The organism is Desulfuromusa kysingii (assembly GCF_900107645.1).
GTDB lineage: Bacteria > Desulfobacterota > Desulfuromonadia > Desulfuromonadales > Geopsychrobacteraceae > Desulfuromusa > Desulfuromusa kysingii.
In genome coordinates this window covers 115344-173014 of the sequence record NZ_FNQN01000006.1, presented here as the reverse complement: position 1 = coordinate 173014, position 57671 = coordinate 115344, and the positions used below count along the sequence as shown (strand labels likewise).

Here is a 57671-nt window from a genome sequence, read left to right as displayed (position 1 = left end):
TCTATCACCCCTATCCAGAGTGGTTACAATCAGCACTTGCAACCATTGGGGCGCAAAAACTGGTCAAAATAATCCCTTTACCTAAAAATGCGCTGCCATATATGGCTGCTTCATTCAACACCCCAACAGGGCTCAAAACATTGAAAAGTTACAGCGCAACCGCAGGGGGCGTTTGTCCGACAATGCGGTAAATCTATTCAAAAAGTAATTGGTTACGAAAATGAAGAGTGAACGGGAAGATAATGGCTGAAAAAAAATTAAAGGAGGAGGCGGAAAAATACATGCAGATAATATCGATCAGTCGCTGCACCCGAAAACTCAATCAATAAGCAACTGATTATTCGACTCTTTATTCAGCGCTGGTTTCTACCCCTTAAAAGCTGCCATCCCTGACGGATTTCTTCCACCCTCAACAGGTAGCAACTGCCGAAGAAGATCAAGAGACCAACCGCAATCGCACCAAATAACACTATAGATTTGTTTACGACTGCCCCCACCTGCATCCAGTCGGCAAAACCGAGCAACATCGTAACCACCATAGCCATCAACACACAGGCCGGTATGACTTTGATAACTGGTTTATAAAGGCTGGTCTGGAGAAATGATCCAACTTTTCGCTGCAACAACAACAGCAACATGAAAGCGTTAAACAACGATGCCAGCGTCAATGAAATTGCCAGTCCCAGAAACCCCCAATACTGCATCAACAGCAATCCAGCAAAGAGATTAACCAGGAGGGTCCAGAATGAGATAATAACCGGAGTTCGGGTGTCCTTTAAGGCGTAAAAGGTCTGTGCGGCGATGCGACTATAACCAACGAAAATAAGTCCGGGAGCATAACAGATAAGCGCAAGAGAGGTATTTTCCAACGCCGACATGTTGAACTCCCCACCAAAAAAGAATAAGGAATAGATCGGCTTTGCGCAGAGGATAAGTCCGACAATAGCGGGCAAAGTAAAAATGGTGATAAGAGTGAGAGCAAAGTTCAGAGATTGCTGTAATCCATCTTTATCGTCCTCAGCAACCTGCCTACTCATCATCGGCAAAGCGGCTTGAGCCAGAGAGACAATAAATATACCCTGCGGAAATTCAAAAAGTCTCTGTCCATAATAGAGATAAGAGACACTCCCCTCAGGGAGAAACGAGGCGAGTAAACGTGTCACAATAATATTAATTTGATAGATGGCAACACCGGCAATTCCCGGCAACATCAGGTTTCTAATTTTACGTAATGAAGGATCATGGCGAAAATTAAAATCGAACCTTAATCTGATTTTATAGCGACATAAAACCGGGACCTGTAATAACAGTTGTACTATTCCACCCAATAAAACCCCGATAGCCAAAGCAAAAATAGGTTGCGCAAATAGGTGACCCAGAGTGAGGGCGCTGATGATCATTGACAAATTTAAAAACAGCGGTGAGACAGCAGGAACAAAGAAATGACCGCGAACATTTAAAATCCCAGTCAATAAGGCGAGGACTGAGACAAACCCAATATAGGGAAACATGATGCGATTCAATTGGTTCGTTAACTGCAACTTCCCTTCAACTTGACCAAATCCATAGCCAACACCCTGAACAATCCAGGGAGAAAACAAGACCCCGAGTGAGACCACGACCAACATGACGATCATAAGTAAACTGACACAACGATTGGCAAGTTGCTGTGCATCTTTTTCACCACGTCGATGAAAGGTTTCAGAAAAAATCGGGACAAAGGCTGCAGTTAAAGAACCTTCACCAAAAAACCGGCGCAACAGATTGGGGATCGTAAAGGCCATGAAGAAAGCATCGGTCATCATTCCGGCACCGAACAGACGGGCAACAACGATATCCCTGACCAATCCAGCGACTCGACTCATCGAGGTGGCTGATGCCATGATAATGGTGGCCGCAGTCATTTTCTTTTTATTTGTCATTACCAAATTTTAATCCCTTGCATCTCCACCCTAAGAGTTTGAAGATGCGAGTTTTTTTTCACATTAATGATTTTATTCTAACTTGACAGGCGAAATATTAACCATTAATATCGCGGAACTTTCGTAGTTAAGCAATCAATTAATAATCAAGGAGAAACAATTCGTGGCCAACCATAAATCAGCAGCAAAACGTAACCGCCAAAGTGAAGTCAGAAGAGCTCGCAACATGCATGTCCGTTCAACTATGCGTACTCTCGTTAAGCAGGTCAGAGAAGCAGTCACTGCTGAAAACAAAGAATTAGCACAAGCAGCGTTTGAAAAAGCAGTCCCTTATATCAGCAAGACAGCGACCAAAGGGATTATCCATAAAGCAACCGCCAGTCGTAAGATTTCCCGACTGACAAAGCTTATTAATACCCTGAACTAAATAATGTTTTAAATAAAATGACAAAGGGAGCTACTGCGTAGTTCCCTTTTTTTATTGAGATTTAGTTTTAACCAAAGCCAAAATTAAACTTTCAAGTAAGGCTCTGGAATTAGCTCCGCTCGACTTCATCGCCAGATCAGCCTGAAGGAACAATTCATAAGCGCGGATAAAGTCGTTACGTGAGAACTTTTTTCCTTGTTGAATCAACCCCGTGACCACAAATGGTGGAACCCCGGCGAGACTGGCAATATCTTTGGTCGGGTATTTTTGCACTTGCAATTCCCGAACTTTCCAGAGTCGTCGGAAGTGCATGACTAAGAGAGAGAGAATCTTCAGTGGTGCTTCACCTGCATCATTGAGACGCATCACCAAAGTCAACGCCTTGCCGATATCACCAGATCCGACAGCATCCCCGATATCAAAGACATTTTCAGCTCGGCCTCTGGAAACAACGGCCTGAACATCGATAACATCAATCAGCGTGGCAGTCCCAATGTAATTTATTAATTTATCAAGTTCGGCATGAATCTCATGGAGATTAACCCCAACCATGGAACAAAAAAGTTCAACCGCGTCAGCAGAAATCTTGATGTCACGTTGGTTGAGGGTGTGGCGGACATACTGAGGTAGCTCTCTCTCTGTGAGCGGCTTAAATTCAACAAGAGAATTGTTTTTTTTGAGTTTTTGAAAAAATTTACGCCGGTTATCTACTTTTCCGGCGATGAACAATAAGCAAGTCTCAGGAACAGGATCGAGAATATAAGGGAGTAGCTTTTCAAGTTCAGCAGCAGGAAGTTGATGGGCATCTTTTACTGACACCAGACGCTTATCGGCAAAGACCGGCAAAGTCATCGCAGCAGCGAGAATCTCGTCGGCCTTAACTTCCTTAGCATAAAACTGATTGTCATTAAAATCATCGTGCCCCGCAGGGAGAACCACCTGCCTGACTGCTCGTGCCGCCTTTTGAATCAGATATGGTTCTTGACCACAGAGGAAAATAACTGATGGAACCTGTCCTGAACGAAGTCTCTGGAATAGTTCAGCAGCATTCATCGACTAAAAGTCATCTAGCATCTTATAGAGGATCTCTTCAGCCATCCGCAAGGTAATTTCATTAATAGCATTCTGTTCGAGATCATCCTCGTCATTTTTGTTCGCTGATGAACTGTATTCCTCACTCCAACTGACGGTGCCAGTCCATATCGGAGCCTCAGTATTTGGTTTTTTCAAGGTCACATCGACAACCATTGTGGCCCGATATTCACCAATATCATCGTTGCTATCATAGGATAGAGCCCGACTTGAGTAACTGCGGATAGTCCCCTCTAAAATAGCTTCAGCCTGTCCGATATGCTCAACTTGTGAAATCTTGTTATTGCGCGAAAACACTTCACTGACTCGGCTGGTTAACTTATTATCCAATTGCGGTTGAGATGTCTTGTTCGTAAATAACTGGATATAAACTTTTTCAACACCTTCAGGAAGCGTTCCCCCCTGCCCCGGAAAATGATATCCACAGCCCGCCAAGAACAGAAACAGAAGAAGAAAAAAGGCAGATTTCATTTATTTCACCACAATATTAACTAAGCGACCAGGAACGACGATAATTTTACAGACCTCTTTGGCTCCAATAAATCTTTGTACATTTTCATCGGCTAAGGCTTCGGCCTCAATAGCTTGCCGTTCAGCTGCAGTTGCGACACTGATTTTGCCCCGCACCTTACCATTCACTTGAACAACCAGAGATATTTCTTCAGTCACCAATGCCGCTTCATCCCAGGTGGGCCAGCCAGATAATTCGACACCCTCTTCATGTCCCATCGCGTGCCATAACTCTTCACAAATATGAGGAACAAATGGATTTAGCAAGCAAACCACAGCTTCCAAGGCTTCACGTAAGACGCCAGGACTTTCCTTGGCTGATTTAAAGGCATAGATGGCATTCACCAGTTCCATAACTGCAGCAATGGCTGTATTGAAGTGGAAACTGCCATCAATGTCTTCACTGACCTTTTTGATGGTTTGGTGGGTCTTACGACGTAAGTCAGCAGCCTCTCCGGAAATATCAGCTCCAACTTTAGCGTCGGTTATCAGTTCTTTGTTATCAGCAACCGCTCTCCAGACACGGTTAAGAAAACGGTAACAACCTTCAACCCCCTGCTCATTCCACTCCAGATCTTTTTCTGGAGGGGCCGCAAAGAGGGAAAAGAGTCGCGCAGTATCCGCACCATATTGATCGATCAATTGATTCGGATCGATAACATTCTTTTTTGATTTACTCATTTTTTCAGTGCGACCCTGCTCAACAAGCTGCTGACATAGCTCACATTTGCCATCGATCACCTGTTCAGGATATAACCAACCATGCTCGGGACAGCGTTGCGTCTCTTTGCAAACCATCCCTTGAGTCAACAGGTTGGTAAAAGGCTCATCGACATCCATCAAGCCTAAGTCGCGTAATATTTTGGTATAAAAGCGAGCATACAGAAGATGCATAACCGCATGTTCAATGCCACCAATATACTGATCTACCGGCAACCAATAATTAGCCGCTTTCTTATCCAAAGGCCCATCGGTATAGTCTGGACAAGTGTAACGGGCAAAATACCAGGAACTCTCGACGAAAGTGTCAAAAGTATCCGATTCCCGCCTGGCAGTTTTGCCACATTTTGGACAACTCACCTGCAAAAACTGTTGATGTCTGGCTAAGGGGGATCCCCCTTCACCGGTTAATTCAACATCGGTCGGCAAAACAACTGGCAGATCCTCTTCAGGGACTGGGACGGCGCCACAATCATCACAATAAATGATGGGGATTGGCGTCCCCCAATAGCGCTGTCTGGAAACCCCCCAGTCACGAAGGCGATAGTTTACAGTCTTCCGTCCAACGCCAAGGTTATCAAGAAAAGCCGCTATCTGCTCTTTTGCCGACTCATTGTCGGTTCCATCAAACTGATCGGAATTTACCAGAAAACCAGGGTCAGAATAGGCTTCTGTCAATTGATCAGCGACCAAGTCAACGTCTTTCGGTTGAATAACCACCCGTATCGGCAAATCGTACTTTTTCGCAAATTCAAAATCACGTTGATCGTGAGCTGGGACCGCCATAACGGCGCCGGTTCCATAGCCCATTAAGACAAAGTTTGCAAGAAAGACGGGTATTTTTTCACCGTTAAATGGATTTAAGCAGTATGAACCTGTAAAAATCCCTATTTTCTCTAAATCACCGCTGGTTCGATCAGCCTTATCCTGACGTTCAACGGTAGTCATAAAATCTTGAACAGCCTGACTCTGTTCTGCTGTTACTAACTTTTCAACCATCGGATGCTCAGGAGCCAGACTCATAAACGTCACGCCAGCAAGCGTGTCTGGACGTGTCGTAAAGACCTTGATCTTTTCATCGTCTCCAGCGACTTGAAAATCAATCTCACAACCATAGCTCTTGCCGATCCAGTTACGTTGCATTGCTAATACTCGTTCAGGCCAACCGGAGAGTTTATCCGTCCAATCTAAGAGTTCATCTGCATAATTGGTGATTTTAAAAAACCATTGATCTAACTCCTTTGATTGCACTTGATTATGGCAACGCCAACAACAGCCATCTTCAACCTGTTCATTCGCGAGGACAGTCTGACAATCTTCACACCAATTGACAGAAGATCCTTTTTTATACGCTAATCCCTTTTCAAACATTTTTAAGAAGACCAGCTGTTCCCAACGGTAATAATCGGCATCGCAAGTAGCAAACTCACGCTTCCAATCATATGAAAGACCAATTTTTTTTAACTGATGACGCATGCTAGCGATATTTTCATAAGTCCATTTAGCCGGATGAATACCATGCTCAATAGCGGCATTTTCAGCAGGCATACCAAAAGCATCCCAGCCCATAGGATGGAGAACATTAAAGCCCTGCATACGCTTAAATCGAGCAACAACATCTCCGATTGCGTAGTTGCGAACATGCCCCATATGAATACGACCTGAAGGGTATGGAAACATTTCAAGCAAGTAATATTTTTCTTTAGTTGAATCCACGGAAGCACTGAAGGGTTGTTCTTCTTGCCAGATGTGCTGCCACTTCGCTTCGACATCTTTAGGATTATACTGGTTATCCATAATTCCTCCACAGCGTGCAGCAGCACCGCTGTCTTACAAAGCTAGCATATACACGAAAACCGGCAGATGCCGGTATCATGATAAAAAAGATCATCAAGGGACAAATCCCTTGGTTTCTCGCATTTTTAAATCAGGCTAAACCCTAATAAACGGAGTTATTTTGCCCGATAGGTAATACGACCACGGGTCAAATCGTAAGGAGACAACTCAACGGTTACTCGATCGCCAGGTAGAATACGGATGTAGTATTTACGCATTTTTCCTGAGATATGCGCCAAAACAACATGATCATTGTCGAGCTTTACTCTAAACATCGCATTTGGTAGTGGCTCTACAACGGTTCCTTCTACTTCTATTGCTTCTTCTTTTGCCAACGCTTCCTCCTGAATATATAGTTTTAAACAACGAGTTTTATTACATGTTTACACCAAGCTGTCAAGCCTGTGAATGAGCACCTAATGTCGCATCTCTGGATCAAGAAGGCGCCGCACAACCTCAATAAGCCGCGCAGTTTGTAAAGGTTTAGTGACAAATTCGCTAGCGCCACTTTGCAGTGCACGTTCCCGGGTCATTTCTGACCCTTCCGTAGTGATAACAACAACAGGCAAATCAGCATTCACAACATCATTGCGGATCAGACTCACGAGTTTTAAGCCATCCATTATTGGCATATTGACATCTGTTAGTAATAAATCATATTTCTTTGAAGATAATTGCTTTAATGCAGCAACACCATTATCCGCCTCATCGACAGATAGATCAGGGAGCCGCTTCAACGCCAAAACGATAAATTGTCTCATAGTTGGTGAATCGTCGACGACAAGAACTTTACGCTGATGCATTGACTGTCACTTCACTTTCTTTCGGATTGTAATTGAGTTCGTAACCCATCATAAGAGTGGTTACGCCTTATCTCCCCAAAAGCTGTTCGATCGTACCCATAACCGCAGCGGACTTGAAAGGTTTCGTTATATATTTTTCAGCCCCCACCTCTTCACCACGCCTTATATCTTCTGGCGTCTTCTTTGCTGACAAGAGTACAACCGGGATATGACTGGTTTCTGGGCTGTTCTTGATTCGTTTACACACTTCAAAACCATCCAGCTCTGGTAACATGATGTCTAGCAAAATCAAGTCTGGAGGTTCCATAGCAACGGCCTCAAGAGCCGCCAGCCCTGTCGTTGCACCCTGGACAAGATAACCCTTGGTCGTAAGCAGGATACTTTCCAATTTCAGCAAACTTTCTTCATCCTCAACAATGAGAATTTTTTTTTGCATAGCAATAACCTCCGGTTCGCAAGACGCTCAATCCTGATTATAACAAAAGAAAAACAGGTTTGACTTATAAATCTTTTCCAGCGCCGCGCAACGTCTGCTCCATGGCAAGCCCTGCCTGCGACAGAAAGACTTCAAAAGCATTGGCATCCTGCATCACCTGGTTACCCGGCCCACTGTCTCCATACAAAAGGGCAACAACTTTGCCGTCGCTCACCAGTGGACCAAGAAATACCTCCTCGGGTTCTCCGTTTAAAAACTCTTTAAGACTTTCTTCTGCCGCTGTATTTTTAAGTGCAGAACGAACAGCCACCTTCTCTTGAATGACTTGGGCAAAAAGCGATCCAGAATCAATATGAAATTGCATTTTCCTGACGATGCTATCCGCACAAAGACTGCTATCAGCCAAACCAAACTGACCGACACCAACTAAATGGCTCCCTCTGACATCGAAAATAATTGCCCGTCCCATGATCTCACTGGCATAGCGGAGGATTAAAAGGATAATTCCACCACCAAGCTCATAATGTTCAAGCTCCGCCAGCATTCCCCTTAAACGCTCTAAACCGGATTGTGTTTGCTGGGTTTCCCGTTCTGCCAGTTCTCGCTCAATCAACTCTTGATCAATTTTCTTTTCAGGACCCGATTCAATGACTTTCAACCCTTTAACTACCAGACGTTGCGGGCTCAGCCCTTGCTCAAGCATAAAATCGAGGGGATTTAGTTGAGCGCTCCCGAAGCCCTCCATCTCGCCCAACTGAAAAGAAAAAGATCCTTTGTTACAGGAGAAAAAACTGAAGATAATTTTTTCTATCTGTGCCGCAACGATTTTTTCAATTGCAGCAGAAGACACCATATAATCTTCAACTAAAATCTGCCCCAAGGGCCGGTGAGGTATCGTGGATTTTTGAGATTTGAGGGCCTGAACAATCACATCTTCGGTAACAACATTCCCCTGACGTAAGAGTTGACCTAGTGTTTCAGGAAAAATATTAGACGTGGCCCTGACGACCTGTCCATCCGAAAAGTAGACCACCCCAGAACCATTTTGACATTTGAGACTCAGGGTTCCTGATTTCTTACTTAAACTAAGGATTTGCAGAATATCGCGTATTCCCAGATCCTCTAAACATCCTTCAAGTGCCATTCTAAACGCTCTTTTTCCCCCGGCCTTTAAATTCTAAACGCACAGGGACTTGATCTAAGTTGAACTTCTCTCGAAAACAATTCACCAGATAACGTTGATAAGAAAAATGGATTTTGTCAGGACGATTGGAAAATAAAACAAAGGTCGGTGGCCTTACTGCGGCTTGAGCGGCGTAATAAAATTTGATTCTCTGGTCTCCAGCCATAGACGGTGGATGCTTACTGACAAATTCCTCTAATCCTTGATTCAACTTTGCCGTTGGTATCCTTTTATTGAACTCCAAGGCAACCTCTTCCACTTTAGACATAATTTTATTGACTCTCTGCCCGGTTAAAGCAGAGACAAACAGGAGTGGCGCAAAGGGGAGATATTTAAAGCGACGCTGAACTTCAGAGATAAATTTTCCCATCGTTTGATCGTCTTTTTCAGGCAGATCCCATTTATTAACGACAAGGATCAAAGCGCGACCTTTTTCGTAGGCATAACCTGCTACAGCCAAGTCCTGATCAGTCACTCCGTCTGCAGCATCAAGAACCATCAGCACAATGTGTGCACGATCCATGGCTTTGAGTGCCGTGACTGCGCTGTATTTTTCAACGGTTTGACTAATACGTCCTTTCCGTCTGATCCCAGCAGTATCGATCAAAACATATCTTTGCTGGTTATAAGTAAAATCGGTATCAATACTGTCCCGAGTGGTGCCGGATACAGGATTGGCAACAACACGTTCATATCCCAACAACCGGTTGACAAGTGATGACTTACCCACATTTGGTCGACCAACGATCGCCATCCTGATTTCGTTTTCAGGCTCCGGTTTTTCAGGCACCGGAGGCAAGATTTTTTCTAAATCGTCAATAAGGTCAGTAATCCCACGACCATGTTCAGCCGAAACGGGGTAAAACTTATCGATTCCCAAAGAGTAGAAATCGACCGTATCAAGCTCTTGCTTGTCGCCATCAACCTTATTTACCAGAAAAAAAACGGGCTTATTGATCTGTCGAAGCATTTTGGCGATTTCGATATCTGCCGGAGTCAATCCATCCTTAACATCCATCATGTGAAAAATAATATCTGCCTCTTCGACCGCCAATTGTGACTGCTCACGCATTTGGATCAGCAGTCGATCTTCACTGATCGGCTCAAAGCCTCCAGTATCGATTAGCAGAAACGGGGTTAAAAAACGGGTCACTTCAGCATAGTGCCGATCACGTGTGACCCCGGGAAAATCTTCAACAATCGCTTTACGTTTTTTCAGTAACTTATTGAATAGGGTAGATTTTCCTACATTAGGTCTACCAACAATGGCAACGGTTTTTATCATTCGGAGTCATTCTTCCTTTGTTTACTTTTTGCTATAACCAAGCTCACGCAACATGCGTTCGTTCTGGCTCCAGTCTTTATCAACACGGACAAATAATTCCAGGAAAATGCGAGTTCCAAGTAATTTTTCTATATCCTTCCGCGCTTCCTGCCCTACAGTTCTAATCATATGCCCGCCCTTACCAACGATAATCTTTTTATGACTGTCCCGTTCAACATGGATTGTAGCTTGGATAACAACAAGATTTTTTGCGGGCTTTTCTTCAAACGTATCAACCATGACTCCGACACCATAAGGGATCTCTTCACTGGTGCGCCGCATGATTTTCTCTCGGACCATTTCAGCAACAATGAAACGTTCGGGCTGATCCGTCAACATATCTTCAGGGTAATATCGTGGACCTTGCGGTAGATAGGGCTTAATCGCTTGCAACATATCCGGAACCCCATCGCCACTCTTTGCCGAAACCGGCACCACCTGAGAAAAATCAAATCGATCGGTATACTGTTGAATCAAGCTCAGTAATTTGGGTGGTTTTACCAAGTCGATCTTATTAATAATCAGAAAGACAGGGACCTTTGATTTGTCCAACAGCTTGAGGATATATTCATCACCTCCGCCTGGAGAATCATCAGCCTCCACCAGAAACAGAATCAAATCCACATCGGCACAAGCGCCAATAGCCTGATCGACCATAAATCGATTCAGCTTACCTTTTGCTTTATGAATACCCGGGGTATCGACAAACAAGGCCTGACCGTCCGGAAAGTTATGAATACCAAGTATCCGATTGCGCGTTGTTTGCGGTTTATTTGAGGTGATCGCAATTTTCTGACCGAGAACACGATTAAGCAATGTTGATTTGCCGACGTTCGGTCGTCCAATGATGGCAACGTAACCTGATAAAAAGTTATGATTTGTCATGAGTTAAAGTGTCTTTCTTAAAAACAGTGTGATCAAGTGCTACGGCAGCCGCCTTTTGCTCAGCACTTTTCTTACTACTACCACTCCCCTTACCCAACAGCTTGCCGCAGGAATGGACTTCCATAGAGAAGACCCGCTCATGCTCCGGCCCAGAGACTTGAACCAGTGTATATTCAGGAAGATGCCCAAACTGAGCCTGTAATCGCTCCTGCAAGCAGGTTTTATAATCACTCCCATAGCGGAGCAAGGCGGATTCCTCTATTGCACGACTAAAAATTCGATCAATGACTTCGCTGGCAACAATAAAGCCACCATCACAATAGATCGCTCCAAGAAGAGCCTCGACGGCATCGGCAAGTAAACTGGGCTTTTCACTGCCACCGGTTTTTGCTTCCCCCTTCCCCAAACGCAATCCAGTTCCTAGTCGCAAATTCTTGGCGATGCGGAACAAACCTTTTTCGCTGACAACCTCGGAACGAATTCTGGTTAAACCGCCTTCGGGAATATCGGGATAATGGTTAAACACCCAATCACTGATAACCAGCTCCAATACAGCATCACCCAAAAATTCTAACCGCTCATTGTGAAGGACAAACTCAGGTTGTTCATTACTGAATGATTTATGTGTCAGAGCCTGATATAACAAACTCGAATCATTAAAAGTATAACCTATAATCTTTTGTAATTCGTCTAGATATTTATCCACATCTCCTCCAAGCTTATATTTTGGGCGGAGTATAACCAAGTTGAATATTCAGCACAATGATTAGACCAAGGTATTTATCGAATAAATGGTTTAACCTTGATTCATTTCATTGTCGTTATCTATAATAATTGTTTACTTTAAGCTAGTGACTCTCGCAGATTTTTAAATACATCACCCTTGCATCCGTTAATAAACAGCCGACTTTATGACATTTGATGAAATAACTGGCCACAAACGAGAGAAAGATATCCTGCTACGGGCAATCAGTCGTCGGCATATTGCCCACGCCTACCTGTTCGATGGCCCCGAAGGGATAGGTAAGAGGCTTGTTGCTACCTCTTTCATACGCACATTGCTGTGTACACAGGGCACCGGCTGCGGTCACTGTCCCTCCTGTTTGAAAATTGATCATAATAATCATCCAGATATTCACTATCTTCTCGCTGAAGGGGCGGCTCTTAAGGTTGATCAAGTTAGGGAATTACAACAGGTCCTCTCATTACGACCACTCGAAGGTGATTATAAGATTTGCCTGGTCGATGGCGCTGAACATTTCACGGTAGGTGCAGCCAATGCCTTATTAAAAACTCTGGAAGAGCCTCAACAAGGGACAATCATTATTCTCATTACCAGTCAGCCAGAAACGTTGCTGACGACGATCCGTTCACGTTGTCAGAAGCTAACCTTCAGACCGCTACCGAAACAACAGATTGCCAAGGTCTTGACGCAAAAGCTAGACCTGAACAACAGTGACGCAATGATTTTAGCAGCCCTTTCTGAGGGAAGCTTCAAAAAAGCATTAGGAAAGAATCAAGAGTTATTTCTCGAAAAACGTCGAAAACTGATTCAATCCTTGTCAGCGCTATCAGCAGGCAGTATTATCCCTACCTTCGCTTTTGCTGATGAACTTGATTCAGAAAAAGAATTACTTCCTGATATTATAGATATTTTTCAAACTTTTTATCGGGATATCCTCCTGCTTCGTCATGGATGCTCGGAAGACGATCTTGTCAATATAGATCTTCTCGATATTTTACATAGTCAGAGTCAATTTTTTTCAACGCCGAGCCTAATGACAAAATTAAAGGCATTAGAATCCACACGTTTCCATTTACAGCGTAATGTCAATTGTCGGCTGGCGCTGGAGGTTATGTTGATGAGGATTACAAATGCCTGATTTAATAAGGATTATAGTCATATGGATGGACTTAAAATAGTTAGTATATCTTTTCACACTGCTGGGAAAATTTTTGATTTTGATTCTCAGGATTTCGAATTATCTCTTGGCGACAAGGTCATTGTTGAAACTGAACGTGGTCGTGCCCTCGGGAAAGTTGTCAGAGATGTGCGTGAAATCACCCCAGACGAAGCGCCACCGAAATTAAAATCGATCCTCCGGATTGCAACGGAGAGTGATTTGCAGATGGCACAAAGTAATGCCTTGCGCGAGCAAGAAGCTTTGCAGTTCTGTCAACAACGGGTAAAACAGCGGAAAATGGAGATGAAACTGGTTCGAGCAGAATATCTGTTCGACGGTTCAAAAATCATCTTCTATTTTACCGCTGATGGTCGTATTGATTTTCGAGAATTAGTCAGGGACTTGGCGCAACACTTTCGTACCCGGATTGAAATGCGTCAAATTGGTGTCAGGGATGAGGCCAAACAAGTCGGTGGTTTAGGGATTTGTGGCCGTGAACTTTGCTGTAGCAATCATTTACGAGAATTTGTCCCCGTCTCTGTCAAAATGGCAAAAGCACAAGGTCTCGCACTAAATCCAACCAAAATTTCAGGCCAGTGTGGTCGTTTATTGTGCTGTCTAGCGTACGAGTATGAGACATACAATGAAATGAAAAAGACCCTGCCAAAATGCGGCAAAAAACTGCTCTTAGAAACTGGTCCTGCTGAGGTTATTTCAAGAGATATTCTGGCACAAAAAGTGACTCTTATCCGCAATGGCGAGCGCCGTCAGTTGCACATCGACGACCTTAATAAAGAGATAAAAGCGGCGGAAAAGAAACAGGATGAAACGGTTGGAACCAACTCCAATCCAGCAGATAAGCAAGCAGCTCAACAACCACAAAAGCCCAGACGTAAGCCAGTCAAATCAAATCATCGTGTGGCCAAAAAGCATAATGCCGAAAAACCTCCAGTCAAGCCGGAGCAGAAAGCTAAGCAGGAAGAGCCGACTCAGGAGAAAAGTAAACGTAGACGCAGAAGGCCAAGGCGGCGCACCAACAGACAAGCAAAGCCCACAGATAATCCATCTTGATGTGTAGAAATCATCTTGCTATAACCATAAATCAAACGACAGAAAAACCCTTCACAGGAGCAAGACATGAGTAAAACTTTTTATGTTACCACCCCAATTTATTATGTTAATGATGTCCCCCACATAGGACACGCCTACACCACTCTTGCCTGTGATGTGATTGCTCGTTACAAACGTGCTCGTGGTTACGATGTGGCCTTTTTAACCGGGACAGACGAACATGGTCAAAAAGTTGAGACGGCCGCAAAAGCAAACGGTGAAACCCCTTTGGAACTTGCAGACCGTGTCGTTAAGCGCTTTCAAGCATTATGGACCAAACTGAACATATCCAACACCGACTTTATCCGCACGACTCAGGAACGTCATAAGCACACAGTTCAGGAACAATTTAAAGCCATTGAAGCCAAGGGTGATATCTATCTTGGTGAATATGAGGATTGGTATTGTACTCCTTGCGAAACATTCTGGACTGAGACACAGCTACTTGATGGCAACTGCCCTGATTGTGGACGGCCAACAACCAAGTTAAAAGAAGAATCCTATTTTTTCCGAATGAGCAAATATCAGGATCAATTACTTAAACACATCGAAGACAATCCAGATTTTATCCAACCCAAATCACGCCGAAACGAAATTCTGAGTTTTGTCCGTGAAGGATTACGGGACCTTTCCATTTCTCGAACATCCTTTTCCTGGGGGATACCAGCCCCAGGGAATGAAAAACACGTCATTTATGTCTGGTTTGATGCTTTAACCAACTATATTTCTGCCCTTGATTACCCGGAAGACCAAAATGGCAATTTTGCGAAATATTGGCCAGCAACTCACGTTATCGGAAAAGATATTTTACGTTTCCACGCCGTCTATTGGCCAACTTTTCTGATGGCCGCAGGTCTGCCGCTGCCCGAAAAAGTTTTTGCCCATGGTTGGTGGACGGTTGAAGGGCAAAAGATGAGCAAAAGTTTACGTAATGTCGTAGAACCGAACATGTTGATTGATAAATATGGGGTCGATTCGATCCGCTATTTTCTGCTACGCGAGGTCCCTTTTGGCCTAGATGGAGATTTCTCTCACAACGCCCTGATCCACCGTATCAACTCGGATCTGGCCAATGATTTAGGCAATCTGGTTAGCCGTTCAACCGCAATGCTCAACAAATATTTCAAAGGGGAACTCCCGACTCCAGATAAAGGCAATGAGACAGATCAGGCCTTGATTGACATTTTTGCGACGAATATCATTAAGATTGACTCGCTGCTAAGTGACCTTGCATTCAACAAAACTCTGATTGCCATCTGGGAACTGATTTCAGCAGGCAATAAGTACATTGATGAGACAGCCCCTTGGGCTCTAGCTAAAGACCCAGAACAACGTCAGCGATTATCCACGGTTATCTACAATCTTTTGGAATCAATTCGAATCATCGCTTTGATTGTCGCTCCATTTATGCCAGACACCGGTAAAAAAATTCTACAAATACTGGGCTGTGATTCAGACAATCCAACCCTGGATGGGCAAGATCAATGGGGGGGGCTGAAACCAGGGACAACAATAGAGAAAGCGGCACCACTGTTCCCACGGATAGAAACAGAGTAACAACCATACAAGGAGTACTGATAAGTGGCGGAATATCAAGATTCATTGTTAGTCGACAGTCATGCTCATCTCGATGGTTCACAATTTGTAGACGATTTGGACGCGACAATAGATCGTGCCACAGCCAATGGCATCAGTCACATTCTGACCATTGGCTGCGATCTTAAAAGCTCAGAACAAAGCATTGCTATTGCCAACAAATATGAACATATTTTTGCGGCAGTCGGTGTTCATCCCCACGATGCCGTAGAAATTGACGATGAATCTTTAAAAATATTGAGGTCAATGCTGACCCAACCGAAAGTTGTCGCCTTAGGAGAGATCGGTCTTGATTTTTATCGAGATCGATCGCCACGTGAGATTCAACGTTATGCCTTCCGCCGGCAAATCCGACTCGCCAGAGAAATGGGCAAACCGATCATTATCCACGATCGTGATGCTCACAATGAAGTCATCCAAATACTGAAAGAAGAGAAATCTTCTGAGATTGGTGGTGTTCTCCACTGTTTCAGTGGGGATTTACAGATAGCTGAACAATGTCTAGAGCTTGGTTTTTACCTGTCGTTTACCGGAACCATCACCTACCCTAAAAATCAGGAGATCAGAGACGTCATTAAACACATTCCAATCGACAGGATGTTGGTTGAAACTGATTGTCCCTATCTATCACCCCAAAAATTTCGAGGAAAACGCAACGAACCCGCATTAGTTCGTTATACAGCTGAAAAAATTGCTGAAATCAAAGACCTCACGATTGAGGATGTAGCAATAATAACCAGCGCCAATTGTCGAAGTCTGTTTGGTTTAGGTGCTGTGAAAGTGACATCCGTATAAAGAGGAGAGTTACTTCCCAAAAAGTTTATTCAACGTATTATCAAGCATTTTCTTTACCGATTTTTTGTCATCCTGATCTGCTTGTCGTACTTCTTCAGCATGTTGCTGATTGTTTATTGCAACGATTTGTTTTTGTAACGCTTCTGAATCATAACCGAATTGCGGCTCACTGAGATCGCCCTGTACCAACAGAGGCAAACGCCCCCACCCTTGCCGGTCTGAAATTGTGTGTTTTAAGTTCTGACTGATGTTCATCTTGGCTAGAATTTCAGGAGCAAAGTTTGTACCGACCAACAGATCGACCTGCCCTGCAGAGCCAATTGTTCCAAACGGAGAAATTTTTACCCTGGAGCTATCAAGATGGGTACTGATCTGGGATACGCCATCTTGCCATTCATACTGCCCGGACAAAGAATCAAAGTTCAGTGTTTTCAAGTCCGTACTGCCGAGAAACTCAGCCAAACCGTCCTGCATTGACGAACCACTGAGTTGACCATTGGTGAGATTAAAACTTCCCTTAAGGTGTAAATATCTAAGGACATTAGCAGCAAGAGTCCCCCGTCCCGAAAAGGAATTGTGCAATTGCAGACTGCCTGAAATATTTGATTGTAAATCCGGTAAAACCCCACCGACAAGGGGAATAATCTTTGACTGACTAACAGCAAGAGTTCCCTGATAAGTCAAGCCCTGCTCCGCCAGATTAATAACAGAGGACGTTTTTAATTCACCTCCAGCGACAAGTCCGTCAAGGTTGAGAATGGTCAAGTAATTGTTTTTTAAACTTAGGGTCGCTGTAACCTTATCCAGAGGGAGATCATTATAAAGCAAACGATTAATCGCCACCCCACCAGTCAGATCAACAGGGAAATCAAAGGGGCCAATATCATCAGCCAAAGAGGGTTGTCGTTGCAATTCACGAGAGCGGTCACGGTTTCTTGTAGTGGAGTTATTAACGATGTCACTTCGACCAAGAAGTTTGTTGACATCCAATGTTTGAGCCGTCAGAGTAAAATTCCCTTGCAGATGATGCTCTTGGACATTCTCAAACTTAAACTGCAACAACGCCTGCTGATCTCCATACTGCAATTGCAGATTTTGAGATTGAAACATGCGATCCTTATATACTAGATCTCCACTGACCCCGGCGCGTAGATTCTCTGCACTAGCCCGCACATCGGTCAAGTTTAAGCGAGCAGATTTCAGCAGCTCGGTCCCAGAACTTAAACGTCCTGACAAATCAATCTGTCCGTCGACAATTCCAGCAATACTGTATTTCTGATAGGGTCTGGTCAAATCCGCAGGGAGACTTTGCATGACCTCACGCAGGTCAATTTTTTTTAAAAAAAGTGTCGCGACAAGGAAAGGATCAGTCGCAGAAAGGTCGACCTTTCCTTCAGCTCCAAGGTTGATATCGTTGATACTCAACAATAAAGTCGATAAATCAAAAAGCTCTTGGGTTGCATCGTAAGTCAGGGCATAGTCTACCGTTAATTGTGTATCTTTAAGTCGCGCATGGGTCTGACTGTTAAATATGAGATCAACATTATCAAGAGCCACCATCCCTTTAGATGCAATCAATCCTGGTTGTAGGTCAGCTTCTAATTTAAGAGCTAAATTTGCCGATCCCAACGTACCCGGAAGAGAGTCGCGGTAATAGGGTGCAAACGGAAGTATGTCCAGCGGGGCCAAGTGAACGGTCAAATCTCCGGTTTGTTGTGAGAGATCATAATGACCTGATATATCGATGTTTGATCCATTTAGAACCGCAGAGAGATCAACCGGAAAGGGTTTATCAAAGGCTATTTGCCGCGCCTTTATCTGTAGATGGTTGAGGGTATAACGAAATGGGGAGACAGGGTTTTTCAATTTATCAACAAACAGGAGAGTGCCATCATTAACGATGACCTCTTTGACCAGAAGATTAAACGTAGCCGATAAAATTTCGGATATATTGATGTTATCAATAATAGGATTAATGTGACTGCGTGGGGTCTTTGAAATCAATAAATCACTGAAATTATAATCCCCTTGATCGAGGCGCGAACAGGAGATAACAGGACGGTCAAAGTTGACCCGATCGATAATCACATTCCCAAGTAAGAGGGGTAAAAGCTGATAGTGAAGTTCAACAGCTTCAACTGTGAAGAAGATATCCTTGCCATTCTTCTCTTTAACATTGAGATCAGAAACAGAAATACCGGAGAACAAACCAATCGAGACGGCACCAAAATCAACCTCTCTATCCAGTGTTTTTTCAAGCAATGGAAGAAATTCTTTTCTTACGTTATCTGCAGTGACATGGGTTTTCACAAAGATCGTCAGAACAACAGCAAGAATCGCCGCAACTACGACAAAGTAAATACTTATTTTTACTGGTGTTGACATATAATTACCCCCAAAAAACGACCAAGATCGATATTTTAACTTTTATGACTAAAAAAGTAACACAAGAATTAGAATTTACTGCTGAAAATGACATAAAGCAACGTAATATTGGAAAGCATCCACAATTATCAGCATGAGCAATCCTCATACCGATTATTGTTAACGAAACCCAACCATTCCGCGACAAAACCACCCAAAAATAATTCCTGCGAATAAGTTGCTGTAGCAGACAACAGGAATCTACCCATTGGTAATCATTATTATTTTTCGATACATATATTGCCTAAATTTTAATATTAGAACAATTTACTTTCTCAAATACTCGCGATATCATACTCAACATTAACATAAACACATTTTAACTGGGAGTCGTAATTGATGAAAAAAAATAAAAACTCACTGTTGCTGGATATTGGTTGGTGTGAGTGGGTGTCATTTCCATCTTTAAAAATTCCGGCAATTGAAGCTCAGGTCGTGATGGAATCAAAACAATCAATTTTAAATATATTTGATTTTTCGACATTTAAAGAGGGTGAAGACTTGATGATTAGCTTCGGCGTTCACCCCATACAGGACAACAATGACGTCGAGGTCTACTCAGTTATGCCAGTTAAAACCAGACGACTCGTCTCCTTCGCTGATGGCGATAGAGAATGGTGCTACGTGATTGAAACAGAAATGCGCATAGGTTCGATGAAAAAAAATATTGATCTAACTTTAGTGAATCGTGAAGAGTCAATATTCCGCTTACATCTTGCGCCCCAAAACATCAAGAGTCTGGTCAAAGTGAATCCGCAGAAAAGCTATCTCACAGGAGATATTGTTAACGATTACTCAATCTCAAACTCTCTGAATTGAGAGAAAGTGGTTGCCTCAGATTAGTACTCATACCATCCGTCCACGGCTGGAAAATAGAGCGCGGCTTTGATCGGGAGCTGACCATATTTGTGTTGTAACAAATGTCGATAGATGTCTAATTGCTGCTGATAATGCTCAGCTTCGCGTCGAAGAAATGTGGCTAAATCCTCACCCATTTTCGGCATGCTGGTTTTGTAATCAATGACCCAACGGTGCCCATCTGCCACAAAAGTGCGATCAATAACAACATGATATAATTGGCCGTCAACCACTCCCGTCAAAGGAAGTTCACAACTCTGCTCAGGATGAGAATCGAGAACCCATTTTCCACGTGGGCTGGCCAGGGTTTTTTTGACAATCGCAATGACTTTGGAGCTGCTACCAGGCAAATCAGAACTGACAACCCCCAGATGAGTCAAGTGCTGTTTGATTCTTTTTCTTAATCGGTCGCTGTCTTCTTGCAACCATGAATCCAAGCCATTCTTGCTTATTTGCTCAAGTAACAGATGAACTAAAGTCCCGACGTGACGATGGACTGGATTCTCCCATCCGCTGAATATTTCTCCGGCGTCAAGAGACGAAGATGCTGTCTTTGACTTTTCAGGGACAGGGAAAAGCACTGAATGGGAGGCAGGCATCGACCAGTCAGGTTTTAACCGCTGCAATTGTGGTGGAATAAATGGCTGTTCAACGACATCTGTCTTCGCATCCGCTTTCTCAAAAACAGCATGATAAAGTGGCCAGAGCTTTTCCAGCATCGAGCCATGACGCGGCTTGAGGTCACCATCCTTTGTTTCATCGACATGTCCAAGCAGATAGAGGTGACGAATAGCACGAGTTGTCGCCACATATAACAGCCTGCCAGTCTCTAAATCCTGTTTTTCCTGTTCCAGTTGCGCAATTAATTGGTAGATAGGATCTTTCTCCTGACTCCCTTTTGCAGAAACTGGTGCCAGTAACAAACCATAATCAGGATGTTCTTGCCAACGCATGAGCGGACTTTCTGATCTCCCTGTAGACTTGCCGAGCCCGGGAATAATGACGGTATCAAATTCCAATCCCTTGGCTTTATGTATCGTCATGATTTGCAATTGACTCTTAACCAGGTTATCAGGTTCGGCATAGATTTTTTTTAACCCCTGATCAAGCTTATCAAAACTTTCGAGGTCTCCCCCTTTATCAAGAGTTTCAAGTAATTCAAAGACCATTTGTGCGTCAGCACAACCTTCTGGTGAGGTACTGCTCGGTCCCCCCAATGACAGCCAGCAACTTTCAACTAACTGACGCAAAGGGATACTTCCACGGCGTTTCATTCCTACTTTGAGAATCGGCCAGATCCGTTGCAACCGTAACTGGCCATCAGCGGATAATTGTTGTATCAGCTCCTCATTCGTAAGCAATGTGGGGATGGTTTGTCGAGCATGGTCTGCAACCAATTGGTGTAAATCGTTTAGGGTCAGACCACACCAGGGAGCACGTAGGACTGCCAACCAGGAGAGCCGATCAGCACGATGCAGCAATGCCCGGGTCAAATGGACGATATCCAATGCTGCTGGCCGAGCTCCGAGTAAATCAATATCCTGAGCTTGATAGGGGATTTCATGCAGACGGAGCAGTGGCATGATTTCTTTTAGATGATTTCGCCCTCTGACCAGGATAGCTATCGATTGCTCTGGATCTTCGGCTTGTTTCTGCTTAACTAATTCTAAAACCTGTAGAGCTTCAGCTGTGTCGTTACGTCCAATAAACGGGTAGAAGCGACAAGAATCTCCGGGCAAATCGGGCTTAACGGCAACAGCCCGGGACAAAGAGACAGCTCCCTTGGCTGCATCCATTGACGCTGGGAAAATCGAACTGAAAGTGGTGTTGACCCAAGCTACGATTCCTTGTTGAGAACGAAAATTACAACATAATTGCAGTGGTTTTAAGTGCAGCGATGCCTCTCCGAACAGTCCTTTGAAGCTCTGCAGGAACAAACCAACTTCAGCTTCACGGAAACGGTAGATTGACTGCATGGGATCGCCAACCAGAAACAGAGTACGGCTATCTCCCTGACTCCATCCGGATGTCAAAGTGTTCAATAATTGGTATTGCAACCGAGACGTATCCTGAAATTCATCGACAAGAATGTGATGAAGGTCATGATCTATCTGCAAAAGCAGATCAGTAGGGTCTTCGGCATCGCCTAATGCATAATTTGCCTTCAAGGCGATCTCAGAGAAATCCGCTTGACCATGAGCCCGGAAGACCAGCCATAACTCAGCGACCAGAACCGGAAGCAACTCAATTAAAGTCTCTAACAACAACCATTGACTATCAGAATATCCCGCGTGAGGAAGCCTCCTGATAGCCGCCAATTGCGTGACGAATCGGCTCTCAGACTCCAGTTGTTGAAGTAGCGAGAGCATCCGTTGTTTTTCTGTCTGATGCTCTCGACCAGCTGGAAAACCATTTTTTTTGGTGACCGTCTTTCTCAAAGTCCCGGCAGAAGTCAGCAGAAGATCTGCAATCATCAACCATTGAGGTAGGTCAACAAACTCGATGCCCGGTAAAGAGTCGCATGATTTATAGCCTTCGTGTGAACTCTCAGCCAGGTTCATTCCAGCGAAATTAAAACAACCCAACAAATCTGGAATCAAAGCATGGGGGAACAGCTCCTTCACTGACTTTAGATAATCGCTACAAAGTCGCTCAAGACCCTGCTGCAAACTCTGTCGAGTATTTTCACGATGAGAGAGCATATGCCGCAACCATTGATCGCGCTGCCGCAACATACCAACCAAGAGCTGACTGACCAAGCCGACATTGTTATCAAGATGCCGCAACAAAACCATGATCTGCTGCTGCCCTGCCCCACCAGTTTCAAGCTGAGACAACAGTCTCTCAGCGGCTAAACGGTACAGCGCATCAGCATCCTTGGTGATTTCTGGTAAACTACCAAATCGGGACACCCAGGGCATCTTCCGCACCAGAGTCACGTTAAAACTGTCGATAGTCTGAATATTCAATTGGGCCGGATTACGCAGCAAGCTATCACCATGATGTTGGAGAGCCTGAAATGCCAAATTCCAAGTTTTCGCTGCATGAGGTTCCGTCGGGCAAGCCTTATCCCTCGCCGCCTCCAGCGCTTGCAACAGTCGTTGGCGCATTTCTGCAGCTGCCTTGTTGGTAAAAGTTATGGAGAGAATCTGTTGTGGTTTCTCGACAACAGCAAGCAAAGCTAAAATCCGCTGAATCAAGAGTTCAGTCTTACCAGAACCGGCTGGGGCCTGAACAATACAAGAATGGCTGATATCAATAGCGGCGGCACGTTGATCAAAATCAGCAATCATCCGAGCCTCCAATCACAGAAAAAGTTTCACCGATGCGACAGAGCCCGGATAAATCGCAATATTGACAGCTTTTCACCAGATCATAAGGTTTAACCACCGCTTTGCCTGAAGCAAAATCATCAGCAAGTTGTTCAAGCTGTTGCTGCCAGAAAAGTAACAGTTCATTCCAGCCATGAATACTTAGCTCTTTGGCCTGAGAATAGGATTGGAGATCACGCACCCGGCCAAGCTGCCCCTTTTCTTTGACAATACCAATAAAGCGACTCTCTCCTCGTCGCACCTTCGCAAAAACAACAGCATCGATTACCGATTGTGTGTCTGCAACAGCATAAATTGGCAATTGCGGTTCAATCAGAGGCTGGCTAAGGAGGTCTTCGGCGTGAAGGTTCACACCCGTTTTATAATCGATAACAAGACAACGGCCATTTTCAAGCTGATCGATCCGATCAATCTGAATGGAGATTTTCAGTGACCCAATCTGCTCCACATGCTGTTTTTCAGTTTCTAGAACTTGAAAATATTCACGCTTCATCTCTACATTTTCCAACCATTCTCCGATTAAAATAGCAATCCGGTCCGCTTCCAGTTTAAGAAGTTTCTCTGGCGGCTGAGTGCGACCCTTAAAGTAGGTTTTGAATGTTACAGCTACCTTTGATTTGACCATATCGCCCCGCTCTTGGTCACTTAACTTAAGTAAATTATCCAGATTTTTTAGCTCTTTCCAGACATTCTCAAGCGTCAAATGGACAAGATCTCCACGAGCGATTGGTGAGATACCTGGTTCAGGGACAGAGAAACCCTGGGCTTGCAAACGACAGTGGATAAATGCCCGAAAGGGGCAATGAGCTTGATCTTTAAGCAGATTGGTCCCCCCTTCAACGAGCTTTTGCCGCAGCGGCGGTCCAGTTTGATCATCTAAATATTGTAACGGCTCCGAAGCCGCCTGCATCAAGGACGACAGATCATTAAAAGGGGACAATGCTGGTTGGTTTTCTACTGTTGGCAGAGGTATTAATGGACTTGGACGCAAGTCACAATCACCATCACGAAGCGGATAACTGAAGACAATATCAGAGCTGGAAGCCTTAATGCGGGCAATCACCTGTTCAGAGAATTCCAACTCGCGGGCAGAACTGGAGTGGGGCATATCATTGAGCTGTTGAAGTTTTAAAGGGATAAATGGATTTGGTTGTGGCCTTGCGGGCAAGGATGTCTCGCCCATCCCCATGACCCAGAGATGGTCAAATTGTAAACCCGAAGATTCCAGCAAGCCAACAACTTGAACCGGTCCTGAAGGACCTTCAAGTTGAAATTCAATATCACTGCTGATACGACGAAGTAGACTAAGAGCCCGTTGTCGTGTCAATGCCGGAAGTAACGGATCCAGTGAAACCAAAACAGATAAAGCCTTCTCCTGCCAGACCTTAATGGCTTGATACTCACTGCTGACAAGAGACCGTTCACCGGGCCATCCCAATGCATGCAATTCATCTGCAAAGCGGATCGCCCAAGTTCCGGGTAGATATTTTTCATTGTTTTGCAGGTTTTTTTGTAAAGCTCTTAAGAGAGTAGAGAATACCTTCAACCCTGCGTTCTCTGTAAGCAAACTTATCAGCCCAGACAACGTAAACGTCTGCTGTCTAAAAGATCGAAGCCTCTTATCAAACAGAGCACGATGATCTGCCTCATGTTGTGCACCATCAAGATAGGGAGTCCGTAACAGAAAAGAGATCTGCTCCAGAGTCACTTGATGGTTAACGGATAGAAATTCCAGAGCAGCATAGACAACTCCCTGCTCTGCTAAAGGGCCACCAAGAGATAGGCTGAATACCGAATCATCAGCATCCAGAGATATGGTCGAAGCGGGATCAATCTGGTGTCGGAAGACCCGTTCAATCTGGCGACGACACAGATGTAAATCGGGAACCACAACACCAATGGACTCGGCCCCGCTATCGAGCAGAAACCGGACCCAACGGGCCGCGGATTCAATTTCATCGCGACTGTTTCGTGCACCAAAGCGGCTGATTCTGATATTTTTTCCAGGATCGACAGAAACGATTTGACAGCGAGCCCCCAAACTTCTGAAACAATCCATCAACTGAACAAGACTAGGGGAAAACTGATCAAACCCAAACAATAAAACTTTTTCGGGTGATTGAATCTGACCTAGCTCAAGAGCGGCAATAATTCGCGCTGGCAAGTCACTCTGATCAAGCCATTCTTGTTCAAGGCAAAGTTTTTTATAGTGCTGCTGCCAAAGAGAAAAAGCCTGTTGATCCTCCGTAAGACGCTGATTATCGAGAGTCAAACAATACTGGTTGAGCAATTGATGCGCTTGAAGAGCTTTTTCAGCGGTTTTAGAAAGTTGCAATAATTCCAGCTGAGATCCATGTGAGGATATCGTTATCGCCTCTTCCCAGAGACATTTTTGTTGTTGTTGAGATAATAGCCGCCAACCCTCTCCCAAGTCTGACAGGGATTGACTCAACCAAGATTCATAGCTGGCAATCTGAGGTGTTGCCCAGACTTTCTCCCCCTTCGCTAGCATCTCTTGTTCGAAAAGATCGCGTAAATATCGATATAAGCGTTTATTGACAGTCAGAATCAAGGCGCCATCTGCTGCGGCATCAATGATCATTTTTTGCGAATCTATCACACCGAAAAACCTTTAGGAGATGTCATTGGCGAAACTCACCCTATCTTAGCAGATGGATGACTAATGGGAATAATTATCTGGTGTAAAAGAGGCGTACTGAAACGCTACCAAAAATGAGCTAACGACCTCCGGGACAGCAAATAAACCGTCCCGGAGGTCAACACTAAGATTTCTTTTTCTGCAGGCGATTCATAGCGATGCGGATACTGGTCCCGAGTCGATCGATAGCCTGACTGAGTTGACCGATTTCATCACCTCGATTTAATCCAGAAATTTTAAGATCGAGTTGACCTTGACTATATTTATCAGCGATCTCCGTCAAGTCACGAATTGGTGCTGTTAGTTTGCGTGACAATAAGACTGCAATCAGACAAACGATCACAAAGGTAGCAATCAACAGATAGAGAGCCTTCTGATTTTCTACTTTGATCAATCGATATGCCTCGGCATAATCCTGTTGGGTGACCATCGTCCAACCTTGTGTCGTCTTCTTTGCGACCGCGACAATCTTTTTGCCACTGTCATCTACATACATTGAAGTATGTTGACCTTGAGCTAATGCTTTCAAAGCTTGGTGACTACTCAGATCGACCCGAGAACGGGTTAACTCTGGATCGGGATGGGCGATAACCTCCCCTTTTTGGTCAACGAGAAAGGTGAAGCCCGTCTTACCAATCCGATTATTGACAATCTTTGCAGACAAGTCCGTTAAGGTCATCGCCTGAGCTAGAACGCCTTTAAGATCTCCTGTCGACTCATAGATCCCCGTAGCAAGAACCATCGCTGGTTTGCCAGAGGTTTTACCAATCAAGAGCTGTTCACCAAACAGGTCGCCATCAACAACCTGCTTAAAGTATGTACGGTCCCCGTAATAAGTCGTTTTTTTGCCATCACTCCGACCAATATTGTTGCCTTTTGGGTCAACAGTAAAAACCAGATAAGCCCAATCATAGTAGCGACTGATTGATTCTAAGATGGGATTCTGCAAGCGTGAATGCATTGACTTCATCTCGGCTAATGAAGCGTTCTGCTTCAACATCCGTTGATTCAGATCAACCCAATCATCAACATGCGTCGTCAAGATATTATTGATAGCTGTCAATTCTTGATTGACTTTTTCTTCAGTCAGACGGCTATTGCTCTGGTAGCTTATAAACCAAATACTTACAAATGGAATTAAAGCAACCACCAACAGCGTTAACAGTAATTTTTGCGATATACCAATCTTAACTTGCTTTGCCATGTGTTCCTCCACCTCAAAACGCTATTATGTTCAGAAATTAAAAAAGACAAACAGCATTCTATAATATATTTTATTTAAAACAAACAAATTTTTGTGCTTGGTCAAACGCGGAAAGAGGCGGTGCTACCATTTAAGCCTTGCTGCACCTGAAGTTGTGCCCCAATTTGTTGTTTAAGCTCAGGAACATGAGAGATAATTCCGACTAAACGCCCCTCTCCTGAAAGGCTATTTAAAACATCAATCACTTGATCCAATGCAGCGGGGTCTAAACTTCCAAAACCCTCATCTATAAAAATGGTATCAAGTCTTATCCCCCCGGCATGCGCTTGAACCACTTCAGAAAGACCAAGCGCAAGGGACAAGGCCGCAAGGAAACCTTCCCCCCCGGAGAGAGACTTCACCGAGCGTTGGGTCCCGGTAAAGGTATCGGTTAAGATCAAATCAAGCCCCGCCTGCTTACGCGCATCACGCAATCCTTCATCCCGGGACAGATAAAATTTTTGATCTGTCATCTTCAATAACCGCCTGGATGCGACCTCCAAAACTTCATCCAACAAGGTCTGAAGTATAAATCTATGAAAGGAGGTCCTTCTATTATTATTGCCGTTAGCAACATCAGCGATTCGACCGAGGGTATGATATTCAATATCCAATCGATCAATGGCTTTTTGTTCCTGTTGAGCCCTTGCTAACTCTTTTGTTCGTGCTTCTAAAGTTGTTTGTAACGTGACTTTCTCTTCGATGCACCGATTATATTCTGTACTTGCTGCCTCCAGAGACTGCTGTAGTATTTCCAGATCAACCGGATAAATACCTGTAGCCGCCATCTCCGCCTGCTTATAGTTGGCAGTGGCTAGGGCTAAAGCGGCGTTGTATGACTCAATCGAACTCTTCAGTTCAGATCGAGCCTCCTCTTGCAGAATCGCGGCAAGAAAGTCAGCTTCATCAATAAAAGTTGACGTATTAAGCCGTGAGAAGTAATCACTGGAAGCATCAGACAATGCGGTTTCACAGCGATTCACATCTTGTTCAGCACCATTCACCTTCTCTTTTGTTGTGGTATACAGACGACTCGCCGTCTGATGTATCTCATCATGCTGTTGCAATTCATGATCAAATGCTTCGATCTGCTGTGTCAGGTGGTTAAGCTGTTGAAGCAAAACCCCTGGTTGACGATAGGGTTCAGCAATATCCCGCTCAAGGGCGGTAACAATGGTAGAAAGTCTTGTCACTTCAGCCTCTGCCAATTGCGCGGCAGATTGTAGCTGTTCAAGGGTTTTATCGGTCTGAACTTCGCGTTGTTCCAAAGTATCAACCTGCTCTTCGAGATTTTTAATGATGTTTTTTCCGGCACTGACCTTCTGATATGAAAGTTTAAGAGCTTCCCGTTGCTGAACCAATTGTTCAAGAGGAATATTATTTTCATCCCCCAAGGTCTGCTTCAAAGTTTCTTTGCGGGTCATACGATTACTTTGTTCATCCTGCAATCGATTAAGCGTCTGTTGCTCCTGTTCGAGCAAATCTTCAATCCGAGCTAACTTTTCATCAAGATCAGAGAGTTGTTCATCAGTGATACTGTGCTCACTATGCCGGTTTGGATTAGGATGTTCGAGGGAGCCGCAGACCGGACAAGGTTGACCTACCTCTAAGGTTGATGCTATCCGCACGGCCTGATCTGACAGCCAGACCGTCAGTTTCTGTCTCTGCTCCTGCTTGACTTTGTTTATTTCATTTTTGCGGTTTGCGACCGTTTGACTGGCGAGATTGACATGAGAGCGATGATCTTCGATCTCTTGCCTTATTCTATCTATGTCTTTGTGGGTATCAATCAAGGATCTGACCGCTTTACCAGCAGCCTCAATAGCATCCAGATCCTGATCATTATGTCGTTGCTCTACTAATTTTTGGCGAAAGTCACGCATTGTCTGTCGCAAGCTGTCCAGATCACTTTTTGCTTCTAAATAGTTGTGACGTGAGGTGGTTCTATGTTGCTCGGCTGCTTTTAGATCCCGGCACGACTGCGAATATTGCTCCAGCTTTACCTGCATCCCTTCCAGAGTTAGCCGTTGCCTATTTTTCTCCTCAATTGCAGGGCGTTTGTCCTGAATCTGCTTCATGGCTGCAACAGCCAATTCGAGTTTAACCTTAGCTCCTGCGGCATCACTCCGATTCTTCTTCAGTCGCTCTTCGGCTTGAGAAACTTCAACTTGGCGCGTATTTCGCCCCTGGTAATAAGGTAAAATATGAGCGGCCATTTCAGCGCGTTGCAGATGGTCCTTTTTCGTCTTGTAACTGTCCGCCTGATCCTGAAGTTTTTGTAAAACCAAGCGGGTCGTTGCAAGTTGATTTATCTTTTCATTATTCGACTTGCCGGCATCGAACGCTTGCTGTCTAACCAGGGTTACTTCTTCAGCTGCTTTTTCGGCCTGTTGCAATTGATCCAACTGCCCTTGTTGCCATAGGACTGCATCTTTAAGTTCTTGAAGAGTTGCAGACTCTGTCCCTTCGAGAATTGTTTGCAACTTCCCCTGGGATTCACGGTGTAGTCGCTGTATGTCAGCAGCCTGTTCTTTGAGAATTCTTTCTATCTGGGCGTAATACTGGGTGCCGAAGAGGGTTTCAAATATCTTCTCTCGGCTCTGCGAATCGGCTTCCAAAAGTCCACGAAACTGTCCTTGGGCAAGCATCACAACTTGTCGAAACTGATGCGCATCAAGCCCCAGCAGGCTTTCAATCTTTTCTTTGGTGGATCGGACCCCTTCGGCCAACAATTCGGGAGGGGCTTGAAGAGAGATGGCGTGAAGCGAAGCTGCAGCGTTGATTTTTATCAAGCCATCACCCTTTTTTTTGGGTCGTTCCTGCTCTGGTGCATAGTATGCGCGGTAGATTTTCCCTCGCCCCAGGCTGAAATCAAAGGTCACTTCCGTCAAGGTGCCTGCTTGAGCAAAGTCACTGCGCAGATCCCGCGCTTGGCGCCCATTCTGGCCAGCAGAACTCTCACCGAACAAAGCAACACTCATAGCATCAAACATGGTCGTCTTGCCGGAGCCAGTATTACCGGTGATGAGAAACAGGTTATGGTCTCCCAGTTCAGTGAAATCGAAAACCTGCTCTCCAGCATAAGGACCGAAAGCGACGAGAGTGAGATTTAAAGGTCGCATCAGTTTCCTCCTAAGTTGCTTTTATCTGTGTTCACAACTTTTGCAAAAACCTGAGCCTGCTCTCCGGTCAAATCCTCATCCGTGACTTGAGAATAGAAATCGGCAAACAGATCCTCCAGAGAACGAGCCTTAAAGTCACTCTGTTGCGAAGGTGCTTGTGGCATGGTCGCAGCATCAAGAATTTTGCGGCGTACTTCTAAGATATTGGGATAAAATTCACGCAGACGGGACAAAGGATCCAGAATAGCCCCTTTGTCGAGTAAGATGATTTGCAAATAATCTTCACTGGGATGTATTTTCCCTGACTCAAGCAGGTCAAGGAAATTCCCTTCAATCTTTCTGACATCACGCAGCGGGGTAAAATTGATCAATTGATAATCAACAAACCCATCCGCGTCAAGAGTCACAAGGGTCATCCCCTTTTGATGTTCCGCTTCCGAAAAGGAGTATTTCAGTAATGAACCGGAATAACGAATATTGTCAGCACCAGCCCGCTGGGGGCGATGAAGGTGACCCAGGGCGACATAATCGAACTCCTTGAAAAGAGAGGAAGAAACATCTGTCGCTCCGCCAACGCCTAGCATCCGTTCTGAATCTGAGGATTCACCACCAGCAACAAAAGCATGGGTTATCAAGACCTTACGTTCTTTTACTGGATGTATTTGATGAATAGTTTCAATCAACCTCTCCATACCGTCATGATGGGTTTTTATCTCGTCATCAGGGAAAATTTCCCGGCAACCGATCGGAGTCGCATAGGGTATCGGATAGAAATAGACCGGTCCATCATTGTCATCAATGCAAATTTGCACGGGCTGCAATGAAATACTGCCAACAACATAGAGGCCAGCATCTTGCATCAGCCGCGACCCAAAGTTCATCCGTTCCTGTCCGTCATGATTACCACCCACCAAAATTGTTGGAATTTTTAATTGTAAAACAACCCTACTGAGAAAATTATCCAGCAAATTAACAGCCTCTTCAGGCGGGATACTGCGATCATAGATGTCACCCGCAATAATCAGAACATCCGGGGGAGTTTTTTCAAGATAACTCTCCAATTGATTGAGTATATGGCGTTGATCTTCAGTCAGGTATCGTTTGTTGAAGATCCGCCCAAGGTGCCAGTCAGCAGTATGAAGGATGCGCATATCAGTCTCGCAGGTTGAGAATTAATAAAATGAACATAAAGAAAAAGGATCGATGCTCTTATCAAACGAGTATTTGATCGGTTATAATAGAAACATGAGACACAGAAAGCCACACAGGATTCAATATTTATTCAAACTGCTAATGATTCTCATTGTGCTGTTGCTTTGTGGTTGTGTCAGTAACAGTTACTGGACTTGGCAACATCCCAACATGTTGGATGAGATGCAGTTACAAGAAGACCGGAAAGAGTGCTGGGATCTAGCCAAAGCCGAAGTTGACAGCATCAATTATTACTATGATTATGCCAGATACAACGTCCGTTATTATTGGCCGTATAACCGCCACAACCACCATAAGGGCAAAGTTAAATCGTTTGATCCCTACTTTAACAACTACAGTCACTACAAATTTTTTCAACGTCAGGACGATCTGGATCGATTCTTTCGTATCTGCATGAAAACAAAAGGTTGGCAACGGGTGAAGGTAGAGCGGATCGAAAAACAGCCCGCTCAATAGCTTCCTTCAGTTCGGCTTGTCCAGCACAAGATCAATAAAGACGGGTCGATACACGGCTTTATGTTGTTGCAATCTTAGCGACTCGCTGATCCCGGAACTGGCTGGCATACAAATGCTGATATGCGCCGCCTTGAGCAAGAAGCGTTTCGTGGCTTCCCTGTTCAACCACCCTCCCCTTGTCAATGACAACAATCAGATCAGCATGGATGATAGTCGATAAACGGTGGGCAATGACAAAGCTGGTACGCCCCTTCATCAATTCATTAAGAGCCTTCTGAATCTGCACTTCCGTGCGGGTATCGACTGAGCTTGTGGCCTCATCAAGGACAAGGATTGCTGGGTCAGCAAGAATTGCCCGGGCGATAGTGATGAGTTGGCGCTGCCCTTCAGAGAGATTCTCGCCACGCTCCGAGAGAATTGTGCCATATCCCTGTGGAAGGCGACGGATAAAGCCGTCGGCGTGAGCTAACTGTGCCGCTTTAATAACAGCTTCGTCACTAGCATCGAGACGTCCATATCGAATATTTTCCAACACCGATTCGCTGAACAAGAAAGACTGTTGCAGGACAACACCGAGCTGACGGCGCAAGCTGTCGCGTGAGACAGTGCGAATATCAATACCGTCGATACGGATCTCGCCAGCCAGGGGCTCGTAAAAACGTGACAACAGATTCACCAGAGTGGTCTTGCCAGCACCAGTGTGACCAACCAGAGCGACACGCTCACCGGGGCGAACATTGAGGCAAATATCACTCAAGACCGGTGATCCGGCGACGTAAGAAAAGCTTAAGTGATCGAATTCAACCTTACCATCAACTCGAATCATCTCCTTCTCATTCGGATTGACTGGTTCGTCAGGGATATCGAGTAACTGGAAGATACGTTCCGCACCAGCGAGGGCTGACTGCACCTGATTGTAAAGATTGCCGAGCTGGCGCAAGGGTTCTGCGAAGCGTCGGGAATAGGTAATAAAAGCGGCAATAGCACCGATAGTCACCATCCCCTTGATGGCCAGCCAACCCCCTAGGCCACAGAGCACAGCGACATTCAGATTCGATAAAATACCCATCATCGGCATCACTAGCAATGCCAAAGTCATTGCTTTAACTCCGACCCTACGGACCGCCTGATTAGCCTCATCAAACTGAGTCAGGACTGTTTCTTCTTGGCCAAAAGCGAGAACTACTCGCTGACCACTATAAGTCTCTTCCAACACAGCATTGAGCTCTCCAAGGCGTTTCTGATAATCACGAAAAGCCGTGCGCGTACGCCGACCGACACCACCAACCAACCCCAACATCAATGGAAAGACAAGCATCGAACCCAAAGCCAACCAAGGGCTAAGAACAAAAATGATGCAAAGAATCCCAACTAATGTAAGGATTCCCGTAAACAGCTGTGCTGCATTATCGGTCAATACCCGGCTGATGGCATCCATATCATTCGTCAACCGGCTCATCAAATCACCTTGACGTCGTGCATCAAAAAAACTCAAAGGGAACCGTTGCAAGCGCTTAAACAGCGTCGCACGCAAAGTACGCATTGCTCGTTGAGCCACTCCAACAAGAAGAACTCCTTGAACCAGCTGTGCTCCTGCGGAAAAGAAATAAGCAGCGAACATCAGCAGGCACATTTGTGCTAGGCCCTCGATATTGCGCTCGATAAGTTGATCAATAGCCGCCCCCATCAACCATGGTGCAGCGAGCGCCAGGACTGTACTTAAAGTGGCGACAATCCCGACCACTATTATTTTCCCACGCTGCGGAGCAAGATAAGCCAACAATCGCCTCAATGTTCCTCTGGCGTCTTTTGGTCGCTCGCTACTGTGTCCCCCAGCCCCACGCCCACCCGGCCCATGGAGACCACCCATACGTACTGGTGCAGTCTTTTTTTGACTGACGTCACTCATGTGTCTCCCCTTCAGCTGCTGACAATTCTCCCAACTGGGAACGATATATATCGCGGTAGACAGAACTCTCTTGTAACAGCTGTTGGTGACTGCCACAGGCACTGATCTGACCATGATCGAGGACAATTATCTTATCGGCGAGGAGTACTGTACTGATCCGCTGTGCAACAATGATACAGGTTATGGCGCGGCGAGCAGAAGCAATCAAAGCATCGAGTGCGTCTTGCAACTTGATCTCAGTCTCAATATCTAGGGCACTGGTCGAATCGTCAAGAATCAACAGTCGTGGCTTGATCAACAAGGCCCGGGCAATGGCGATTCGCTGTCGTTGTCCTCCTGAAAGGTTAACTCCACGCTGTCCAACCATAGTGGCATAACCCTCCGGAAGCCCTTGGATAAAAGCATCGGCCTGTGCTGTCTTGGCGGCAGCCCTCACCTCTTCGTCATCTGCATCAGGGCGTCCGTAACGGATGTTGTCAGCGATGCTGCCAGTAAATAGGACTGTCTCTTGAAGAGCGATACCGATCATCCGACGCAATACAGCGGGATCAAAGTCACGGACATCAACTCCATCGAAAGTGATCCGTCCGGCATTAACATCATAAAAACGCGGAATCAGGTGGATCAGAGTGGACTTTCCAGATCCGGTTGCACCAACAATGGCTACAATTTGACCAGGTTCGGCAACAAAGGAAATATCCCTCAATACCGCTTCGGAAGTCTCTCCTGGGTAGCTAAAAGAGACATTTTCAAAAACAATACGCCCCTGTTGATGGGTAATAACGGCACCGTCATCCCGACGCGGCAAGGTATCAGCATCAAGTACCTCCAAGATCCGCCGCGCCGAAGCGTCAGCCGCCGAGATAGGGCCGAGCATGCCACTGAGCATTAAAATTGGAAACAGCGCGAAAGATAAATAATTGATTGCCGCCACCACCTCACCAACTGTCATCCCTCCAGACAGCGCAGTCTTTCCCCCTAACCAGACAGCAGCGGTTATAGACAGATTGAGAAGCAGAAGCATAATCGGAGAGAAAACAGCCATTAAGCGGGCGACATTTATCGTTCCGGTCATCAGCTCATCGTTCGCAGCTTCGAACCGAGTCGTTTCACGTTGACTGCGGACAAAGGCCTTAACGACTCGGACTCCGGCGAGGTTTTCCTGAAGGACAATATTTAGACGGTCAAGTCGCTGTTGCACAATCAGGAAAAGCGGTTGAGCCCTACGACCAAAGAGCCAGACAAGCAAAATGATAAGGGGGATAGCACCAGCCATAATCGGAGCTAATCGCGGGCTAGTGATGACCAGCAGAATAATTGCGCCAATAGCCCAAATCGGCGCACGGGTGAGGATACGTAGTGAGAGCATGACAATCATTTGTACGGCATTGACGTCACTTGTGGAACGGACGATAAGTTTTCCCGTTTGCAGGGTATCCAGATTGGCGAAGGAGAAAGACTGAGTCTTGCGAATCATTGCACTGCGCAGATCGGCGCCGAAAGCCATGGAGATACTCACTGACAAATAATTATTGGCGATAGCAAAAGCGGCAGAAAGAAGTGCTGCCCCGGCCATAAACATAGCAGTTGTAATCACCACCTCGAGGTCACCAGCACCGATGCCCTGATCAATGATACGCTGGGTCAAATGTGGAATCAGTAAATCGGCAGCAACCATAGCAAAAAGAAGCAATAGAGCAATCACCGATGGTATCCGGTAAGGAATCAGAAATCGGTAAAGACGAAACAATGATTTCATCGTATCTCCTCATCGACAACATGCTTCACAACCGTTGCGGTTAAGTAGTCGTTTACTTTTTCCAGGCAAGCGCGGAGTGTTTCCCGTTCCTGCGCATCAAGGATAGAATTCAGTTCTTGATCCAGTTCATGGAAAGAGAGCCGAATCTCTTCATGGAAATCTTTGGCTTTATCGCTTAGGTAGACACGGACAAGACGATGATCTGCTGGATCACGTTGGCGCATGATCCAGCCATCACGTTCCATCCGTTGTAACGTGTTGGTTGCGGTGGGTGGACGAATGTGCAAAGCATGTCCAAGTTCCATCTGAGACATACCATCATTACGACAGAGCAGTGAGAGGATCATCCCCTGCGCATGATGCAGGCCGATACTCGCCAGCTTCAATTGCCGATGGCGACCAATCAGGCGGCTGACTTGAGCCAATAGTTGGCCGAGTGTCGGTTCTTGTAGGTTTTCAGTGAGCTTTTCCATCGTATCATTCTCTTTAGTTAGCAAGCTAATCCTTAACCAGCTAAGCTAAAACCAAAAGACCGGATCTGTCAATATTTTGTTTGCTCCAAAAACATAGGATTTAATAATTTAAACACAACGAAACAAGTGTGGCCGAGATACAAATCAGATGCGATGATAATGATTCGATAAAGTATTGAAAATACATTGACAGAAAAACATATCTGACTTAAATAATATGTCGAATTCTCAGGGCGGGGTGAAAGTCCCCACCGGCGGTATCCCGACTTTTGAGCGGGGAGCCCGCGAGCGCTTCTTCCATCGGGGAGGAAGGTCAGCAGATCTGGTGAAATGCCAGGGCCGACGGTTAAAGTCCGGATAAAAGAGGATCGAGGACGTTGTCACAGCTGCAGATGTTAGCATATCTTTTCTGTACAGATCTCTGTCGTAATCCCAATCGCCCTGATTCTGGACCATCTCGCAGGAGGAGAAAACCATGAATCAGCAAACCTTAACACAATTTGGCAATTCCACAGCAAGGGTTGAAACAGCCCTGAATACACTCCGCAATGGTGGCGGAGTTCTCGTCACTGACGACGAAGATCGAGAAAATGAAGGTGACCTGATCTTCGCTGCGCAATCGTTAACGAACGCACAAATGGCTATGTTAATTCGCGAATGCAGTGGCATCGTCTGCCTCTGTCTGCCTGAAGAAAAAGTCCAAGAGCTACAACTACCGATGATGGTTGAAAACAACAGCTGTCAATTCCAAACCGCTTTTACTGTTTCCATTGAAGCGGCACAAGGAGTTACCACTGGCGTTTCAGCCGCAGATCGCGTGACCACCATAAAGGCCGCCACCGCTGCCGGGGCAAAGCCGACAGATTTGTGTCATCCAGGTCATGTCTTCCCTCTGTGCGCCCGTCCAGGAGGGGTTCTGGAAAGGGGCGGTCATACCGAGGCAACTGTCGATCTGATGCGGTTAGCGGGCTTGCAACCTTACGGCGTTCTTTGTGAATTAACCAATGTTGATGGGACCATGATGCGACTACCAGAAGTCATCTGTTTTGCCAAAAACCATGACATGCCAGTGCTAACGATTGAAGACTTAGTGAACTACCGCGTTGCCATCCAGGAGAAGGCCAGCTAACGTTCTTGTTGTGCCGGGCTGAATGGTCCCGAGCTTAAGTCCGGCACAACCCACGTGTATCAATACAGCCAACAAGAATTAAATTGTTTGACGTCACTGCCCATTGGATGAAGGCAATAAAAATGCACCACTTGTATAAAACAACAATGTTCTCTATAGTTACAGGTGAAATTGAGCAATTAAACAACTGATAAGATGGCTCTATCCGATATGCAGATTAACAGTTCATATATTCTGGATCATTCAAGGTTAGCAATAACGCCTTCGGGACAATCTGCGTCAAATCAGGCGACGGAACAGGCCAAGGATAGCTACGCCAAGAATACAGCAACGGCACAAGTCATTGATGCTGAATATGTAGACACATACAACCCTAAATCAACCGCAGCGTCGCAAGAAAAAAAACAGATTCCCCAACGTTTTCCTGATGTTGGGACAACGACCCTGCAACTGGAATCCAGCGCAACGCAGAATAATAATTCCATCTTTAGTAAATATCAGACCAGCGCGGTTGACACACCACCACCCGGGTCCTATCTCAATATTTTTGCTTGAACCATTTTTACCCGAGTCGTTGCATCACTTTCTTCATGTCTTCCCAGACAGGTCTTTTCCCTGAAGGGTTTCTCAGTAAGTAAGCTGGGTGGAAAGTTGGCATCAATGGAATGCCTTCGTATTCATGCCATTGACCACGCAATTTTCCAATCGGTTGCGTGGTTTTTAACAGCTCTTGCGCTGCAAAACGACCAAGGGTAATAATTAATTCGGGTTTGATCAAAGCGAGTTGCTGTTTTAAAAATGGTTCGCAGGCAGAAATCTCATCAGGTTGTGGATCGCGATTACCAGGCGGGTGACACTTGAGGACATTACAGATGTAGACCTCTTCGCGCGAAAGTTTCATCGCCAGAAGTATTTTATCCAATAATTTACCCGCTTCTCCGATAAAGGGAATACCTTGCTCGTCCTCTTCCCTTCCGGGGGCTTCACCTACAAGAACAACTCTGGCTCTAGGGTTCCCAGCGCCAAAAACAATATTTTTCCGCTGTTTTGCAAGAGAACAAAGAGAACACCCCTTTAAACCACTTTCCATTTCCGCTAACGTTGTCTTCTCTGTTGACGGCATGGCTGTTGTCGACAAGTGAGAAGCAGTCGATTGCGGTTCTGCTTGCGGATATTGTATAATCGTCTCAAAGTCCCATTGTTGTAAATCTTCAAGGATGGCTCGTCCTTGAGAGATGGCTTCATGGCATTTGTGATATAATTCATTTGACATTTAAATTTGACCCTGGAGGCGAGATGTTCCGCCTTTTCGTTTTTTTAATCGTAATTCTTTTGTTTCCAGTTAACGCCTTCGCGTGGGGTGCCGGAGTCCATCTCGGACTTGGTTTACGGCTACTAACTGCACCGGAAGCCCTACCTATGGCTCTACAAGCACTTTTAGCAGCACACCCGATGGACTTTCTGTATGGTTGTATTGCCGCCGATATTACCTTGGGGAAAAAACACACTCACCACCTGGAACATTGCCATAATTGGCGTATTGGTCGCAAGCTTCTCGAACAAAGCAAAAAAGAAACTCCCGCAGCACAAGCCTGCGCTTATGGTTACCTTGCTCATCTGGCCGCAGACACCATAGCTCACAACTATTTTGTCCCCTATAAATTAAGCATGACCTACAACACAACCTTACTCAATCATGCCTACTGGGAAATCCGTGCGGATATTGGTGTTCGGGATGAGACCTGGGAAACCGCGCGACTTCTAGCTAAACAGGATAACAGGCAAAATGACCGGATGTTAAATAAAATTTTATCTGATACGATTTTTTCATTTCGGACAAATAAAAAGATTTTCAATTCAATGATGTTGGTCACCCGACTACAAAACTGGCATAAGCTCATCAATTCTATCTCTGAACGATCCAAGTGGAAGTTTGATGAAGAGGAGCATAACGAGTATATGGCCATGGGGCTTGAAGCCGTCAACGGTATTCTTGGCGATGCAAACAGCCCTTATTGGAATGCAGATCCCACAGGAGATAGAGCTTTAACCGCAGCAAGTCTCATCAGAAAGAACATGAACTACCTCTGGCTTGAAGGAAAGTTGCTACCACAAGATTCAGATTTAATCCTCAGTGAGCTCCGCAACCGTTTTAAACTTGGGATCACCAACCCAGACGAAATCCTGCCGCTCTTTACGACTGTTTAGCTTTCCACAACAAGGCAACACGATTCAATAATTGTTGCGCAACATTGGCTTTGCTCATCTTTTCTAATTCTTCTATCTTGCCATCGGCATGCAGAAAACGGACGATATTCGTATCGACATCAAAACCCGCACCTTCCATGGTGATATCATTGGCAACGATCAGATCGAGATTTTTCTTCTGCAACTTCTCCGCCGCATGAGCCAGCAAGCGTTCAGTTTCTGCTGCAAAACCAATTAAGACCTTGTTCTTCTTAAGGCGTCCAAGTTCAGTAAGAATATCAGAAGTTTTTTCCAAATACAGGATCAGATCTTCTGACGATTTTTTCATTTTCTGTGGTTTACTATCCACCGGTTTATAATCGGCAACAGCCGCTGCCTTGACTATCACATCAACGTCGTCAAAATGTTCAAACACCGCCGTATGCATCTCTTTTGCAGAAAAAACCGGGATACAACGAACGCCAACGGGGACGGTTAAATTTGTGGGACCAGCGACCAAAATAACATCTGCGCCTCGTTGTTGAGCGGCAGCAGCAATAGCAAAACCCATCCGTCCCGAAGAGTAATTTGAGATATACCGTACGGGATCGATCTGTTCCCGTGTCGGTCCGGCAGTCACCATAATATGGCAACCGAGAAGATCCTTCGGGGTGAAGACAGATACAGCTACGGCGAAAATATCTACAGGATCCGGCAACTTCCCTTTGCCTTCCCAGCCACAAGCCAGGGACCCCATCGCTGGTTCCATCACATGATATCCAAACTCGACAAGCTGTCTCTGATTACGTTGATAGATAGCATTTTCAAACATATTGCTATTCATCGCTGGAACCACAAGAACCGGTGCTTTGGTCGCCATAATGGATGTCGTCAACAAATCATCAGCAATTCCATGGGCAATCTTGCCAACCAGATTAGCAGTCGCGGGTGCCAGAACAAATAAGTCAGCTCGATCCGCCAGGGAGATATGATCAATCTCCTGCTCTTGGGATAGATTAAATAGTTCAGTGTGGACAGGATTCCCCGAGAGGGTCTGAAAAGTCAGAGAGGTGACAAATTCGCACGCATTTCGGGTCATTATGACATGGACATCTGCACCAGCCTTCGTCAACAGTCTTAGCAGTTCTACCGCTTTATAGACGGCAATGCCACCACTGACACCCAGAACAATACATTTCCCCTGCAACATACCGTTAACTCCTTAATTCAAGAACGGGTTATGCAACTTTTCTGCCCCGATCGTTGTCATCGGCCCATGACCTGGATAAACCTTTGTGTCAGCGGGTAATGGGAGCAGTTTTTCTTTAATCCCCGCTATCAACAGCTGATGGTCTCCTCCAGGGAGATCAGTCCGACCGATAGATCCTGCAAATAAAGTGTCACCAACAAAGAGGTAATCCTCAACATAGAGACACACCCCTCCAGGAGAATGACCTGGAGTGTGAATGACTTGCAAGGTCAACTCACCTAAGGGAATTTTTTCCCCACCGACGAGTAAGTGCGTTGGAGCTGGCGATGGTTCCGCTTGCAAACCGAAAACAGCAGCATGCTCTCCAGCCCGTTCAAGCAAGGGGCTGTCATCACAGTGAATGATCAACTCAGCACCTGTCGCGTTGATTAAGTCTTTGTTACCACCGATATGATCAAAGTGGCCATGAGTGTTGATGACCATAACAGCCTTCAATCCGAGCTCGGAGAGTCGCTGGAGAATACGATCAGCATGACCCCCAGGATCGACAACAGCTGCCTGCATGGTCTTCTCACAACCAATGATATAACAATTAACTTCAAGTGGCCCCGTTGGTAAGGTTGCAAATATCAAGGTTTCTCCCCTTTCCCGGACAAGGTTGAAAACAGATTAAGGTTTTTCTCTCTTAACTGATCTCCAAGAGTTGAGCCAAGGGGTTTATCATAGCGTTGCCGCTTCAAATTCTGGGGATTTTGTCCCTTTGGCGCAACTTCAGATTGCTTGGATTCAGACATTGTTGTCACCGGACTCTGAACTTTATCCTTCGGCTTTGAACCCTTATAAAAGTAACGATCATAGAGCCGATGGTAGTTTGTCCAATTTTCTTCGCGATCAGGTTCTTTATCAATGTGAGTCAGAACCCCGTTTATCTTCGAATCCAGATCATCAATGAAGTTCAAAATCACCGCCTCAAGAAACTTGGGTCTTTTCGGCGAACCATAGTCATACTGTCCATGGTGTGAGAGGAGCAGATGCTTAATCAACATGGAGAGTTCATGAGGAAAATCCTCCAAGCCACGAATCCGGTCCTCTACCATCTGTACACCGATAACAATGTGTCCGAGAAGCTTACCTTCGTCAGTATAATCGAACGAACGGATATATGTTAACTCGTTGACTTTACCCACATCGTGCAAAAGAGCACCACAAATCAGTAAATCTCGATTAACCTGTGGGTAGCGAGAGGCAACATCAGTTGCTAAAGCAACGACAGCCAGAGAGTGTTCTAACAGGCCACCAAGGAAAACATGGTGCATAGCCTTGGCAGCCGGAGCCTTGCTATAAAGAGCATAGAATTCCGGATCATCAAAAAATGCTCGAAGCAAAGCCTCAATATGTGGATTGGTCAGTGATGCCAAGACCGCTTCAAGCTCAGCCCGCATCTCCTGTGCTGAACGTTTGGAGACCGGGAGGAAGTCTGCAAGTTCAACAAGATCTTCATCAACTTTTTTCAAATCTTGGACCACCAGTTGCATTTTTCCCATATAAACACTGGCCTTCGCATTCACCTGAATGAAATCATTCTTTGCAAAGATCGCAGAAAAATGATCGACCTGATCCCATATCCGTCCTTCAACTTCACCAGTACGGTCCATCAACTTTAAGGTCATATAAGGCTTACCATTTTTGGCCATAGCAGTGATTTTGTCGCGAACCAGAAAGATTGATTCAACCCGATCGCGCTCTTTTATTTGATTGATATAGATTTTGTCTGTCTTGTTTTGGTTCAAAATTTCCTCTTTTCAAGAAGCATTACATCTAGTGATTATTGCTGTCGCTGTTTTCATTCCATCCAACGCCGCACTCATGATTCCGCCGGCGTAACCAGCCCCCTCGCCCGTAGGAAACAAACCCTTGTGACTCATCGATTCCCCGTTGAAATCACGCATAACCCGTAACGGAGCAGAGGTACGTGTCTCTACGCCGATAAGAGTCGCTTCAGGACCAACGAATCCGCGCATACGACGATTAAAAACGGGTAACGCATTACGCAGGCTAGCAGTGACATAAGCAGGCAAACAAGTATTTAAATCCGCATGAATCACTTCAGGTTGGCAGGATGAATGAAGGAGACCGCCACGTCCAGTCAAAAATTCCAACAGCGGTTGCGCTGGAGCCCTCCACCCATTTTCTCCGGCCCGATAAGCGGCTTGTTCCCATCGCCTCTGGAAATGGACCCCAGCCAGAACATGATCGCTACCAAAATCATCGGGAGATACCGAAACAACCAGAGCGCTGTTGGAATTTTTTGCAGCACGATTAAAATCGCTCATCCCATTAACAACGATCCCCCCCTGTTCCGATGATGCATTGACGACCTGACCACCGGGACACATACAAAAGGAGTAAACGCCACGACCGCTGCCGGGGTCATTCCAGGCGAGGCGGTAATCAGCTGCGGGCAATTGTGAATGTGCACCAGAACCGTATTGGATCTGGTTGATCAACGACAACGGATGTTCAACCCGCAACCCGATCGCGAAGGCTTTCTGTTGCAACAAAACTCTTTTATCAGCAAGAAGTTGATAGGTGTCCCTGGCACTGTGTCCTGGAGCTAAAACCAGTTGATCACATTTGACCAAATCATGGTCATTGATTATACCTGCGGAGATATGCCCATCCTGCATGCGGAAATCTGTCAGGCAGCTGGAAAAGCGAATTTCAACTCCTACGGTTAAGAGATGCTTCCGGATTCGGATCAGGACCGCGCGCAATCGATCTGATCCGATATGGGGCTTTGCTTGCCATAAAATTTCTTCGGGAGCACCATACTTGACCAAGGTCTGAAGAATGTAATTCATCCCGGGATGATTTAAGCGTGTCGTTAACTTTCCATCTGAAAAGGTTCCAGCGCCACCCTCGCCAAACTGAATATTACTATCAGATTTCAATGGTTCACCAGACCAGAAGGATTGGACATCCTTGAGTCGCTGTTCAACCGGTTGTCCTCGCTCAATCAGACAAACTTGTGCGCCAGATTGAGCGAGCAATAACGCACTGAAAAGCCCCGCCGGTCCCATACCGACGATTAATACTTTCGTTTTTTTCTCCAGAGTCGTTATTGCGAAGGGCTGCTTCTCTTTGACCAGATCAAGGGTCGATAGAGGTTGATTCTTCAGCAGTTCAAACTCATCATTACAGGTGAACTCAACAGTGTAAACACGCAAAACATCGGGCTTACGACGTGCATCAATACCTTTTCGTACAATTTTCCAACTGAGAATTCTCCCCATATCACAATTGAGAATTGAAGCAATTCTTGCTGGCAATATACTTTCATCTTCACCTGAACGGAGGGTTATTTCACGAAGTCGTAGTGCCATATATCAATGAACCAATTGAGGAAATAGTGGTAATTCTATAAAAAAACATACACCCGAATCCGGCAGATTTTCTACATGAATCTTACCACCGTAACTGTTAACAATTCTCAAGACAACGGATAGACCAAAACCTGTCCCCTTTTTTTTGGTCGTAAAAAATGGATCAAATATCCGCATAATATTTTCATCAGGAATGCCTGAACCTGTATCAGAGACACGTGCATAAATGTTTTCAGCATCTGCTTGTAGAGAAATAGTAAGGGTTCCTCCATCAGGCATTTCATATAGAGCGTTCGTAATCAAATTGGTAAAAATTTGTTCCATTTCTAGAAAATCAGCGTAAAACTCAGGGAGCTTTTGATTGACATCCAATTCAACAACAACTTTTTGTTTGTCTATCTTCAACTGGCATTCACTCAGCACTTTTTCTAAAACAACAACCAAGTCAATCTGCTGTTGAGTTTTTTTATTATCAGGACTCGAGGCAAGCATTTGTACCAGAATGTCATCTATCCTCTCTACCTCTTGAGTGATTTTAGAAACATAGCTTTTATTTTCCGCATCAATTCCCTCAGAAGAGAGGAGGATTTGAGCAAACAAATTTATTGAATTTAGAGGGTTGCGAATCTCATGCGCCATACCTGCAGATATGTGACCAAGGGTTGCAAGTTTTTCAGCTTGGACAATCTCTTTATGTGCCTGTTCTAACTCCGAACTTTTTTCCCGAACGCGATCTTCAAGTTTTAAATTCCAGCGTTGGATCTCAGCTTGTAAAATTTCTCTTTCTTTTAAGAGGTTGCGATTTTCTATTTCTGTTTTTCGCAACGATAAAACCGTGTAGATTCGCTCTTTTAAGCTATGACTAGCAAAGGGCTTGCGCAGATAATCTGCAGCGCCAGCTTTCATCAAATCAACGGCAACCTCCTCGCTTCCTTTTCCAGTAAACACAAGGACATACGTATCAGGAAACTGGCTCCGTATTTTTTTTAAGGCTTCCAGGCCATTCATCACGGGCATCATATAGTCAAGTAAAACCAGAGCGGGGTGATGTTCTTCAACCTGCTGCAGACATTGGTAACCATTTTCTGCTGATAAGACCTGGAAACCGATTTTCGCCAATAAAAAACTGGTTAACTTGACAATCGTTTCGTCATCATCAGCGATAACAATTTTCTCACCAGCAAAGGGATTATGATGCAACAGCATTAGCGGCTCCATTAACGGAGAATGTTATTGAGTTTTCCAATCGTGGATTATACAAGGGAACAACCTCATAAGCAAAACAACCTAATAAAAAAGCAGCCGGTGTGGCTGCTTTTTTATTAGGACCTATACGTTGACTCAAGTCATTCCTCTTCTTCTAACCTGACAGTCAAAACTGGAACTTTGGATTTTCTTACAACTTTTTCTGCCGTACTCCCAAAAAGAACATGATCAAAACCAGTGCGGCCATGAGTCCCGATGACAATCAGATCAGCAGATTTTTCATCAGCTTGTTGTATAATCTGCTCAAACGGCAGGCCTGCAACAATATGACATTCATAATTTTTAAATTCTGCTAAATTTTTGCGACAAAAACTTTCCATCATCTTATGGGCCCCCTCTTCAATTTCTTCTTCCAACTTTTCAAATGAAATGTGTGGCACATAAAAACCACGTAAATCTACGGGCTCATTAATGACATGAACAACAAGCAATTTAGCAGAAAAACTTTTTGCCAAAGATAGAGCCATTTGAAAAGCATTATCTGAACTATCGGAGAAATCTATAGCGGTCAAAACTGTTGTGATGTCTTTCATGGTCTCCTCCTGTCAGGGGCAATCGTCCCTTTCAATGAATATGGTTGCTGTAAAGAATTACGGATTAATGCCCGTAGTTCTTCGACTTTAAATGGCTTATGCAGGCACGTCGGGTACTCTGAATCAGTTAGATGCAGAAAACGTTCAACGCCACTATAAGCGGTAATCATAATAACTTTTATGTCAGGGTAATATTGAGTGAGTTGATGAAAAAAAACAAACCCATTCATTTCCGGCATGTTGATGTCTGTGATAACCAGATCAACCATCTTTTTCTCAAGATACTCTAGCGCCTCAATCCCGTTAGCAACGGCATCTGTCTGGTACCCATCCTGACAAAGCAACTTTACTAAGCCAATTCTGGTGTTCACTTCGTCGTCGACAATTAAAATCATCATTGAGACCCTCGCCTACTTGCTTCTTACGACAAGTGTATCAGCGGGCGGCTGTCTGTCAAGACACCTAACTAAATGGATATATTCAGATATAATCAGGAAATTAAGAGTCCATAAGGAAAATACAGCAATCAATAATCAGGTAAGGTCTTCAGTATATTGTTGGCTTTATGGCCTATCTCTGTTGTAGGGGAAACATCAGTAATTATTTTGAGTTGAGCCGCCGCTTCAGCCACTGAGTTCTCTTGCAATAATAAAATTGCTAACTGATAGCGTGCACTCAGAAACTGTGGGGCGACATCAATAGCACGCTGTAAACAGAACTTTTCTTGATCGATATCACCTATCTCATGATAAATCTCACTCTTAAGATAATAGGCAGAAGCATAGCGGGGTGATATCTCTAATGATTCGTTTGCATAAGTCAGTGCGGTCGCGAAATCTTTTTTCTTAAAATAGGCATAGGACTTACCGGCAACAGCAACGTGGGCATTGACAAAAAGGAGGTTTTCCGCCGCAAGACTAAAATAGTCAATAGCCTTATCCCACTCTTCCATTTCAAGATAGAGGCTCGCAAGATTATTCTGAAAACGGGGTTCATTTTTGTCTAACTCAAGAGCTTTTAAATAATGAGATTCGGCTTGTGGGTAGGCCTTCTTAATTTGATAGGTTTGTGCCAAGGCTACTTGAATTGAGCTATTTTCAGGATCCTGCTTGACCGCTTCCAGCAACTCTTTTAACGCAAGAGTCGGGTTATCAGCCTGGAGATGGGCCATTGCCAGCTTATAATGAACATCGGCCTGATGGGCTTCCGATTTTACTTCCTGAGCGGCAGGGACACAGGAACAAAGAGCCATCACAAAAACAATAAAGATCGTTTTCCATCCACAAAACATCAAGTACCTCCGAGTTAAATTACAGAGACGCAAACATACGTCCTAAGCTTTCGAGACTGCAGAGGCGTAGTTTCCGCAGTTCTTCATCTTCTTTGGTCGTAACTGTCGATAACTTGTCCGGCTGCACTTTTGGTAGTTTACAAATCGGCAAGGCAGCCCAATAAGATTTCTTCTTTTGTTCAGATAATAAGTGATAATCAGATTCCGTTAAAACAAATCCCATAGATTCTACAAAGTTGTAGCCTTCTTCGTAGACAGCAGCGGCTTCTTCTGCCGGCAGTTCTCCAAATTTGGGAACAAAGAAAATTGAGGACTGACTTTCTTCAAGATAAAAAGCCACGACGATCAACACCTTGTTGCCACCAGAGATTTGCAACAGATAAGCTTGGCATAACTGTGGCGGATAACTTGAAAAAGCTAACTGCACCGAGCTAGAAGCCACATGCAGGTGGGTGATTTTTTCGGCTGGGACATTAAGACTTTTAAGTTTCGTATGCTGAATAAACATCAGTTATTCCCCGCGCATCTATCAATCGAGATAATTAAAATCTGATTTGAACACACTTAATCAATATCAGCAAACTCTGTGAGAACTTTTATTTTTTTATAGCGATCAACAATCTCGGAATACTCGATTTCTCTGAGTCGATCAAGACTGAATTTTTCAACCGTAAATGAGGCCATAACTGTTCCGAACACTGTGGCCTTGCGCAGGTTGTGCTCTTCCAGATTCCGGGTCGCAGCCAGATATCCGACAAAGCCACCGGCAAAGGTATCGCCAGCACCAGTCGGGTCAAAAACTTCTTCCAGAGGATAGGCAGGAGCAGAGAAGATTGATCCTTCCCCAAACATGAGGACCCCATACTCACCGCGCTTAACCACTAAAGTTTTAGGACCGAAGCTACGGACTATTTCCGCCGCTTTCAGCAGGTTCGGCTCGTCTGCGAGTTGACGGACTTCGGCTTCATTTATTAGCAGGATGTCAACACGGGAAAGAGTTTTAATTAATTGGGCTTTTTTCCCCTCAATCCAAAAGTTCATGGTGTCACAGGCAACCAATTTTGGATGTCTAACCTGCTGGAGAACCTCCAGTTGTAATTCAGGGTCGATGTTCGCAAGAAAAACATATTCAGCATCGCAGTAATTATCAGGTAAAACAGGCTTAAAGGATTCAAACACATTTAGATGAGTCTCTAGCGTATGCGCTTCATTTAAATTGTAATCGTAGCGACCTTTCCAACGAAACGTTTCCCCTTGAGTCCTTTGCAATCCGGCGAGGTCAACCTTGCGACTTTGGAGAAAATCAACGTGTTCCTGAGGAAAATCATCACCGACAACGGCGACCAGATTGACATCGGTAAAAAAACTGGCTGAAGTTGAGAAATAGCTGGCTGAGCCACCGAGGACATCTTCTGCGACCCCAAAAGGAGTTTTTATTGAATCAAAGGCAACACTACCAACAACAAGAATGCTCATACTAAAAATCCTTTATTTTAGATATCTTCCAATAATAGGCTCAAGGGCTTTGCGGGTCTCTGCCGGGATCATCTCTTTCTTTGTCATAATTGCAAACTTTAGCGCTTCAGAGCAGGCACAATTTTTAGGTTCAGATTGTCCAGCAAGCATCATAGCAGCAGTACTGATGATATTTTTCGCGGTCGCGACATTCTGTTGAATGATCGCAATAACAGCCTCCACTGAGACATCATCGTGACTGTCATGCCAACAATCATAGTCGGTCGCCAGAGCGACCGTTCCATAGCAAATCTCAGCCTCGCGGGCTAAGCGTGCTTCAGGCAGATTGGTCATGCCAATAATATCAACACCCCAACTCCGATAAAGATTTGATTCGGCCCGGGTTGAAAAAGTTGGTCCTTCAATGCAGACATAGGTGCCACCTTGATGAACTGTCGCCCCCACTTTTTGAGCAGCAGCAACAAGGACAGACGAGAGTTCGTTACACACGGGGTCAGCAAACTGGACATGACCAACAATCCCATGACCAAAAAATGTTGACGCCCGTTTCCCATGAGTACGATCAACGTATTGATCGGGGATAACGATGTCTCCGGGGACGATCTCCTCTTTCATACTACCGACAGCAGAAACAGAAATGATGGATTCAACCCCGAGAGTCTTCATTCCATAGATATTTGCACGGTAATTAACTTCAGAAGGCAATAATCGATGGCCACGGCCATGACGTGGCAAGAAGATCATCCGCACGCCATCAAGAGTTCCGGTGATATACGCGTCGGAAGGATCACCAAAAGGGGTCTCTAAAACCACCTCACTGACATCCGTCAAACCTTCTATTTCATAAAGGCCACTGCCGCCAATCACTCCAATTACAGGTTGTTTCATCTTGAAAATCCTCCAAACAGACTAAATAATATTATTCAAAAGTACAGTTTAATGATTGCTCAGCAAACTTCCCCTTGAGTTGCCCACAGGCGGCCGATATGTCCTGCCCTTTGCTCGCTCGTAAGGTGGCGACAATATCACGTTGCAATAAGTAGCTTTGAAATGCCTTGATCGACTCTTCTGAAGGGGCGTTAAAGGGGGCGCCTTGATGTTCGTTATAGGCGATCAGATTAACTTTACAGCGAACGCCGTGAAGAAGTGCAACCAATCTCTTTGCATCAGCAATTGAGTTATTAACATCGCCGATAAGAATATATTCGAACGTTACCCGTTGCTTGGTCGTCTGCGCATAATCACGGCAAGCAGGGAGCAATTCTTCAAGGGGATAGCGCTGATTCACAGGCATAAGACGATCACGAATTTCATTGGTCGATGCATTAAGAGATACAGCAAGGTTCACCTTGATCCGCCGACTTAATTCCCTGATCTCCGGAACCAGTCCACAGGTTGATAAGGTCACCCGACGCGTCCCATATCCTAAGCCATCATCGAGATATAGAATCTGTAGCGCGGTAACAACATTATCTAAGTTATGCAGTGGTTCTCCCATCCCCATCAAGACAATATTGCTGATAGGACCATCCTGCAAGGCTGCGCAAACCTGATTGACGATTTCCTCAGTACGTAGGTTTCGAGCGAGACCAAAAGTGCCAGTCATACAGAACTGACATCCCATAGCACAACCAACTTGCGTTGAGATACATAAAGTCGCCCGACTCTCATCCATTGGAATTCTAACAGCTTCTATTGTTTGACCATCATCAAGCCGGAAGAGATACTTACGTGTACCATCCTCACTCGTTTCTACCATTTCGGGAAGAAATGACGAAATAAACGCCTGCTCTGCCAAGTCACAACGGAACTTTTTTGCAAGATCGGTCATTTCCTCAAAATCTAGAACGTGACGTTGATATATCCAGTGTAAAATCTGTTTTGCTCGATATTTCTCCTTCCCCATGCGGGAAAGAAATTCTTCGAGTTGCTGGCAATTTAAACTTTTAAGATCAATTTTATGAGTACTCATTTATGATAAATAACTCTGTTAATATGGGAGCAGGTGAAAGGTGAATAAAACGCTGGAACGTGCTGATTAAAGACCCCCACGATAGTCTTTAATCATTTGTGACATCCCTATCTGTTGCTATGGCCAGATTTTTGAAACCAGCATGTTTTGCCGCGTCCATTAGTTGCACCACAGTACCATGTTTGGCGGCCTTGTCAGCCATCAGGATAAAGGTCATATATTGAACTTCTTCCGGAGCGATGCTCTCCAAGTGAGCTACGAATGCGGCAAAAGAGATCTTCTCTTGATGCAAATAAATATCACCGTTTTCAGCCAGGTAAATTTGGACCTCTTTCTGGCTATGTTTAATCTGTTCAGAACTCGACTCTGGGAGATTGATATTTAAGCCTGGACGCTCAATGAATGTTGTCGAAATCATAAAAAAGATCAGCAACAAAAAAACCACATCAATCATGGGTGTCAAATCTACTTTTGGTGCTTCCAGACTTTTTTTACGAAACCCCATGACAATCTATTCCTCAACTAAATCAACAATTTTCATAGTCGCTTCTTCAAGCTCAAGAATCAACCCTTCGGAACGTCCAGACAGATAACGGTGGAGCAACAACATCGGCACGGCAACGGTCAATCCCGCCGCGGTTGTAATCAATGCCTCAGAAATCCCCCCACCCAATGTCGCCGGAGTTCCCATCCCTTGGGTTGCCATGACATTAAATGCCTTGATCATGCCTAAAACTGTGCCTAACAAACCCAGAAGCGGAGAAATGTTCGCAATGGTTCCGAGTAGTCCTAAATAGCGTTGTAATGAAACAGCTTCACGCTCACCGATCTCCTCAGCAAGCGACTTCAAATAGCTACGTTTGGAACCATGATTTTTAACAACAACCAACAAAATTCTTGCCAGCGGTGACTTAACTTCAGCGCAGAGATCAATTGCTTTGGTCAAATCATCGTCCTGAATATATGATTTTACAGTCCGGTAAAGAGGTTTTAAATGACGACGCACCTTGATAAAAGCAAATAATCGCTCCATAAATATTGCCCACCCGATCACTGAACAGAGCAGAAGAGGATACATGAGTGGGCCGCCACGGGTAAAGAAATCAATCATGTCAATAAACCTTAACCTTTTTCATAATGTTTTGAAGTTACTCTATTATCAATGCGGATGATTTCCGCTGTTACAGCATCTGACTCAATATTTAAAAGTGCAACTGTATGATACGGTGCAGACCGACGATCTGTTGGACTACCAGGATTAAGCAGCAACATATTATTGAGTTGACGACAAACGGGTCGGTGACTATGACCAAAGATCAAGACATCCAAATGGCAATCTGCGAAATAGTCAAGGACATGCGTTTCTATGTCGCATCCGGATCCCCAGCCGTGAATCATGCCGATTTTCTTACCGCCAAGGTCAAGAACTCTGCTGACAGGGAGAGTCGCTTGCCCAACATCCATATTTCCACGGACACCATACCATGGAATAGGGTAAAAGCAGTTCTCCAAGTCGGTAAAGACGCAGTCTCCTGCATGAAGAATAACATCAACGTCTGTGAACGGTCCGTTTAGCAACTTGCTTGCTAACTTTGATCCGGCATCAAGAGAGTGCAGATGTGTATCGGATAATACCCCTATTTTCATTCTTAATTCAGACTTTCATTTTTATAAAAAATGGTGGTTTTTAGCCATTTAATACGGATTCTCACACCAAATACATCCCATATAGAGTATTTTTTCGATCCAATCAATCTAACATCCTGCTTTAAAGTCACTATTTATTTACCCCATAATTGGCACCAGCATTGCGACAGTATGCATTATAAAAGAGGACTGTTGGATGATTGAAGAGTATTAACTTGACTTTTTTTTAGCAGAACTATAGTTGTTTAGTTTAAGTAATTTTTAACTATGTTTTAACCTCGTGAAACTTTCAATACAATTTTTTAACTACTTCTTTACAGGAGGAAACACTCACATGTCAATGCGCGAAGAGGCCCTCAAATACCACAGTAGCGGCCGAAAAGGTAAAATTGAAGTCATTACAACCAAACCATGTGCCACCAGTCACGATCTAGCCCTCGCTTATAGCCCTGGCGTCGCAGAACCCTGCCTCGATATCGAAAAAAACCCAGCTGACGCCTATGAATATACAGCAAAAGGCAACTTGGTCGGTGTTGTTTCCAATGGTACCGCAGTTCTTGGGCTCGGTAATATTGGTGCTCTTGCGGGCAAACCAGTTATGGAAGGAAAAGGAGTTCTCTTCAAGACTTTCGCCGATGTTGACGTTTTTGACATTGAGCTAGACACCAAAGACTCCGATGAAATTATTCGTACCGTAAAACTGTTGGAACCTACTTTCGGCGGAATTAACCTGGAAGACATAAAAGGGCCAGAATGTTTTTATATTGAGGAAGAACTGAAAAAAATCATGGATATCCCTGTTTTTCATGATGATCAACATGGAACAGCCATCATTGCCGCAGCAGGCATGCTTAACGCCATAGAGATTGTTGGTAAAGATGTTACTAAGATAAAAATGGTCGTTAACGGAGCTGGTGCCGCCGGCATTGCCTGTGCCAATTTAGCTATTACGATGGGCATTGATAAAGATAACATTATTCTCTGTGATACCAAAGGGGTCATTTACAAAGGTCGAACAGAGGGCATGAATGAATATAAAGAACGTCTAGCCGCCAATACGGACGCAAGAACCCTTGCTGAAGCTATGGTCGGCGCAGATATTTTCTTTGGCGTTTCTGCCAAAGGAGCGTTAACCCCTGAAGTTCTTAAAACGATGGCCAAAGATCCAATCGTATTTGCTATGGCCAATCCAGATCCAGAAATCACCCCACCTGAAGCCAAAGCAGTGCGTGATGATGTCATCATTGGGACGGGTCGTTCAGATTATGCAAATCAAGTGAACAATGTTCTTTGCTTTCCCTTCCTCTTCCGTGGCGCCCTGGATGTTCAAGCCAGTGCCATAAATGATGAAATGAAACTCGCTGCAGTCAAAGCATTGGCAGAACTTGCAAAAATGGATGTTCCGGATTCTGTACGTCGAGCTTACGCAGGTGAAAGCATCGAGTTTGGGCGCGAATATATCATTCCGAAACCGTTTGATCCACGGGTATTACTCCATGTTGCGCCAGCTGTTGCACAAGCCGCTATGGACTCTGGTGTTGCCCGCCGTCCAATTGCAGACATGCAAAAATATTGTGATTCTCTGGAAGCTCTGCAAGGGCGTTCTAAACAAGTCATGCGCACCCTGATTAATAAAGCCAAGGCGAACCCAAAACGGATTGTCTTCCCTGAAGGTGAAGATGATAAAATTCTCCGTGCCGCTCAGATCCTTGTCAATGAAAAGATTGCTATTCCTATCCTCCTCGGGGATGAGAAACTGATTCGCGATCGGATTGAGGAGATGAAATTGGAACTTGGAGATATTCAGATCCTTGATCCAAGGGAATGCGTAAATTGTGACATCTATGTTGAGAAGTTACTTGAAATCCGCCAACGCAAAGGGATCACACCCACTGGTGCGAAACGCAGAATGAGGTCGAATAACAATTATTTTGGGGCCATGATGGTCCAGAATGGTGATGCTGACACCATGCTTTCAGGCATTAGTCACCACTATCCAGAAACCATTAAACCCGCGCTGGAAATCATTGGCAAACATGAAGAGCTGTCCAAAGTTCATGGTATGTATATGATGGTTTTCAAGAAAAAAGTGGTCTTTATTGCTGATGCCACAGTGACTATTGACCCGACAGCTGAAGAGCTTGCGGAAACAGCAATCCTTACAGCAGAAGAAGTCCGTAAATTTGATATTGTTCCTAAAGTTGCGATGCTCTCTTTCTCCAACTTCGGCAGCACCAGTCATCCCTTTGCTGCAAAAGTCAAGAAGGCCACAGCTCTTGTAAAAGAGCAAGCACCCGACTTAATTATCGATGGTGAAATTCAGGCTAATGTCGCCCTTGATCCTGAATTAATGGCGAATCAATATCCCTTCTCAATGCTTAAGGGCGATGCGAACGTTTTTATTTTCCCCGACTTGCAATCAGGAAATATCAGCTACAAACTCCTTAGCAAACTCGGTGGCGCCGAAGCGGTTGGCCCAATTTTGATGGGCACCAAAAAACCGGTTCATGTCCTGCAAAGAGGTGATGATGTTGCTGATGTTATCAACATGGCCGCTGTTGCCGTCGTTGATGCTCAAGGAAATAAACGATAAGCACCAGAAAACAACTTAAGGTACTATCAGGCAGGGAGTTCCAAACGGAATTCCCTGCCTTTTTTTTAATCCACAACTTTCACTCAAGCATATTTATTGATAGTATGACGGCTCAGTGTAATAAATCGATTAACGATAATCTTTAGTAAGAAAGAGAACGGTTATGAAATATTGCAGCACACGTGGACAAGTTCAAGGATTAAGCTTTAGCGATGCCGTTATGATGGGACTGGCTGATGACGGCGGTTTACTCCTGCCAGAAGCAATTCCTCAGCTATCAAAGCAAGAATTACAATCAATGGATCAACTCCCCTACCCTGATCTGGCCTTTAAAATTATATCCAAGTTTGCAACCGACATCCCCGCAGCAGAGCTGAAAGAAATTATTGACCGTTCCTACGCAAACTTTGATCATGCTCAAATTACTCCAGTCATCAAGCAGGATGATCTCTATATTCTGGAGTTATTCCATGGGCCAACTTTCGCCTTTAAAGATATAGCTCTGCAATTTCTCGGTAATCTATTTGAATATCTTTTAACTAAAAATTCTCAGAAGATGAATATCATTGGAGCAACCAGTGGCGACACAGGAAGTGCGGCCATCTACGGGGTCAGGGGCAAGAAAAATATTAATATTTTTATCTTGCACCCTAAAGGTCATGTCTCACCGATTCAAGAATTACAAATGACCACGGTCACAGATGAAAACGTCTTTAATTTAGCCGTTGAAGGGACTTTTGATGATGCTCAATCTATAGTTAAAGAGATATTTGGTGATTTGCAATTCAAGAAGCAGTTCTCTTTAGGGGCAGTCAACTCCATCAACTGGGCGCGAGTTCTGGCTCAGGTGGTTTACTACTTCTACGCCTGGTATCAAGTGTCTCAGGAAACGGGAGCTGAACAAATTGATGTCTCCGTTCCCACCGGTAATTTTGGTGATATCTTTGCCGGTTATATCGCCAAGCAGATGGGGGTGCCCATTAACCAATTGATATTAGCCACCAACGCTAACAATATTCTCAGCCGCTGTATAAAGTCCGGGGACTATTCAATGGCAGAAGTCCATCATTCACTCTCCCCCTCTATGGACATACAAGTCGCTAGTAACTTTGAACGCTACTTGTACTACCTCCTTGACTGCAATGCACAGAGTGTGATGCAGATGATGGCCAGCTTCAAACAGAATGGGCGCCTGGATTTCACCGCCGACCAAAAACAGCGCCTCAAAAACGATTTTTCAACCTCATCAATTAATGACGAGGAAACTCTGGCAACCATCAAATCCTTCTACCTAGAAAACGGATATATTCTTGATCCACATACGGCAGTTGGTGTCGCTGTTGGTCGAAAAGAGAGCAATCCACAGACTCCATTGGTCTGTTTAGCAACAGCACATCCTGCTAAATTTGGTGATACTGTTAAAAAAGCTACAGGACAGGATCCAATTCTTCCTGAAGCATTGTCGAAACTCACCACTTGCGAGAAAAGATTGACGACTATCCCTGCTGAAAAGAATCAAGTTAAAGATTACATAAAGGAAAATGCGACTTGATTAGTCATCTTTTTATGTTGCAATTTAACAAATCCATGTTAAAATTTCTCATTAAGCGCTGAAATCTTCATGTCGAAGAATTTCAAACAAAATTAGAAATCAGGAGGTTTGTATGGAGGCAATATCTACAGACAAGTTGATAGACTTGGTACAGAGTTACGGTTTACCACTTGTTTGGGCTATTATTGTTTTTATTGTAGGTCGAATTGCAGCACGCATCATTACAAATATCGTCGTAAAAATGATGCAGAAAAGTAAAGTTGATGAAACTTTGGTGAAGTTTACCAAGACGGTTATTTATGTCGCTTTGATGGTCTTTGTCATTTTAGCAGCATTGGGTAAACTGGGAATAGAGACAACATCTTTTGCAGCTATTATTGCTGCAGCCGGCTTAGCAATTGGACTTTCGTTGCAGGGAACGCTGGGCAACTTTGCTTCTGGATTTATGCTGATACTGTTTCGTCCCTTTAAAGTAGGGGATTTTGTCGAAGCTGGCGGAGTTTCCGGTATTGTAGAAGAAATTCAAATCTTCAGCACGAAAATGAGAACGGGCGACAACAAGGAAATTACAGTTCCCAACGGACAAATCGTCGGCACGACAATAACCAATTATTCTGCCAAAGAAACCAGGCGTGTGGATATGGTCATTGGTGTCAGCTACAATGATGATCTGAAAAAAGTCCGCGCGGTTCTTGAAGATATCCTCAGCAGTGATGAGCGAATTTTGAAAGATCCAGCTCCAACAATCGGCGTATCAGAGCTTGCTGACAGCAGTGTTAATTTTGTTGTTCGCCCCTGGGTCAAAAGTGCTGACTACTGGTCTGTTCTATTTGAGATTCAAGAAGAGATTAAAATACGCTTTGATGCTGAAGGAATTTCTATCCCGTATCCACAACATGACCTGCATGTTGTTAAAGACGAAGTCGCGGCTTAATTTTCAATTTACTCAGTAAAATTTTTGGATTTCCAAAGCTTTAATTCACGAGAGCTGTCCTCACCTTCCGGTGGGGATAGCTTTTTTTGTCTGTCTATATCCGCCACCAAAGTCTTCGGGGCAAGACAAGAGACAGAAGCTGTTTCACTCTGAAATGATTATTTACCCATCAGGAGGTTCGTTGAAACAAAATTTTAACCGTAAGTCCTGGAGAGTTGCCAGACAGGATAATTTGACCTTGATGTAAGTTCACAATGGCCTCGACCAAACTCAATCCGAGACCATTTCCCGGTGAAGATCGGCTTGTTTCACGTCGATAAAAACGATTGAACACTTTTTCACGATCAGACGGAGGAATTCCGATTCCTGTATCGCAAATTGAAACCTGTAACTGCTGAGAATTATCATCTGCTTTAATTTGGATCTTGCCTCCTGCTGGAGTATATTTGATGGCATTATCCAAAACATTAGCGAAGGCCTGAAAGAGCAGATCCCGATCACCCTGAAA

The 57671-nt window shown here is 44.7% G+C and carries 51 protein-coding genes and 1 riboswitch (2 of these 52 cut by a window edge); of the genes, 14 read left to right on the top strand and 37 right to left on the bottom strand.

Annotated features, from left to right (window positions below; translation table 11 throughout):
* Window positions 1-191, top strand: the end of a protein-coding gene (locus BLU87_RS11080; RefSeq protein ID WP_092348257.1) for a VOC family protein. The gene continues 499 nt to the left of window position 1, outside the view; 191 of the gene's 690 nt are visible here — the last part of the coding sequence; the start codon falls outside the window, past its left edge; the stop codon is at window positions 189-191.
* A gap of 162 nt (window positions 192-353) precedes the next feature.
* Here the strand turns inward: BLU87_RS11080 and murJ are convergent, their stop codons facing one another.
* Window positions 354-1922 (bottom strand): murein biosynthesis integral membrane protein MurJ, encoded by a 1569-nt coding sequence (murJ, locus tag BLU87_RS11075; protein ID WP_092348254.1) that lies wholly within the window; start codon window positions 1920-1922, stop codon window positions 354-356.
* Window positions 1923-2085: 163 nt separating this feature from the next.
* Between murJ and rpsT the strand changes: the two genes are divergently transcribed.
* Complete coding sequence (rpsT, locus tag BLU87_RS11070; RefSeq protein WP_092348251.1) at window positions 2086-2349, top strand: 30S ribosomal protein S20; 264 nt, start codon at window positions 2086-2088, stop codon at window positions 2347-2349.
* A 51-nt stretch (window positions 2350-2400) separates the two neighbouring features.
* On the opposite strand, the gene holA is transcribed toward rpsT, so the two are convergent.
* From holA to rnc, 10 genes are all read right to left on the bottom strand, one after another.
* Entirely contained in the window at window positions 2401-3402 is a 1002-nt protein-coding gene (gene holA / locus BLU87_RS11065; protein ID WP_092348248.1) for a DNA polymerase III subunit delta, read from the bottom strand.
* A 3-nt stretch (window positions 3403-3405) separates the two neighbouring features.
* On the bottom strand, window positions 3406-3912 hold the full coding sequence (locus tag BLU87_RS11060) for an LPS-assembly lipoprotein LptE (protein ID WP_092348245.1): 507 nt from the start codon (window positions 3910-3912) through the stop codon (window positions 3406-3408).
* The gene (gene leuS, locus BLU87_RS11055; RefSeq protein WP_092348243.1) at window positions 3913-6468 is read right to left on the bottom strand and encodes a leucine--tRNA ligase; all 2556 of its coding nucleotides are present in this window, start codon (window positions 6466-6468) and stop codon (window positions 3913-3915) included.
* 155 nt (window positions 6469-6623) lie between these two features.
* Entirely contained in the window at window positions 6624-6842 is a 219-nt protein-coding gene (infA, locus tag BLU87_RS11050) for a translation initiation factor IF-1 (RefSeq protein ID WP_092348240.1), read from the bottom strand.
* Between the two features lie 81 nt (window positions 6843-6923).
* Entirely contained in the window at window positions 6924-7310 is a 387-nt protein-coding gene (locus BLU87_RS11045; protein WP_092348237.1) for a response regulator, read from the bottom strand.
* A gap of 67 nt (window positions 7311-7377) precedes the next feature.
* Window positions 7378-7746 (bottom strand): response regulator transcription factor, encoded by a 369-nt coding sequence (locus BLU87_RS11040; protein WP_092348236.1) that lies wholly within the window; start codon window positions 7744-7746, stop codon window positions 7378-7380.
* Between the two features lie 64 nt (window positions 7747-7810).
* Window positions 7811-8890 carry a DUF4388 domain-containing protein gene (locus tag BLU87_RS11035; RefSeq protein ID WP_092348235.1) on the bottom strand — a complete coding sequence of 360 codons (1080 nt, stop codon included), beginning with the start codon at window positions 8888-8890 and terminating at the stop codon, window positions 7811-7813.
* A gap of 1 nt (window position 8891) precedes the next feature.
* Window positions 8892-10214 carry a ribosome biogenesis GTPase Der gene (der, locus tag BLU87_RS11030; RefSeq protein WP_092348234.1) on the bottom strand — a complete coding sequence of 441 codons (1323 nt, stop codon included), beginning with the start codon at window positions 10212-10214 and terminating at the stop codon, window positions 8892-8894.
* Window positions 10215-10235: 21 nt separating this feature from the next.
* Window positions 10236-11138, bottom strand: a complete 903-nt coding sequence (era, locus tag BLU87_RS11025; protein WP_092348231.1) for a GTPase Era — start codon at window positions 11136-11138, stop codon at window positions 10236-10238.
* The gene (gene rnc / locus BLU87_RS11020) at window positions 11125-11844 is read right to left on the bottom strand and encodes a ribonuclease III (RefSeq protein ID WP_092348228.1); all 720 of its coding nucleotides are present in this window, start codon (window positions 11842-11844) and stop codon (window positions 11125-11127) included. Before rnc ends, era begins: the two co-directional genes overlap by 14 nt.
* Window positions 11845-12049: 205 nt before the next feature.
* Between rnc and holB the strand changes: the two genes are divergently transcribed.
* The 4 genes from holB to BLU87_RS11000 all read left to right on the top strand — a co-directional run bounded on the left by holB (window position 12050) and on the right by BLU87_RS11000 (window position 16543).
* Complete coding sequence (holB, locus tag BLU87_RS11015; RefSeq protein ID WP_092348225.1) at window positions 12050-13021, top strand: DNA polymerase III subunit delta'; 972 nt, start codon at window positions 12050-12052, stop codon at window positions 13019-13021.
* A gap of 21 nt (window positions 13022-13042) precedes the next feature.
* Window positions 13043-14113: a PSP1 domain-containing protein gene (locus BLU87_RS11010; RefSeq protein WP_092348224.1), complete on the top strand. Its 1071-nt coding sequence runs from the start codon at window positions 13043-13045 to the stop codon at window positions 14111-14113.
* A gap of 66 nt (window positions 14114-14179) precedes the next feature.
* Entirely contained in the window at window positions 14180-15709 is a 1530-nt protein-coding gene (metG, locus tag BLU87_RS11005; RefSeq protein ID WP_092348223.1) for a methionine--tRNA ligase, read from the top strand.
* 24 nt (window positions 15710-15733) lie between these two features.
* The gene (locus BLU87_RS11000) at window positions 15734-16543 is read left to right on the top strand and encodes a TatD family hydrolase (protein ID WP_245706463.1); all 810 of its coding nucleotides are present in this window, start codon (window positions 15734-15736) and stop codon (window positions 16541-16543) included.
* A gap of 9 nt (window positions 16544-16552) precedes the next feature.
* Here the strand turns inward: BLU87_RS11000 and BLU87_RS10995 are convergent, their stop codons facing one another.
* Window positions 16553-18928, bottom strand: a complete 2376-nt coding sequence (locus BLU87_RS10995) for an AsmA family protein (RefSeq protein WP_092348222.1) — start codon at window positions 18926-18928, stop codon at window positions 16553-16555.
* A gap of 378 nt (window positions 18929-19306) precedes the next feature.
* Between BLU87_RS10995 and BLU87_RS10990 the strand changes: the two genes are divergently transcribed.
* Window positions 19307-19786, top strand: a complete 480-nt coding sequence (locus tag BLU87_RS10990) for a putative ATP-dependent zinc protease (RefSeq protein ID WP_092348221.1) — start codon at window positions 19307-19309, stop codon at window positions 19784-19786.
* Window positions 19787-19806: 20 nt separating this feature from the next.
* Here the strand turns inward: BLU87_RS10990 and BLU87_RS10985 are convergent, their stop codons facing one another.
* The 5 genes from BLU87_RS10985 to BLU87_RS10965 form a co-directional block, all read right to left on the bottom strand.
* Complete coding sequence (locus BLU87_RS10985) at window positions 19807-23118, bottom strand: UvrD-helicase domain-containing protein (RefSeq protein ID WP_092348218.1); 3312 nt, start codon at window positions 23116-23118, stop codon at window positions 19807-19809.
* Window positions 23108-25777, bottom strand: a complete 2670-nt coding sequence (locus BLU87_RS10980) for a PD-(D/E)XK nuclease family protein (protein ID WP_139167546.1) — start codon at window positions 25775-25777, stop codon at window positions 23108-23110. The genes BLU87_RS10985 and BLU87_RS10980 overlap by 11 nt, the downstream gene beginning before the upstream one ends.
* Window positions 25778-25940: 163 nt before the next feature.
* Window positions 25941-27020: a cache domain-containing protein gene (locus BLU87_RS10975; protein WP_092348209.1), complete on the bottom strand. Its 1080-nt coding sequence runs from the start codon at window positions 27018-27020 to the stop codon at window positions 25941-25943.
* A 101-nt stretch (window positions 27021-27121) separates the two neighbouring features.
* On the bottom strand, window positions 27122-30181 hold the full coding sequence (locus tag BLU87_RS10970; RefSeq protein WP_092348205.1) for an AAA family ATPase: 3060 nt from the start codon (window positions 30179-30181) through the stop codon (window positions 27122-27124).
* Complete coding sequence (locus BLU87_RS10965; protein ID WP_092348201.1) at window positions 30181-31332, bottom strand: exonuclease SbcCD subunit D; 1152 nt, start codon at window positions 31330-31332, stop codon at window positions 30181-30183. Before BLU87_RS10965 ends, BLU87_RS10970 begins: the two co-directional genes overlap by 1 nt.
* Before the next feature lie 94 nt (window positions 31333-31426).
* Here BLU87_RS10965 and BLU87_RS10960 point away from each other — a divergent pair, with 94 nt between their 5' ends.
* The gene (locus BLU87_RS10960; protein ID WP_139167544.1) at window positions 31427-31849 is read left to right on the top strand and encodes a hypothetical protein; all 423 of its coding nucleotides are present in this window, start codon (window positions 31427-31429) and stop codon (window positions 31847-31849) included.
* Window positions 31850-31907: 58 nt separating this feature from the next.
* Here the strand turns inward: BLU87_RS10960 and BLU87_RS10955 are convergent, their stop codons facing one another.
* From BLU87_RS10955 to BLU87_RS10945, 3 genes are read right to left on the bottom strand one after another with little or no spacing between them, the layout of a single operon-like run.
* The gene (locus tag BLU87_RS10955; RefSeq protein WP_175498361.1) at window positions 31908-33758 is read right to left on the bottom strand and encodes an ABC transporter ATP-binding protein; all 1851 of its coding nucleotides are present in this window, start codon (window positions 33756-33758) and stop codon (window positions 31908-31910) included.
* Window positions 33751-35517 (bottom strand): ABC transporter ATP-binding protein, encoded by a 1767-nt coding sequence (locus tag BLU87_RS10950; RefSeq protein WP_175498360.1) that lies wholly within the window; start codon window positions 35515-35517, stop codon window positions 33751-33753. The genes BLU87_RS10955 and BLU87_RS10950 overlap by 8 nt, the downstream gene beginning before the upstream one ends.
* A complete protein-coding gene (locus tag BLU87_RS10945; RefSeq protein WP_092348192.1) occupies window positions 35514-35990 on the bottom strand; it encodes a MarR family winged helix-turn-helix transcriptional regulator in 477 nt (158 codons plus the stop codon). Before BLU87_RS10945 ends, BLU87_RS10950 begins: the two co-directional genes overlap by 4 nt.
* Window positions 35991-36210: 220 nt before the next feature.
* Window positions 36211-36363, top strand: a riboswitch (FMN riboswitch).
* Between the two features lie 102 nt (window positions 36364-36465).
* On the opposite strand from BLU87_RS10945, the gene ribB reads away from it, so the two are divergent.
* Window positions 36466-37119: a 3,4-dihydroxy-2-butanone-4-phosphate synthase gene (gene ribB / locus BLU87_RS10940; RefSeq protein ID WP_092348166.1), complete on the top strand. Its 654-nt coding sequence runs from the start codon at window positions 36466-36468 to the stop codon at window positions 37117-37119.
* A gap of 210 nt (window positions 37120-37329) precedes the next feature.
* On the top strand, window positions 37330-37674 hold the full coding sequence (locus BLU87_RS10935) for a hypothetical protein (protein ID WP_139167542.1): 345 nt from the start codon (window positions 37330-37332) through the stop codon (window positions 37672-37674).
* 7 nt (window positions 37675-37681) lie between these two features.
* Here the strand turns inward: BLU87_RS10935 and BLU87_RS10930 are convergent, their stop codons facing one another.
* Window positions 37682-38392: a uracil-DNA glycosylase gene (locus BLU87_RS10930; protein WP_092348160.1), complete on the bottom strand. Its 711-nt coding sequence runs from the start codon at window positions 38390-38392 to the stop codon at window positions 37682-37684.
* Between the two features lie 23 nt (window positions 38393-38415).
* Here BLU87_RS10930 and BLU87_RS10925 point away from each other — a divergent pair, with 23 nt between their 5' ends.
* Window positions 38416-39327 carry a zinc dependent phospholipase C family protein gene (locus BLU87_RS10925; RefSeq protein ID WP_092348152.1) on the top strand — a complete coding sequence of 304 codons (912 nt, stop codon included), beginning with the start codon at window positions 38416-38418 and terminating at the stop codon, window positions 39325-39327.
* Here BLU87_RS10925 and coaBC read toward each other — a convergent pair.
* The 15 genes from coaBC to BLU87_RS10850 all read right to left on the bottom strand — a co-directional run bounded on the left by coaBC (window position 39314) and on the right by BLU87_RS10850 (window position 52084).
* On the bottom strand, window positions 39314-40516 hold the full coding sequence (coaBC, locus tag BLU87_RS10920) for a bifunctional phosphopantothenoylcysteine decarboxylase/phosphopantothenate--cysteine ligase CoaBC (protein WP_092348146.1): 1203 nt from the start codon (window positions 40514-40516) through the stop codon (window positions 39314-39316). The two genes, BLU87_RS10925 and coaBC, sit on opposite strands and share 14 nt — an antisense overlap.
* Before the next feature lie 12 nt (window positions 40517-40528).
* Window positions 40529-41149 (bottom strand): MBL fold metallo-hydrolase, encoded by a 621-nt coding sequence (locus tag BLU87_RS10915; protein WP_092348144.1) that lies wholly within the window; start codon window positions 41147-41149, stop codon window positions 40529-40531.
* On the bottom strand, window positions 41146-42306 hold the full coding sequence (locus tag BLU87_RS10910; protein ID WP_245706462.1) for a 3'-5' exoribonuclease YhaM family protein: 1161 nt from the start codon (window positions 42304-42306) through the stop codon (window positions 41146-41148). Before BLU87_RS10910 ends, BLU87_RS10915 begins: the two co-directional genes overlap by 4 nt.
* 12 nt (window positions 42307-42318) lie before the next feature.
* Entirely contained in the window at window positions 42319-43899 is a 1581-nt protein-coding gene (locus tag BLU87_RS10905) for an NAD(P)/FAD-dependent oxidoreductase (protein ID WP_092348142.1), read from the bottom strand.
* Window positions 43900-43902: 3 nt separating this feature from the next.
* A complete protein-coding gene (locus BLU87_RS10900) occupies window positions 43903-45105 on the bottom strand; it encodes a hybrid sensor histidine kinase/response regulator (RefSeq protein ID WP_175498359.1) in 1203 nt (400 codons plus the stop codon).
* Window positions 45106-45245: 140 nt separating this feature from the next.
* Complete coding sequence (locus BLU87_RS10895) at window positions 45246-45698, bottom strand: universal stress protein (RefSeq protein ID WP_092348138.1); 453 nt, start codon at window positions 45696-45698, stop codon at window positions 45246-45248.
* A complete protein-coding gene (locus BLU87_RS10890) occupies window positions 45695-46096 on the bottom strand; it encodes a response regulator (protein WP_092348137.1) in 402 nt (133 codons plus the stop codon). The genes BLU87_RS10895 and BLU87_RS10890 overlap by 4 nt, the downstream gene beginning before the upstream one ends.
* A 128-nt stretch (window positions 46097-46224) precedes the next feature.
* Entirely contained in the window at window positions 46225-46989 is a 765-nt protein-coding gene (locus tag BLU87_RS10885) for a tetratricopeptide repeat protein (protein WP_092348135.1), read from the bottom strand.
* Window positions 46990-47008: 19 nt separating this feature from the next.
* On the bottom strand, window positions 47009-47497 hold the full coding sequence (locus BLU87_RS10880; RefSeq protein ID WP_092348133.1) for a hypothetical protein: 489 nt from the start codon (window positions 47495-47497) through the stop codon (window positions 47009-47011).
* 56 nt (window positions 47498-47553) lie between these two features.
* Entirely contained in the window at window positions 47554-48465 is a 912-nt protein-coding gene (locus BLU87_RS10875) for a PfkB family carbohydrate kinase (RefSeq protein ID WP_092348130.1), read from the bottom strand.
* A 12-nt stretch (window positions 48466-48477) separates the two neighbouring features.
* Window positions 48478-49353 carry an S-methyl-5'-thioadenosine phosphorylase gene (gene mtnP / locus BLU87_RS10870; RefSeq protein WP_092348129.1) on the bottom strand — a complete coding sequence of 292 codons (876 nt, stop codon included), beginning with the start codon at window positions 49351-49353 and terminating at the stop codon, window positions 48478-48480.
* A 31-nt stretch (window positions 49354-49384) separates the two neighbouring features.
* Complete coding sequence (gene rlmN / locus BLU87_RS10865) at window positions 49385-50437, bottom strand: dual-specificity RNA methyltransferase RlmN (RefSeq protein WP_092348127.1); 1053 nt, start codon at window positions 50435-50437, stop codon at window positions 49385-49387.
* Between the two features lie 88 nt (window positions 50438-50525).
* Window positions 50526-50942: an ExbD/TolR family protein gene (locus BLU87_RS10860; RefSeq protein WP_092348125.1), complete on the bottom strand. Its 417-nt coding sequence runs from the start codon at window positions 50940-50942 to the stop codon at window positions 50526-50528.
* A gap of 6 nt (window positions 50943-50948) precedes the next feature.
* Window positions 50949-51548 (bottom strand): MotA/TolQ/ExbB proton channel family protein, encoded by a 600-nt coding sequence (locus BLU87_RS10855; RefSeq protein ID WP_092348116.1) that lies wholly within the window; start codon window positions 51546-51548, stop codon window positions 50949-50951.
* Window positions 51549-51559: 11 nt separating this feature from the next.
* Window positions 51560-52084 (bottom strand): metallophosphoesterase family protein, encoded by a 525-nt coding sequence (locus BLU87_RS10850; protein WP_092348114.1) that lies wholly within the window; start codon window positions 52082-52084, stop codon window positions 51560-51562.
* A 334-nt stretch (window positions 52085-52418) separates the two neighbouring features.
* Between BLU87_RS10850 and BLU87_RS10845 the strand changes: the two genes are divergently transcribed.
* The 3 genes from BLU87_RS10845 to BLU87_RS10835 all read left to right on the top strand — a co-directional run bounded on the left by BLU87_RS10845 (window position 52419) and on the right by BLU87_RS10835 (window position 57163).
* Window positions 52419-54677, top strand: a complete 2259-nt coding sequence (locus tag BLU87_RS10845; RefSeq protein ID WP_092348112.1) for an NADP-dependent malic enzyme — start codon at window positions 52419-52421, stop codon at window positions 54675-54677.
* 163 nt (window positions 54678-54840) lie between these two features.
* On the top strand, window positions 54841-56229 hold the full coding sequence (thrC, locus tag BLU87_RS10840; RefSeq protein WP_092348110.1) for a threonine synthase: 1389 nt from the start codon (window positions 54841-54843) through the stop codon (window positions 56227-56229).
* 112 nt (window positions 56230-56341) lie between these two features.
* On the top strand, window positions 56342-57163 hold the full coding sequence (locus tag BLU87_RS10835) for a mechanosensitive ion channel family protein (protein ID WP_092348108.1): 822 nt from the start codon (window positions 56342-56344) through the stop codon (window positions 57161-57163).
* Window positions 57164-57332: 169 nt separating this feature from the next.
* On the opposite strand, the gene BLU87_RS10830 is transcribed toward BLU87_RS10835, so the two are convergent.
* Window positions 57333-57671, bottom strand: the final stretch of a protein-coding gene (locus BLU87_RS10830; protein WP_217637497.1) for a sensor histidine kinase. Its footprint extends 1038 nt past the window's final position; the window shows 339 of its 1377 coding nt (coding positions 1039-1377); the start codon falls outside the window, past its right edge; it ends in the stop codon at window positions 57333-57335.

Excerpts from the sequence above, each read along its gene's own strand:
- BLU87_RS10875 (WP_092348130.1), bottom strand. The coding sequence starts at position 48,465 with ATGAGCATTCTTGTTGTTGGTAGTGTTGCCTTTGATTCAATAAAAACT.
- BLU87_RS10845 (WP_092348112.1), top strand. The coding sequence starts at position 52,419 with ATGTCAATGCGCGAAGAGGCCCTCAAATACCACAGTAGCGGCCGAAAA.
- BLU87_RS10880 (WP_092348133.1), bottom strand. The coding sequence starts at position 47,497 with ATGTTTATTCAGCATACGAAACTTAAAAGTCTTAATGTCCCAGCCGAA.
- BLU87_RS11040 (WP_092348236.1), bottom strand. The coding sequence starts at position 7,746 with ATGCAAAAAAAAATTCTCATTGTTGAGGATGAAGAAAGTTTGCTGAAA.
- BLU87_RS11045 (WP_092348237.1), bottom strand. The coding sequence starts at position 7,310 with ATGCATCAGCGTAAAGTTCTTGTCGTCGACGATTCACCAACTATGAGA.
- mtnP (WP_092348129.1), bottom strand. The coding sequence starts at position 49,353 with ATGAAACAACCTGTAATTGGAGTGATTGGCGGCAGTGGCCTTTATGAA.
- BLU87_RS10860 (WP_092348125.1), bottom strand. The coding sequence starts at position 50,942 with ATGGGGTTTCGTAAAAAAAGTCTGGAAGCACCAAAAGTAGATTTGACA.
- BLU87_RS11035 (WP_092348235.1), bottom strand. The coding sequence starts at position 8,890 with ATGGCACTTGAAGGATGTTTAGAGGATCTGGGAATACGCGATATTCTG.
- BLU87_RS11060 (WP_092348245.1), bottom strand. The coding sequence starts at position 3,912 with ATGAAATCTGCCTTTTTTCTTCTTCTGTTTCTGTTCTTGGCGGGCTGT.
- BLU87_RS10835 (WP_092348108.1), top strand. The coding sequence starts at position 56,342 with ATGGAGGCAATATCTACAGACAAGTTGATAGACTTGGTACAGAGTTAC.
- BLU87_RS10885 (WP_092348135.1), bottom strand. The coding sequence starts at position 46,989 with ATGTTTTGTGGATGGAAAACGATCTTTATTGTTTTTGTGATGGCTCTT.
- holA (WP_092348248.1), bottom strand. The coding sequence starts at position 3,402 with ATGAATGCTGCTGAACTATTCCAGAGACTTCGTTCAGGACAGGTTCCA.
- rlmN (WP_092348127.1), bottom strand. The coding sequence starts at position 50,437 with ATGAGTACTCATAAAATTGATCTTAAAAGTTTAAATTGCCAGCAACTC.
- BLU87_RS10960 (WP_139167544.1), top strand. The coding sequence starts at position 31,427 with ATGAGACACAGAAAGCCACACAGGATTCAATATTTATTCAAACTGCTA.
- murJ (WP_092348254.1), bottom strand. The coding sequence starts at position 1,922 with ATGACAAATAAAAAGAAAATGACTGCGGCCACCATTATCATGGCATCA.
- BLU87_RS10850 (WP_092348114.1), bottom strand. The coding sequence starts at position 52,084 with ATGAAAATAGGGGTATTATCCGATACACATCTGCACTCTCTTGATGCC.
- coaBC (WP_092348146.1), bottom strand. The coding sequence starts at position 40,516 with ATGTTGCAGGGGAAATGTATTGTTCTGGGTGTCAGTGGTGGCATTGCC.
- BLU87_RS10930 (WP_092348160.1), bottom strand. The coding sequence starts at position 38,392 with ATGTCAAATGAATTATATCACAAATGCCATGAAGCCATCTCTCAAGGA.
- BLU87_RS10990 (WP_092348221.1), top strand. The coding sequence starts at position 19,307 with ATGAAAAAAAATAAAAACTCACTGTTGCTGGATATTGGTTGGTGTGAG.
- BLU87_RS10935 (WP_139167542.1), top strand. The coding sequence starts at position 37,330 with ATGCAGATTAACAGTTCATATATTCTGGATCATTCAAGGTTAGCAATA.
- holB (WP_092348225.1), top strand. The coding sequence starts at position 12,050 with ATGACATTTGATGAAATAACTGGCCACAAACGAGAGAAAGATATCCTG.
- BLU87_RS10970 (WP_092348205.1), bottom strand. The coding sequence starts at position 30,181 with ATGCGACCTTTAAATCTCACTCTCGTCGCTTTCGGTCCTTATGCTGGA.
- BLU87_RS10890 (WP_092348137.1), bottom strand. The coding sequence starts at position 46,096 with ATGATGATTTTAATTGTCGACGACGAAGTGAACACCAGAATTGGCTTA.
- BLU87_RS10975 (WP_092348209.1), bottom strand. The coding sequence starts at position 27,020 with ATGGCAAAGCAAGTTAAGATTGGTATATCGCAAAAATTACTGTTAACG.
- BLU87_RS10925 (WP_092348152.1), top strand. The coding sequence starts at position 38,416 with ATGTTCCGCCTTTTCGTTTTTTTAATCGTAATTCTTTTGTTTCCAGTT.
- ribB (WP_092348166.1), top strand. The coding sequence starts at position 36,466 with ATGAATCAGCAAACCTTAACACAATTTGGCAATTCCACAGCAAGGGTT.
- BLU87_RS10955 (WP_175498361.1), bottom strand. The coding sequence starts at position 33,758 with ATGAGTGACGTCAGTCAAAAAAAGACTGCACCAGTACGTATGGGTGGT.
- BLU87_RS10995 (WP_092348222.1), bottom strand. The coding sequence starts at position 18,928 with ATGTCAACACCAGTAAAAATAAGTATTTACTTTGTCGTAGTTGCGGCG.
- era (WP_092348231.1), bottom strand. The coding sequence starts at position 11,138 with ATGACAAATCATAACTTTTTATCAGGTTACGTTGCCATCATTGGACGA.
- BLU87_RS10855 (WP_092348116.1), bottom strand. The coding sequence starts at position 51,548 with ATGATTGATTTCTTTACCCGTGGCGGCCCACTCATGTATCCTCTTCTG.
- leuS (WP_092348243.1), bottom strand. The coding sequence starts at position 6,468 with ATGGATAACCAGTATAATCCTAAAGATGTCGAAGCGAAGTGGCAGCAC.
- der (WP_092348234.1), bottom strand. The coding sequence starts at position 10,214 with ATGATAAAAACCGTTGCCATTGTTGGTAGACCTAATGTAGGAAAATCT.
- BLU87_RS10945 (WP_092348192.1), bottom strand. The coding sequence starts at position 35,990 with ATGGAAAAGCTCACTGAAAACCTACAAGAACCGACACTCGGCCAACTA.
- BLU87_RS10950 (WP_175498360.1), bottom strand. The coding sequence starts at position 35,517 with ATGAAATCATTGTTTCGTCTTTACCGATTTCTGATTCCTTACCGGATA.
- thrC (WP_092348110.1), top strand. The coding sequence starts at position 54,841 with ATGAAATATTGCAGCACACGTGGACAAGTTCAAGGATTAAGCTTTAGC.
- BLU87_RS10900 (WP_175498359.1), bottom strand. The coding sequence starts at position 45,105 with ATGCTGTTGCATCATAATCCCTTTGCTGGTGAGAAAATTGTTATCGCT.
- BLU87_RS10985 (WP_092348218.1), bottom strand. The coding sequence starts at position 23,118 with ATGATTGCTGATTTTGATCAACGTGCCGCCGCTATTGATATCAGCCAT.
- metG (WP_092348223.1), top strand. The coding sequence starts at position 14,180 with ATGAGTAAAACTTTTTATGTTACCACCCCAATTTATTATGTTAATGAT.
- BLU87_RS10965 (WP_092348201.1), bottom strand. The coding sequence starts at position 31,332 with ATGCGCATCCTTCATACTGCTGACTGGCACCTTGGGCGGATCTTCAAC.
- BLU87_RS10895 (WP_092348138.1), bottom strand. The coding sequence starts at position 45,698 with ATGAAAGACATCACAACAGTTTTGACCGCTATAGATTTCTCCGATAGT.
- BLU87_RS11010 (WP_092348224.1), top strand. The coding sequence starts at position 13,043 with ATGGATGGACTTAAAATAGTTAGTATATCTTTTCACACTGCTGGGAAA.
- BLU87_RS10905 (WP_092348142.1), bottom strand. The coding sequence starts at position 43,899 with ATGGCACTACGACTTCGTGAAATAACCCTCCGTTCAGGTGAAGATGAA.